Here is a 57,671-nt window from a genome sequence, read left to right as displayed (position 1 = left end):
ATTTTACCATCTAGATTAGTCGATATTATTGAAACTAATAAACTGCTTCAGTAGGTGAAGATATGGGGAAACGAATATTACTAGTTGTACCGCGTTTTAATATTGGTGGTGCTGAATCTTATGTATTAACGATTGCTTTAGCCTTAAGAAAGGCAGGTTTTATCGTTTTTGTTGCATCGGGTGGAGGGATGTTAGTAAAGCGATTAGAAGAAGTACAAATTAAACATTTTTTTGTACCAATTCGCTTGAATGCAAAGTTTGCAGCTACACTATTAAAGAGAATCGTTAAACGATATGAAATTGATATTATCCATGCGAATTCTGCCGCTGCTGGAATTGCAGCTGCTTTAGTGAAAAAAGAGATTTCTGTTCCGGTTGTTTACACTGCACACGGCGTGTTTGGGCATAATCAGGCAGAAATGACACTCAACGAATGTGATAAAATAATTTGTGTAAGTGAATTCGTTCGTGAGTCAGCAATTTCACGTGGATTTAATAAAGATAAATTAGTTACAATTTATAATGGAATAGATATTGACAAATTTCATCCTAAAAAGGAAAATAATAATATTATTAGAAATAAATTTAATATACCCGAAGCTGCCTTCACGATTGCGATTGTATCACGTATCAAGAATTTGCGGGATAAGGGACACGGAGATTTACTCAATATATTAAACCGTTATAAAGATGCTGAGAATTGGCATCTACTTGTGATTGGTAAAGGTAAAGCTCTTTGGAAATTAAGGTATGAGTCGTGGAGGCTGGGAATCAGCGATCGCGTACATTTAGCTGGACATATTGTCGATGTACAGAAAGTTTTAGATGGCATTGATGTAGTGGCTTTGCCCTCACAATTTGAAACTTTTGGTTTGGTTTTGACCGAAGCAATGGCAATGGAAAAACCGGTAGTTACTTATGCTGTAGGTGGCACACCTGAGGTATTGGAAAATGGGAAAGAAGGTTTTCTCGTTGGGAAAAATAATTTGGATGCATTATTTGAACGATTAAAATTTTTATCCAAAGCAAATGAAGAAAGGCTTGTTATGGGGCAAGCAGGGCGAAATCGCGTTGTAGAATATTTTACAAGTGAAGTGATGCTTGAAAAGTTGTTACGACTCTACTCGGAATTAAAGAGATAATTTGGATGTGAAACAATGAAACAAAAAATTTTAAACATCGTATCTGGTGCAAAATCAGGAGCATTAAATGTCGCTGTAACTATTGGTGATTTTCTAAAATGCGAAGGATTTGAAGTAAAGCTGATCTTGCGAAAGTATAATAAAGCAGGGATAGCTGAAGCTGATGTAATAAAAGATTGTTGTACTGTAGATTATATTTATTGCTTGGCAAAGCTTATTGATGCAGAAAAACCTGATATTATTATGGTGCATGGATATAGTACGCACTTATGGACAAAACTTGCATTATTAAAAGCAAATCACAGAGCGAGGCTAATTCATATTGAGCATAATGTAGAACGTTATACAAAGTTTAGGGCGTATTTATTAAAAAAATTAGATTGTTGTACGGAAAAATATATTTGTGTCTCAGAAGGCGTTGCAAATTCGTTGCGAAAGTTTAATCTTCCAGATGAAAAGATACAAGTGATTTATAATGGAATTGATATAAACAAATTTGCGATAGAAAAGCAACCTCACTCTGAATTTACAATTGGTATGGTCGCGCGTTTTACGAAGCAGAAAGATCAAATGACACTGATAAAAGCAGTAGAAATACTTACCAAAATAAAAAAAATCCCAGTAAAGTTAATTTTAATGGGAGAAGGAAAGTTAAAGGAACAATGCATGGAATATGTAAAAAAACATAATTTAGCAGAAACTATTTCCTTTGAAACAGGTTTTTTTACGGATTTAATTCCAAGGATTGATTTATTTGTTTTATCGACACATTATGAAGGCTTGCCGCTGGTTTTGTGCGAAGCTATGGCTGCAAAATTGCCAGTGATAGCAACCAATGTAGCTGGTGTAAATGAAATTGTAATTTCGAAAGAAACAGGTATGTTAGTAAAGGAAAATAACAGCGTAGATTTAGCTGAAAAAATAGAAGAAGCAAGGCAAAGAAAAAACTTATACTTAGAGAAAGCTTATCAAAAAGTAAATGAACAATTTTCTTTTAAAAAAATGTGTGAAGAATATAAAAAAATTATTTAATTTAGTAAAAAGGGGCTATTTATTTGAGTTCTAATATTGGAAAATTGGATAGATATATATATATTTATTATATGCTTATTTGCTTTTACTTCATGTATTAATAATGTCATTGCGAATAATATATTAGCAATAGGAGTTTTAATCGGAATAATAAGATGTTACAAAGAACGACTAAGTATAAAAATTTACAAGGGATATATACAGGCAATACTAATTTTTTTGGATTTATATTTATTTCTATTTTTGTTAGTCCTGATATATTAAAATCATCAAAAGAGTTTTGGCGATATTTTAATAGGATGTTCGCATTTTTATTAATTTTATTTTTTGCTCGAGAAAAGAAGCAAATATTAACTGTATTTTTTACTTTTTTACTTTCTATGTTTATTAATAATTTGTATGCTGCTTATAAGGGGGCTTTTTTTATCTATAATGGTGTACAAAATATGCGTATAACTGGATTTGAAAATGGTATTATAATTTTTGCTGGGCATTTATTAATTATGTTACCAATTTTATTCATTTTAATATTTAACAAGCAAATAAAGAACAAAGGATATTTAAAATATATCCTTTTAGCATTTATTATTAGTTTTATTGCATTATTAGAAAATGGAACGAGAATAGCATGGCTTGCTATGGGGATTATTTTACCTTTAATCTTTATTTTAAAAGTGCAAAATCTTAAAAAAATTTTATTTACGGGTTGTATTGGTTTGCTCTTTGTGGGAATATTCGTTTATATGAGTCCTTTTTTACAAACGAGATTATATAGTTTTATTGATTATAAAAATACATCTAATCAGGGGCATTATATGATTGCTCGAGATTCAATAGAATTGATAAAAGATAATCCAATAATGGGAGTTGGGTTAGGTCGTTATAAAGAAGTTTTTAATGAGGAGTATCGATCAGAAGAGCACTTTAGATTAGAGGATGGATTTACACCTCATGCTCATAATAATACATTAACACTTTGGGCAGAAACAGGAATTTTTGGTTGTATGACCTTTTGGTATATGTATTTATCTTTTTTATATTATAGTTTTAGAAGATGGCTAAAAGAAAAAAATGATTCAGATCTAATGTTTTTTATGATAACATTAGCTACAGTTTTACAAGGAATAACAGACTATAGCTTTGGCTTAAATCAAGTGGTGAAAATTTATTTCTGTATGTTAGCTATATATTTAAATTATCAAATATATGAAAAGCAAGTGGAAACAATTAAATAAAATTTTTGAATCAAAATATGGAGATTATGAAAATGGATTTTAAAGCAATAATAAGGGAACATCAAGAGACTGTTGAACAATTGCTTCAGCAATCTATTCCTACAATAGAGAGCATTGCAAAAAAATGTAGTGATGCATTGAAAGATGGTCATATGATATTTTTATGTGGTAATGGGGGAAGTGCAGCAGATTGCCAACATATTGCAGCTGAATTAGTCGGTAGATTTGTAACTGAGCGTTGCAGTTTGCCAGCGATTGCATTAACTACAGATACATCAAATTTAACAGCAATTGCCAATGATTATGGATATGAATATGTATTTGCACGTCAAGTAGAATCTTTAGTGCGTGAAGGTGACGTTGTTATTGGAATTTCTACTTCTGGAAATAGCAAAAACATTGTACGAGCTTTTGAAGTTGCAAAAGAAAAGGGGGCAACCCTTATTGGTATGACTGGAAAAAAGGATGGAGAAATTGAAAGACTGGCGGATATTTGTTTAAAAGTTCCATCGATAGTTACTGCAAGAATTCAAGAATGTCATATTATGGTTGGTCATATGATTTGTGCCTATATTGACGAGGTGATTGGGCTTGAACCGTAAAGAAATCTTAGCAGCAAAGGAATTTGTTTTAGGTAAAGTTAATCAGTGTAGAATTCTTGTTGTAGGCGATGTGATGCTTGATAAATATTATTTTGGGGAAGTTAAGCGCATTTCTCCAGAGGCGCCAGTGCCGATTACTCGTGTAATTAGACAAAAGGAAGCATTAGGTGGTGCAGCAAATGTTGCACACAATTTATCTTTATTAGGTTGCCAGACTTTTTTAGCTGGAATTGTTGGTGATGATATACATTGCCTGAGTCTTGAGACTGAGTTGAAAAAAGAAAAAATTTATGCAGGTGGACTTATCAAAACAAAACGTCCGACCACAACAAAATTGCGTGTGATGGGCGGTCATCAACAAATGCTCAGATTGGACTTTGAAGAAAATCATGCTTTAGAAACTGAATATGAAATAAGTTTGATTCAATATATTTCTGATTTACTCAAGACAGGAATAAATTGTGTAATTATTTCGGATTATGCAAAGGGCGTTTGCACGTATAGTTTTTGTCAACAAATAATCCAATTATCTGCGATGCATCAAGTGCCTGTAATTATAGATCCTAAAGGAGATAATTGGAGTAAATATAAAAATGCAGATTACTTAACGCCTAACTTAAAAGAACTTAATGAAGTTTTAGTGGAGTCAATTATAAATGAAGACGAGGCGGTTAAAACATCAGGGCAAATTGTAAAACGCAAATTTAAGATTAAGAATATTATTGTTACGCGTTCTGAACGTGGACTAAGTTTAATTGGAAATAGGCAAGTTGTCCATATTCCAACGGTTGCACAAGAAGTTTTTGATGTATCTGGTGCGGGGGATACGGTAATCGCAGTATTTGGGGCATCAATTAGTGCAGGACTTTCGCCTAAAGTGGCTGCATCTTTAGCGAATATAGCAGCTGGAATTGTTGTGGGTAAATTAGGAACGTATGCAGTTAGTCAAGAAGAGTTATTGCAGAAATTAGAGGAATTAACTAGAGTGGAAAAAGGGGAATAAAATGGATTTTTCATTTTTGGATGATGCCATAAAAAAACGTGAATGTATTACTTATACAGATACAGAGCCGAAAATAAATGATAATGTGTTTCATATTGCGTATGGAATTGATGCGAATTTTGTTCGCCCAATGGGAGTGGCAATGACATCCATCGTTGAAAATAATCAAGAATCTGAATTCGTTTTTCATGTATTAACTGATGGATTAGATGATGAAGGAAAAGCTTCATTGCGGGAATTTGCAAAGCAATATAAACAGCATATTTTTTTATACTATATAAATAGTATTGTATTTGATCGTTTGCCATCGACTGCACATTTTACAAAAGCAACCTATAATCGCTTTTTGTTACCCAAAGCCTTAGCGAAAATTGCAAAACGAGTTATTTATTTAGATGCTGATATTTTATGTCTTGCCAATTTTACGGATCTGTTGAATTTAGATTTTAAAGATAAAGTTGTTAGTGTTGTTCATGATATAGATGCAGTTGCAAAACGGCAAATTCGCAGTTTAGGTTTAAAGGAAAATCAATATTTTAATGCCGGATTCCTTTATATTGATATAGAAGCATGGAATCGTGAACACATATCGGAAAAAGCTTTAGAGGTATCTTTTGCACGGTTAGGGCAGCTTGACTGGCTTGATCAAGATGCTCTGAATATTGTCTTAGAAGGAAAAGTCCAATATATTGATCAAAAATACGATTATATTTTTGATTTAGGAGGAAATAAATTTATAGAAAATTTGCCTCAAAATACGGTTTTTGTACATTATGCAGGAAGGTTTAAGCCTTGGCACGAATGGTGTATGCATCCATTAAAGGATGATTTCATACATTATGCTGTATTATCTCCATGGGCAGATGTTCCATTGGTACAACCGCAAAGCTATAAAGATATGAAGAAAATGGCGAAGTCATATTTTTACTACAACAAAATTATCGATGGGTTGCTATGGTACGCAAAATATTCATTATATAAAATAAAAGCTAAAATAGGTATGTAATATGTACGATGGAGTGGATTTCATGGAAGAAGAGATTACATTAGTCACGGCTTATTTTGATATTGGTCGCGGTGAATGGGGAAAGTTTAAACGTGGCGATAACAAATATATTTCGTACTTTAAACTTTGGGCAAGAATGAAGAATAAACTAATTGTTTATACCAATGCTGAAGTTGCCAAAGAAGTATTGGCGATTCGAGAATCTTATGGCTTGAGAGATCAAACGCAAGTTATTGTTATTGATGATGTTAGAAGTTGTGACATGGATATTTATCAAAAAATAGAAAAAACAATGCAGCATCCTGTATCGAGAAGATTTCATCGACATCCAAATTATCCAGAATCTTTTTCCCCTATTTTTAATTATGTAGTTTTGTTAAAACCTTATTTTGTCGCTGATGCGGTAAAGCGTAATTTAGTTACTGGCACCGCTGCTTGGATTGATTTTGGTTTTAACCATGGGGGGGAATTATTCTATAAGCCGGAAGAATTTGATTACATATGGAAGTATGATTTTACTGATAAAATACATATTTTTACTGCACGTGAATTAGATGATGAACCTATATTTCAAGTTGTGAAATATATGGATGTTTACATACGAGGAAATTTAATTATTGCTCAGGATTATCATTGGGCGGAGTTATGGCAGCTATGGCGTAATGCAATGGTATCTTTAACAGATGTTGGTTTGTCAGACGACGATCAGACGATTAGCTTAATGGCATATCGGGCTAAGCCTGAATTATTTGAGGCGCATTATATGCAGACTTGGTGTTTACCATTAAAATTATATGGTGGGGAACATTTTACGATGCGTGAAGAAAAAAAACGTAGTAAAGTAAGTTTGTTTTTCCGTAACTTAGAAAAAAAAGTAAAACTAAAATTACGAGAACATGATTTATAACTCGGAATAAGATTTTCCCCACAGCTACAGGCGGCGGGAACTGTAACTAGGTGGGTATTACCTCCTGCCTCGTTGAAACGTCGAGTGGTAGGTTTTCCAGAGGAAAACTTTGAACAATGACGTTATAAGTTTTTTGATGAAATGAGTAGAGTTAAAATGAAGTGGACGAATTTTTTTAATCAATTACAACAAGATTTAAAAGTATTTTTTAGTATTTGGCTGTTGCTTTGTTTATTTCGTATCGGATTTATCTTATGTATGAATCGCTATATTAGTCCCAGTACAGATTGGACAGATTTTGTTTTAAATTTTTACTATGGAATGAAAATGAGTTTGAAAAGTGCGGGGGTAGCTTTATTATTTACATTTTTATTTTCAACGCTGCCGCAACTTGTACTAAACAGAACAAGTTTTCAATATATCCGCTATTTTATAGGAAATGTGTTTATCATACTTATCTGCATATTATTTATGGCAAGATTTGCTTTCTATGAAGAATTCCATGTTGGTTTTAATCAATTTGTTTTTAACGCAGTGAATGATGATATGCAGGCATTGTTTATGACGATAATTGATCAGTATCAGTTGGTGTGGCGCTTGGCAGGTGCTATATTATTTTCGGGGATTTTTATTTGGCTGTTCAAACGTATTTTAGCCTTACCTGTTTATCAATGGCAAGGTAGTAGCGTAAAATGGCAAGAATATGGAAAACGCATTGGAGTTATTACCACATTTATATTATTTGCATTATTTATTCGCTTTGGGGGCAGTTTTAGTTATGCATCGTCGCTTCATTGGGAAAATTGTGCGAAAACAAAAGATGATTTTCTGAATGAAATGATTCTTGATGATATCCAAGCGATGTATCGTGGTTATAGTATCAATGAGCGAATTACCCATGGCATTATGACAGGCGTAGAAAAAGATAAGATAAAGGTATTTGCCACACAAATGAATCAAGGGGATACAGCCGGGGAAAAACTAGAGGATTGTTTATTACATAAAGCAAATGGCGCTGTGATTGAAAGGCCAAATAAAATTTTTATTATCGTCGGTGAAAGCTATGCGCAATGGCCTCTATTGGAAAAGTATAAAGAGTTAAATTTATACCCCAACTTACGCAAGTTAATGCTGCAAGAGAATGCAGATAGTGTCTCGACCTTCTTACCAAATGGGGCCTTCACACCTATGGCTGTAAATGGGCTTATTAGTGGATTATCTGATGTAAACATTTATCCCAATCAACAGGCTGAATCCTATAAATCTGTTTATGCATCAGGATTAGCTCCACAAATGAAAAAATTAGGCTATAAAACAGAGTTTTGGTATGCTGGATTTAGTTCTTGGGAACGTATTAAGGATTTTGCATTAGCGCAGGATTTTGATGCATTTTATAGCTGTTCTGATTACCCTTATGAGAAAGGAAATGTTTGGGGAGCTGATGATCGGTTTATGTTTCAAGCGGTGAGTAAAAAAATTCAAGCTGAAAATGAGCCTATGGTATCTGTGATTTTAACTGTTTCAAACCATGCCCCTTATAGTGTAGATTTAGTGAGCGAAGGTTTTCCAAAAGAAGCAGTTCGTGCGTTGTTACCAGAAGAAAGTCGCCAAAATGAAGATTTATTGAACCGTTTAGGACATCTTTGGTATACCGATAAAATGATTGGTGAATTTATTGAAAAAACTGAACGTCAATATCCTGACAGTCTATTTATTATTACTGGAGATCATGCAGACCGAACGAATATTGAGGATAAGCCTAGTTTATATGAACGCTATACAATACCTTTTGTCATATATGGAAAAGGTGTACATAAAGGTTTATTAGGAGAAAATATTGCAGGAAGTCATGTGAATATTATTCCGACACTAATTGAATTAATTGCACCAAGAGATTTTGCTTACTACGCGATTTCGGATAGTTTAACAGAAGATGCACCAGTAGGATTTAACCATAATCTTTGGATTACATCTAAAGCAATCGGGAAGATTGAGGATGATACTATAGAAATATTACAAAATGCCAATGTTAATATAGAGAACGAACGTGAAAAAGCAATGGATGAAATGCATCGAATGAGAACGATTTCCTGGTGGAGAACGATGAAGGGAAATGATTTAAATTAATAAAAGAACGCAAACAAAAAATGTTTGCGTTCTTTTATTTCTGTCTTAAAATTTTTATCCAACGCTCTAGTTGGCGCATAACGATAAAAATTGTATGGATTTTACTTACTTTTAACTTAAATTCATTTAGTGATTGACGAGAGGAAATTTGAATTCGTGGTAATGCAAAAAGATTAATGTTCCAAAGTGGAACTTGATCAAAAATTGCAAATGCTGCTTTATAACCAACATTTTTGGCTATCAGCATAGTTTCTTTATTAAAATTTCCATAGGGATAGCAAAGAAAATCAATAGATGTGTTTAACTCTTTACTAAGATAGTTTTTACTTTCTAGAAGCTCTGCTTGTAATTGACTTCCTTTACAGGTAGATAGAAAAGGATGGTTTACTGTATGCGAAGCAATTTCCATACCATTTTTTTGCCATGATTTTAATTCGTCTAGAGTCATGGTTAGCGTTGCAGCTTTATGAAAGTCTTCCCATTGGTTTTCTCGCCCAATCCAATTAGAAATAGGGAAAACGACAGCGCTCATTTTATATTTTTTTAGTAGGGGCAAAGCTGTTATATAATTATCCTTATAGCCATCATCAAAAGTTAATAAGACGGATTTTGTGGGGAGCTTTTTTTGTTTAGTATAATGCATATAAACATCGTTCATTGTGACAGTTTGGTAGCCGTTATGATGTAGATATTCAAGTTGTTCAATAAATTTTTCAACAGGTAAAGAATTTCTATCCCCGGGAATGTCAGCAATACGATGGTACATTAATATAGGAATACGTGTAGAAAAACGTAAGTATAGCCATACTATGAAGCAAAAGATGAGGAATAATAAAAGATAGGACAAAAAATCACCTCAAACAAGTTATCGTAATTATTTAAATATAGTATACCGTAAGGTAGCTGTTTAACAAAGAAATATTTAAAAAATATTGCTTTTATAGTAGTATAATAAGTAGATGAATAAAAATGTATATAAATTTCGTTGGAAAGGATAGATAATAGATGATTATAGTAACTGGTGGTGCCGGATTTATTGGCAGCAATATTGTTAAGACGTTAAATGAAGAAGGATATGAAGAAATCCTTATTGTAGATGATTTAGGAACGGGAGAAAAATTTAAAAATCTTATTGGGTTAAAATACTTTGATTATCGCCATAAAGATGATTTTTTGCGTGACATTGAAGAGGGGCTTTATGACGGTGCAAATATTGATGCAGTCTTTCATGAAGGCGCTTGCTCTGATACGATGGAATATGATTGTAACTTTATGATGGAAACTAATTACGAGTATTCAAAAACATTGTTACATTTTTGCTTGGACCGTAGAATTCCATTTTTGTATGCCTCTTCTGCATCGACATACGGAAGCGGAAAAAATGGATTTATTGAAGGCGATCAATGCGAAGATGCGTTAAATATTTATGCCTTTTCAAAATTAGCGTTTGATCGCTATGTTCGTCAAATGCTTCCAGAAGCAAAGAGCCAAGTTGTGGGATTAAAGTACTTTAATGTCTATGGACCACAAGAACATCATAAAGGGAAAATGGCATCTATTGTTTATCAGCTATATAATCAAATGAAAATGAATGGTTATGTAAAATTATTCAAAGGAATAGATGGGTACGCTGATGGAGAACAATTACGTGACTTTGTTTACGTAAAAGATTTAGTAAAGGTAAATCTTTGGTTCTGGAAGAATAGCGCGCCAAGTGGAATTTATAATTGTGGAACAGGAAAGGCTCATACTTTTAAAGCTGTAGCAGAAACAATTATTGCGCATTTTAATAAAGGAAGAATTGAATATATTGATTTTCCAGAAGTTTTAAAAGGAAAATATCAAAACTATACGCAAGCTGATTTAGCGAAACTTGAAGCGGCAGGATATGACGGTGGTTTTTATTCATTAGAAGATGCTGTAAGAGAATATTGCGAGTTTCTTGATGCGGGCGGTTACTTTACGCGATGAAAAAACGAGCTGTTTTTTTTGACCGCGATGGTGTTCTGAATCAAGATATTGGTTATTTGTATAAAAAAGAAGACTTTGTTTGGATGCCAAAGGCAATTGAAGCAATTCGCTACATAAATCAAAAGCAGATATATGTTTTTGTTATTACAAATCAAAGTGGTATAGCGCGAGGCTACTATGAAGAAGAGGATGTAAAGCAACTTCATCAGTGGATGAATGAAGAGCTAGCGAAATATGATGCACATATTGATGATTTTTTTTATTGCCCTCATTATGAAAAAGGCAACATTGAAAAATATGCGATATCATGCAACTGTCGTAAGCCGAAGACGGGATTAATTGATCAGGCTTTTAGTAAATATGAGGATGTTGATAGACAAAATAGTATCATGATTGGTGACAAATTATCTGATGTAGAATGTGCTAAAAATGCAGGATTAAGAGGAATTTGCTATATGGGGGAAGATTTACTAAATTTGGTGGAAGGTGAATTGAAAAATAAGAGTTCCTAACATTCTTATCACCTTCTATTTAGAATATAGCTAAATAGAAGGTGATAAGAATGGAGCAAATTTTGACCTATACTGCGAGCTATGGATTTCCAATGGTAGTGCTAGCTTATTTGCGGTTACACATTGAAGGAAAGCTAGAGCAGTTGCAGCAAAGACTCGAACAAGCGAAAAATGGCAATGAAAAAAGTACCACATAGCATCTTTGTATATGTGGTGCTTTTTTGTAAGTTTTTATGATATAATGAGCAAATAAACTAAGATAATGGGGTAGGTATTTTATGCGGGTAGGATTGGTTGTTCTCACTTTAAATGCTGAAAAATATTTAATAAAATTATTTGATAGTATTCACAGACAAAACTATAAAGTGGATAGAAAATTACTTATAGATTCGGATTCAACAGATAGTACGATAGAGTTGGCACGCAGATATAATTGGGAGTATATATTAATAAAAAAATCAGAATTTAATCACGGGGACACTAGACAAAAAGGCCTTGAATATTTTATCGATATGGATATCGTAATATTTATTACACAAGATATTATTTTTGCTGGTGAAGATGCAATTTTTCAGCTTGTAGAAAGTTTTACAAATAATAAAATTGGTGCAGCTTATGGAAGGCAAATCCCTCACGTAAATGCATCTGCAATTGCCGCACAAGCGCGATTGTTTAATTATCCGGAAAGAGGTAAAATAAAATCTTATCAAGATAAAGAGAAGTTAGGGATTAAAACAGCTTTTATGTCAGATTCCTTTGCAGCATATAGAGTTAAAGCATTAGTGAGTGTAGGTGGGTTCCCCCATGCAATAGTAAGTGAGGATATGTATGTTGCTGCATGTTTACTAAAAAAAGGTTACATTATTGCATATGTAGCAGAAGCTAAGGTCTATCATTCACATGACTATACGATTTGTCAAGAGTTTAAAAGATATTTTGATATTGGAGTTTTTCAAGCTCATGAAAGTTGGATTAGTGAAGAATTTGGTAAAGCTGAAGGTGAAGGCATAAAATTAGTTGTAAATCAGATGAAATATTTATATAAACATAATCTTTTTTTAATACCAAGAGCAATGGGATTAAATGTAGTAAAACTATTTGGGTATAAATTAGGGCTTTATGAAAGATATCTACCAAATGTTTTAAAAAAAATATTTAGTGGACAATCGTATTATTTTAAATAAGATGGGGAGAAAATATAGATGGGATGTTCGAAAATAAAGATTTTTAAAGAAGAAATAATATATTTTCTTGCGCCTTTTATTTTAATTTTTGTTGATTATATAGCAATTACTGTAGCTGTTGTTGGGGCGAAGAGTGTTCGAGACTATATTGCTTTTAAATTTATAAATTCAGCGCCACTGGTTTATATTAGTGACATTTATGGGTACATTATTTTTCCGTTGATTTTTATTGCTTTTATAGCATATGCGGGTATGTATAATAAAAGAGTGCCGTTTTGGCAATGTACAGGAATATTATTTAAGGTTTGTATTTATGTAAATGCTTTAGTTATTTTAATTAGTTATTTGGGTGGGGCATCGGGAACTATTTCTCGTTTATTTATGTTGTTGTTGGGGATTTTTAGTTTTATCTTTTTATGTTTATTTCGTTATATATCAAAACGAATGTTAGTTAGGATGGGGCTATGGCAGCGCCCAGTGATTATTGTTGGGGCAGGGAAAACAGCGGAGATTATTGCGGGAGCATTTGGCAAAGAGTGTGGTATTGGTTATCGAATAGTAGGGCTGATTGAAGATTGTTATCATGAGCGAGATTTAATTAAAGAATATCCACATCTTGGAACATTTAATGAAATTGAAAAAGCTGTGGTTAAGAGTAGGGTTCGTGATGTTATTATTGCAACACCAGGATTAGATAGAGATAAACTTTTAGCGTTGATGCATAGAATCCAGCCTTATGTTAGAAATCTGACGATTGTTCCAGACTTGTTTGGAGTACCTGTAGCAAATATTGAAGCGGAGAAGTTCATTGATGATCGTTTAGTTTTATTAAAAACGAAAAATAATTTAGAATATCCTATAAGCAAATTGATAAAACGGATATTTGATTTAGTGGTAGGGGGTATAGTTTTTATTTTAGTTACTCCCATTCTGTTAATTTTATCTATTTGGATAAAGATTGATAGCCCAGGACCTATACTTCATATTGCTAAGCGGATTGGTAAAGATAAAAAAGAATTTTATTGCTATAAGTTTCGTACGATGGTTGTCAATTCCGATGATATTTTAAAAGAATATTTAAGCCGGAATTTAGAGGCAAAAAGAGAATGGGAGACATTTGCAAAACTTAGAGGCTTTGATCCTCGAATTACTAAAATTGGAAAGTGGATGCGGAGATTTAGTTTGGATGAATTACCGCAGATAATAAATGTTTTAATTGGTAATATGAGTTTAGTAGGACCACGCCCATATTTACCACGAGAAAAGGAAGATATGGGGTATTATCTTAATACTATTTGTTTGACGGTCCCTGGAATAACTGGATTATGGCAGGTTAGTGGAAGGAATAATATTGAATTTGCAGGTCGATTACAATTAGATGCGTGGTATGTAAGGAATTGGTCTTTGTGGCAGGATGTTGTTTTATTGATAAAGACGTTTCGTGTAGTTTTTGGACGTAATGGGGCATATTGAGATTAAAAAGCTTTTGTATTTAAATTTATAATAATATTAAGGGCTAGTTACTAAAATATTTAAAGAAGTCAACAAAATAAATTATATGATTTTGGGGATGTAGATGCATAAAGAAAAGATGATTGATTTTAAAATATTAATGCAAATTCTAGCTAAATATAAAAAATGAATTTAACAATTGTTTTTTTATGTATAACAAGCTCAATGATGATTTCTTTTTTTCTTATACCTAAAACGTATGAATCAAAGAGCATAATTCGAATAGAAACCCAGACTCCAGAGGGAATATTATATGATAGAATCCAGAAATCCATGAATAACCTGGGATATAAAGAAAATATACCAGCATCTTCACTGTTTAAATATATAGAATTAATAAAACTTTGCTTAAGACCAAATATATTGTCAAATGATATGGATGGAGAAGGAAAAAAAGAAATGCAAAAAGTGGAAATTGTAAATATAAAAGGAACTGATATGTATGCAATAACAGTGAAAAGTAATAAAAGAAAAAAGGAAGCTCTAAACTTATATGAGGTCAATTTAGAAGAGTTCTTACTTAGAAGAAAAGAAAAAATCAGCGATTAAGCAAGAAAATTTTTATTTAATATAGAGGCTTTGGATGAGGATATTTGCAGTATAAATGTACAAAATGAAGTTTCTTATCTTCAATTAGGAGATATTAATATAAAGTTGAAAGAAAAATACTTTGATTTTAAAGAATTTAATTTTGAGAAAACTGAGAAAACAGAAAAAATTTCTAATGAGCTTGTAAAAAAACAAAGTCACTTATTAGAATTGGGACAAACGTTGCTATATAAAGATTCAGAAGTGAATTCCATAAAGAAAGAAGTTGAAACTCTAAATTATAAGCTGAATGATGAGGCTAAAAAAGCTGTTTATGCGAAAGGAAAGTCAATACAGCCAAATATTCTTGATTTATTACAAAAAAAGATTTTTTTAGAATTTAGTATTGAGGTAAATGAGGTATTATTAGATACTATTGATCAAATGAAAAAAAATAAGGACAAACAATTTCATAATTTATCAAAAGATGATCAAAAATATGTGGAATTAAAAAGAAATGTAAATAATGCTGAAAAAGTACTATCAATGCTATATACTAAATGTGAAATTGCAAAGACCCAAGGTCAATTAAATATTCAAATTATTGATCCTCCTAATTTGCCTAGTGATCCAATTGGATCAAGAAAGCTTTTAATTATAGTTATCGGGGTGATTATAGGTGGGGGGTTTACTATTTTTCTTTCAATTGCTAGAGATAAACACAAAAAATATAGTGAATTAAAAGAATGACTTATATAAAATTTTTGTGGGGTTAATGTTGGATTTTATTAAATTTAGAGGGCGTATATTAGCAAGAGGAGATTAATATGAGGGTTATTATAATTAATGATTTTGCCTATATTAACGGAGGTGCAGGAAAGATTGCTTTGGCAACAGCGAAAACATTAGCTGAAAAGAATATAGAGGTTATATTCTTTACTGGAGTTGGCCCAATAGATAATTCTTTAAAGCTAATAAAAAATTTACGGACTATATGCTTGAATCAACATGATATATTAACTGATGAAAGCAGATTAAGGGCAATGATCCAAGGAGTATGGAATAAATATGCATTGAAAAAACTAAGGGAAGTGTTATTAGAGTTGGATACAAAAGATACAATTATTCATATACATACTTGTCAAAAAGCACTTTCTAGTTCTTGTGTTTCGATAGCAATAAAAATGGGATTTAAAGTTGTATATCACGTACATGACTATGGACTAGTTTGTCCGAATCTTGGTTTTTATAATTATAAAAAACAACAAGTGTGTAATGAGCGTGCGCTGAGCTTTTCATGTATAGTATCTAATTGTGATTCTAGATGCTACTTACATAAATTTTGGAGATGTATAAGACAATGGGTACAGAATCAGTGGGGGTTGATGCCTAGAAAAATTGAAAATTATATATTTGTCTCTAATTTTAGTTTTTTCATATTGGAAAGATTTTTGCCGCAAAATTCTCAAAAATATTTTTTGGATAATCCAATTGATATTTCCCCGCAAGAATGTGTTGCGATAAATAAAAATGATATGATTATTTTTATTGGTAGGCTTTCTAAAGAAAAGAATCCTATATTATTAGCTCGGGCTACTAGGGATTTAAACATGTCTACTGTTTTTATAGGGGCTGGTGATTGTGAAGATAAAATTAAAGAAATTAATCCCAAGGCAGTTATTACAGGATGGCTAAGTAAAGATGAGATGGAGATATATATAAAAAAAGCAAGAGCGTTAGTTTTACCATCTTCATGCTATGAAACTCAGGGATTAGTAGTGAATGAGGTTGCTGCTTATGGAATACCTTCTATAGTCTCTGATGTTTCTGCGGCTAAAGATTTTGTTGAGGATAGAGAAAATGGATTGATATTTGAAAATAATAATCTTGATTCATTAAAGATAAAGCTTCAGGAATTATTTGATGATAAATTTGCAGAAAATTTAGGAAGAAATTCTTATAATAAGTTTTATAGTAAAAATTTTAGCATTAACTTGTATATAGAAAAGTTAATTAAGATATATCAAGAAATTTTGGAAAAGTAGTTTTGTAATATATTTTTAGTTGGTATAGCAAATATAGGTGAAAAATATGAATAATAAAACTCAAAAAATACATATATATTTTTTTTAGTAGCTATTATTTTATTACCATTAGACTCTATAAATGTATTCAATAACTTATTGGGCGGTTTAGGAAAAAAGGGATGTTTTATCCGTTTTTTTTAGGGAGTATTATTTGGATTTATAGAGCTTTATCAGAGAAAAAGTTTTTTTATAAGTAATTTAACTACAAAAATTTTATTTTTATTTTTTAGCACAATACTACTTTCTGGTTTAGTGAATATTACTGAAATATATTTTAATCAATATCAGGGGATAAATGGGATAGATGGATTTATAACTCAAGTGGTAGCATTCTTTTTTTATATGTTCGTTTCATTGTATATTTATAATAGTTTACGGTATCTACAACTAGATGTTTTAGAATTATTGCAAAAAGGATGTATTATCTCTTTTTGTCTTGCAGGAAGTTACTCAATTTTTGAGATAGGTGCTATATATGAAAGTAACATTTGTATTAATATATTAAATTTTCTAGATGGATTTTTTAGAAGTGGATCTGTAGAAAGTGTGTATAGGGTTCGTTCGTCATCAAGTGAGCCTTCGATGTTTGGAATGTATAGTGCAGTTATTTTCCCATGGCTAATGACTGCTATTTATTTATATAGAAAAAGAGTTTTTTACACTTTTTTATTTTTATATTTAATTGTACTAAATTACTATTCTTTGTCTAGAACTTCTTATATTATACTTTTGATTCAATTAATTTTATGTATTTATCTTTTTAAAGACATAATGTTCAAGAAACATAAATTTAATTACAAAAAAATATTAGGTTGTTTTTTTGTGCTGTTATTTTTATTACTTTTTTGTTTTGATATAAAATTTTCTGGGGAAATGAATTTTATTCACATTTATTCATCGATCATATTAAGTGAAGGAACAAGTTACAATTTATCGAATATAGCAAGATATGGGTCTCAGGTAGCTGCACTTAAAATTTTTTGTTTCACCCAATATTTGGTGTTGGATTTGGGCAATATGGATTTTATGCAAGTGATTTTTACCCGCAATGGGCTTGGGAAAGTTCAGAAATAAGCCAATGGGGCTTAAATACGTTAATAGATCCTAAATGGCCTCCAGTTCATGGGCTATATGCGCGAATTTTATCAGAATTAGGGATAGTGGGATTTTGCTTCTGGATAGTAATTTGGATTAAAATATTTAGAGATTTACTAAAATTTAAATGTCGTAATCTTAATATAAAAGATGAAATAAGAGTAAAATGTTTAATTATTAGTCTCATTGGGACTTTACTAACTGGTTTTGTAATGGATTCTTTTCATTTTTTCTCCTATTGGATAATAGTGGGAGTTTATTGGGTGATTATATCAAGTTACAAAGAGATAGAAGATGAGACCAGAGAATAAAATGGCGAAATATAAGTATTTTGAGGAGAGAGTTTTCATGGAACAGGTTTGTGTAGTTGGGTTAGGGTATATAGGTTTGCCAACGGCCAGCTTATTGGCAAATAAAGGGTTTGAAGTGTATGGTATTGATTGCGTAAAGGATATTGTTGATACAATTAATGCAGGCAAAATACATATCGTTGAGCCTGGATTGGATTGCTTTGTAAAAAAAGCCATTGAATTAGGAAATCTAAAAGCGGGATTAAAACCTAAGGAGGCAGATGTTTTTATTATAGCGGTGCCTACTCCATTTAAAGAAAATAAAAAGCCGGATTTAAGTTATGTTGAAAATGCAGCAAAAGAGATTGCTCCATATATAAAAGAAGGTAACCTTATCGTTTTAGAATCAACTAGTCCTGTAGGGACTACAGAGAAAATTTTTCAATGGATAAAAGAAGAAAGAAATGATCTCAATATGGAAAATGTTTTTTTTGCTCATTGTCCAGAGAGGGTATTACCAGGAAAAATTATAGAAGAGTTATCTAGAAACGATAGAATTATTGGTGGAATTAACAAAAAATCTACCGACTTGACGGTTAAATTTTATCGGAGATTTGTGGAAGGTGGATTATTAACAACTGATGCAAGAACCGCAGAACTTTCGAAATTAACGGAAAATGCTTTTAGAGATGTTAATATTGCCTTTGCAAATGAATTGTCAATGATCTGTGATAAACTAAATATCAATGTTTGGAATTTAATTGAATTAGCAAATCGACATCCCCGAGTAAATATATTGCAACCTGGGCCTGGTGTTGGGGGACACTGTATCGCTGTTGATCCATGGTTTATTGTTGATTCAGCACCAAAAGAAGCTTGCTTGATTGCCACTGCTCGGAAAGTTAATGATCAAAAAACAAAATATATAATTGAAAAGGTCTTAGACGAAATAAGAGAATGTAATAATCCTATAATAGCTTGCTTAGGTCTGGCTTTTAAACCAGATATTGATGATCTTCGAGAAAGTCCTGCAATGAAAATTGTTGGGGATTTAGCAGAAATACAAGATGTAAAGTTATTATTGGTAGAGCCTAATATAGAGAATATGCCTGCTACTTTAAATAAATATAGAAATTTAGAGTTTATGAATATAGATAGTGCAATAAAAAATGCTAACATTATCTTATTGTTAGTAGATCACAAAGAGTTTAAAGGTTTAAATCCTAGAATATTTTTAAACAAAATATTAATAGATACAAGGGGAATTTTTAAATGAAACAAGTACTTATAAAAAAAGGTCAAGCCGTCGTTGAAGAAGTTCCATCTCCACAAGTTGAAGAAAATAAGGTTTTGGTAAAAGTTATTTCGTCTTGTATCTCAATAGGGACTGAAATGAGTGGAGTGAGGAATAGTGGAACTCCATTGTGGAAAAGAGCCATTCATGAGCCTCAGAATGTAAAAAAAGTTTTTTCTATGGTTACTACTAGTGGATTGGCTAAAACCAAACAAATTATAAAAGGAAAACTGGAATCAGGAGTTCCGGTTGGTTATTCGGCATCAGGAGTTGTTATCGGTGTTGGGAATCAAATTAGAGACATAAAAGTTGGGGATCGGGTTGCATGTGCTGGAGCACAGTGTGCGTATCATGCTGAAATTATAAATGTTCCACGTAATTTATTAGTGAAAATGCCAGACAAGGTCTCTTTTAAAGAGGCTAGTACAGTAACATTAGGGGCCATTGCGTTGCAGGGTGTGAGACGAGCGAAGACAACGTTGGGAGAATGTTTTGTTGTTATAGGACTTGGGGTCATTGGGCAAATCACGGTACAATTGCTAAAAGCAACTGGATGTAAAGTTATTGTCAGTGATTTAGATAAAAATCGTATTGCAATGGCAATGAAAAATGGTGCAGATGTAGGGATTCATCCTGACGATGGTATTGATCTGGATATTGTTAACCAGGTAACGAATGGTATTGGTGCTGATGGTGTAATTATTACGGCAGCAACAAAATCAAATGAAGTAATTTCCACTGCATTTAAAATGTGTCGCAGGAAAGGCAGAGTCGTATTAGTTGGAGATGTAGGATTGCATTTAAATCGGGCAGATTTTTATGAGAAAGAAATTGATTTTTTTATTTCTACATCTTATGGACCTGGACGCTATGACACAAAATATGAAGAACATGGATTAGAATATCCAGTTTCGTATATTCGTTGGACTGAAAATCGAAATATGCAGGAAGTACTGAATTTAATTTCTTGTAAGAGGCTTAATATTATAGATATGGTTGAGTTTGTATATTCAATTAATGATGCTTCGAAAGCTTACGAAGTATTAAAAACATCGAATGTAAAACCTCTAATGATTTTATTGGATTATCCTGAAAATAATGAAAAAAACATCGATGTTGTCTACTTTAATAAAAGAAAGTTCACTAAAGATGTAATAAACATAGCAGTAGTTGGAGCAGGCGGTTTTGCAAAGGGAATGCACTTGCCAAATATAGAAAAACTAAAGAATCTATATCATTTGCAAGCTGTGATGAGTAGAACTGGGCATAATGCAACTGCTGTTGCGAAGCAATTTAATGCTAATTATGCAACGACAAGTTATGATAAAATTCTTGAAGATGAAGATATTGATGCGGTATTAATTGCTACAAGGCATAATCTTCATGCACAGATGGTAATGAAAGCATTGCAAGGAGGAAAGCATGTTTTAGTAGAAAAGCCTTTAGCAATTAATGAATTTGAATTAGCTGAAATAGAGAAATATTGTAAAGAAAAAAATATAAATGGAAAAGTTATTTTGACGGGGTTTAATCGCAGGCATTCTAAATACATGAAAGAAATTTATAGATATACTGTTAAACGTACAAATCCAATGATTATCAATTATAAGATGAATGCGGGATATATACCATTAGATCATTGGGTCCACACTGAGGAAGGTGGAGGCAGAAATGTTGGTGAGGCTTGTCATATATATGATGTATTTAATTTTCTAACAAATGCAAAAGTTATTGATATATCTGCATCATCTATTCAACCTCAAAATGAATTTTATAGTTCTAAAGATAATTTTATCGCTACTGTTCGCTATGGCGATGGTTCTGTTGCTAATTTGATTTATACAGCAATGGGAAATAATATTTATCCAAAAGAAACAATGGAAGTGTTTTTTGATGGAAAGATGATTGTTTTAGATGATTATAAGAAAATAAATGGATACGGAGTGAAATTAGCAAATATAGAAAGTAAAATTAGTGAAAAAGGGCAGTTAGAAGAATTAGAGGATTTTGCAAAAGCAATAAAAGGTGGAAATGAATTTCCCATACCTCTATGGCAGCAAATTCAGGCAATGAAAATTGCTTTTGAAGTAGAAAAAATGATATGAATTTTGTGAATATCTTTTTAAATAGAAAGGAGAGTGACTATAATAAAAGAGTATTTAAGAGACCTATATTCATTAATGCCCGACATTGTCCAAAAAGGAATTGATTTTGTATACGGGAAAATACCGAATGATGTAAAATTCGGTAATGAATATTCTAAAATGATTAGTTTGCTAAATGTTTCACAAAAATGGAGTCGTGAAGAAAAAGATGATTATGTATTAAGTCATCTTAAGCATTTGTTTATTCATGCTTATGAGACAACTCCTTATTATAGAAGAAATTTTAAAAAATATGATTTTGATCCTTATAGATTTGATTCAATTAAGAGCCTCGAGATGATTCCTACAATTGACAAAAAAACAGTTCAAGATAATATTAATGATATGTTATCAACCTCTTTTCCAAAATCGAAAAGAATAAAATGTACTACTGGTGGTACCACGGGTAATCAGATGATTTTTTATTTACAAAAAAATTTTTCTATAGCAAGAGAGAAAGCTTATTTTGATTATTTATTTAGAAAGATGGGATATGTCAATGGAAAGTCTACTATGGCTGTTTTGAGAAATGATATTTTGCCAAAGGAGTGTCTTTGGCGATATGATTATCGTAGAAATAGTTTAATTCTAAATCCATATTGTTTAACTGATGAGAATATGCATTTAATTGTTCAAAAATTAAATTCGGAAAAAATTGAATATTTTCATGTGTATCCTTCATCAATCGTTTTATTGTGTGATTATATAAGGAGAAGTGGAGACAGTTTAGATTATAGACCTAAAGCAGTTTTTGCTAGTTCGGAAAATGTTTATCCAGGACAAAAAGAATTAGTCGAAAGTATATTAGATTGCAAATTTTTGATTCATTATGGACATTCTGAGATGGGTGGGGTTGCGGGATGGTGTTGTAAATATTACCACTATCATATTGAGCCAATTTATGGATACATTGAGCTATTAAATCAAAATGGTTTGGTAATTTCAGATTCTGGTATACGTGGTGAAATTGTAACGACTGGATTTAATAATTATGTATTACCATTAATTCGTTATAAAACTGCAGATTTTGCTAGATATGAAAATTCGGTTAATGATTGTGATTATAGAACGCTTTCATCTATCGAGGGACGATGGATGCAAGAACATTTGATTGGAGAAAAAGGAAATAAGGTTTCGATGACAGCCTTAAATATGCATTCAGAGATATTTGATAATGTTGTAAAATATCAATTTTATCAGGATACTGTTGGAAAATGCATATTAAATATTGTAAAAGGAGATGGGTATACATTAAAGGATGAAAGTATAATTTATTCTGCGTTAAATGCGAAGTTAGGAAATGGATTTCAATTAAAGATTAAATATGTAAGTAATATAGAAGCAAGTAAAAGTGGAAAGTTTCGTTATATTATTCAAAAAATTATATAATAGAGGTGAATAAAATTAAGAAAGTTATACATTTAGGGGTGCTACCACCTCCTTTAGGAGGGATATCAACTTATTTATATAGGTTGAGCCGGTTAAATAAAGAAGAAAAATTTATTGATGTGGGGAAAATAGGGAGGTTTAACCTTCTAAAAATATTAATTCAACCTAATAGCCACTTTATAAATCATATTTTTTCATTTAAGCGTCTTTTTTTTATCTATATGATAAATTTATTGAAAATAAATTCATATTCAATAGTACTACATGGTGAAGGATCACGCTTGTTTTATCGCAATTCGAATATGTGGGAAAAATACATAATGAATAAAATATTAAGGAAAGCACAATCAATACAAGTAGTTAATGAACACATAAGGTCATATCTTTTATCAATTTTACCAGGAATAGATGATAAAATTCATATAAAATGTGCTTTTTTGCCTCCGCCGATAGAAGATGAGGAAAATATATTAAAGACTTATTTAAATGAATTGTTTATTTTTATTAAAGAACATGAACCTTTAATTGTTGCAAATGCATTTAAACTAGTTTTTTTAAATAAGATTGACTTGTATGGTTTAGATATGTGTATTAATCTAGTTGCTGAAATGAAAAAAAGATATTCTAACATTGGATTAATTTTTGCTTTGGCCGATGATGGAAACAAAGATTATTTGAATGAAATTAAAGAAAAAATGAAAGTTTTGCAGATAGAGGATAATATATATTTCATGACAGGTCAAAAAGAGCTTTGGCCATTATTCAAAAAGGCTGATTTAATGGTTCGTCCAACATGTACAGATGGTGATGCTGTTAGCATCAGAGAAGCTTTGTATTTTAAGTGTCCCGTAGTTGCAAGTGATGTATGTATTAGACCAGAAGGAACAGTTACTTTTCAATCAAGAAATCAAGAGGATTTTTATGTAAAAGTGAAAGGGAATATAGATGGGAAAAATGATATTTAGAAAAGATAAGATTATAGAGTTGTGTACTAATAAAAGAGTTTTACATTTAGGCTTTATTCAACATTCAGCGTTATATGAAGATAAAATTAAAAATGATGATTGGTTACATGAAAAAATTAATAAAGTTGCATTAAATTTAATTGGTTTTGATTATTTGAAAGATGATGTTGAAAAGATTAAAGAAAAATATGGATATGAGTGCTATTGGGCAGATGTGACTAATTCCGAAAAAATGAAAGGATTAACTAATTTAGGAGCTTTTGATGTTGTGGTTTGTGGCGAATTGATAGAACATGTAGATAATCCTGGGCTAATGTTAGAAAATATTAAAATGTTTATGAATAGAGAAAGTATATTAATTATTACAACGCCAAATCCATGGAGTAGGCAAAGAATTAATTTGATTAATAATAGAATATTGGAAGAAAAATGGCTAAATAAAGAGCATGTTTGTTGGTATTCATATCAAACATTAAAACAACTACTAACACGAAGGTGTTTTGTAGAAAAATTTTATGGATATTATATTTCTGAAAAAAAAGAGGATTTTCAAGAGCTTTGTTTTATGGATAAAATTAAAAGCTTTTTTAAAAAGAAATTTATTTTAAAAAAAGAATATTTGTTCGATGGACTATTTTTTGTAGCTAAAATTAAGTGAGACTATATTATATGGGGAGATTTTTATGGAGAAATGTAAATATTATAAAAACCATCGTACGGCGGCAACGCTAATGATTGATGACTTATCATTTACAGCTATTTTTGAGAAGAATATGTTATTCCCATATAATGATTGGGGATATGGTTTAAAAGAAGAAGATTCATTGTATAGCTATTTTGAAAGAAGTTTATTATGTAAATATCCTGAAATTAAAGGAACCTTTTTTATTCCTTTACATAGACATGAATTTCAAAATATTAATTCTGGATATGATGTAAGATTTAACGAAAATGAAGGAAATATTAAAAAATTCATTCAAAATATTAGTAAAAATTTTGAAGTGGCTTTTCATGGAATAAAACATGGACGTTATTTAGATATTTCACAATGTCATAGCAAAGATAATTGGCAACAAGAATTTTCATATTTAACCAGAAAAGATATAGAAATGATAAAGGCCGAAATTAAATTATTTGAGGAAAAGTATGATATTAGACTATTTGGTGGGAAATATCCTGGATATGCAAAAAATGATGAATCAAAAGATATTGTAGAAAAACTAGGATTTAAATGGTGGGCATCTGATAGCAATATGATAAATGAAATCGTTAGAGGTAAAAATAATTATAATTATTTTGGAGATGAGTGTGATATTTTAGACATGCCATCTAATTTATCTGGCGATAGTTTTAAGTTTTATTTAACTAAGAACAATAATTTTTTATTAGGAAGTATAAAAAAAGTTATAAAAAATATAAAATTAGAAAAATATATACAATATTTATATCAAAATAATTTTGTTATCTCAATACAAGAACATTTTATGAATTTGCGTACAGATGGCAGGCGTCAAACCCCAAATGTTTTTGATGATATTGTATCTTTAGATAAAATTTATGCAATTTTACGGGGAGCTGATATATGGCATGCTACCTGTAGTGAAATTGCACATTATCTTGATAGTTTTGACCATACTACCATAACAAAAATGGAAAATGGAAATTGGAGGATTGAGTATGATGGAATATGGGATGAAATGTTTTTGTCAGTGAAAAGTAGTAGTAGATATTTAAAAAATATTCATACGGGAGAAATTTTACATGGGGTATACAAACAAGGGGATTGGTTATTTAATGATATAAAGGAAGGGGTATATAAGGAAATTAAATAAGCAAAAGTGAGGATACTATGTTAGAATGTAAAATTTATAAGAACTTTGATCAAGATGTGCAAGATTTGTGGTGTAATCTTAACAACAAATATTTAAATACTTCTTTTGAGTGGTTAAATACCTGGTGGGAGGTATTTAAAAATAAAAATGATAATCTCTTTGGGCATGAGAAAGAATTGTTTATTATTGTCTTATATAAAAATGGATGTGCAACAGCAATGTTACCATTAGTCAAATATTATAAGGTTAAATATAGAGTTAAGATATACTTTTTAAGCTTTTTAGGAGAGCAATGGGGAGCTACTTATATAGATGTTATAGGTCAAGATATAAAAAATACAGAAATTGAATATATGTTTAAATTTATAAAAAAACACATTAAATATGATCTTATATTGTTTTCTCATGTTCATCAAAAGTCCATATTATTACAATCTAAAATGTTAGAACATAATTATTTACTATCTGGATGTCCTCAAGTATATTTGGGGGATATTTATAATTATGAAGATTATAGAACTAAGTATTATTCGAAAAGTTTAAGACAAAATATTAGAACTGCATTTAATCACATAAAAAAGGAAAATCATGTGTATGATTTTTCAATAGAAGCATTTTCGACAGAAAATTTTAAGTCTATAGCTGACATATCTGTGTCTAAATTAAAAAGCGGGAAACATTCAATATATTTGGATAAAGATAAAAAAGAATTTATTCGTCAATTAGGAAATAGAATAAAAAATGATATTATATTTATAACAATAGATGGAATAAAAAAGGCGTATAGACTGAATTTTTATTTTAAAGATAGTAAGTATTGCTTAGATGCATCTTATGATAGAGAATATTATAAATATCAGGTTGGTATTTTGTCTGTCGATGAAAGTATAAAGGATAGTTTCAATAAAAAAGTAATAATGCATTGTGAAGGAACAGGTATTGATGAATATAAATTGAAATTTATAAAAGATTTTTGTGAAATTTATACTTTGCTTGGTTGTGGTAACTCATTAATAGGAAAATTGATTATATGGAAATATAAATTTGCAATGAGGAAAAAAGAACAAAATTTTATAAGTAAAGTGAATGAAATGAGTAAGTATTTGAATGGAAAATAAAATATTTAAAATATTTTCTGTATATTTTTTGTCGAATCTTTTAGCAAAAATAATAAACTTTATATTTTTTGCATATTTAAGTCGTTTGTTAAGCATAGAGGAAATGGGACAGTTTTCATTAATTAATATGGCAGTCACTATTTTAAGCTTATTTATGTTATTTGAAATACAGTCTGGTTTTAATAGATATTATTTAGAGCAAGAAGATAGTAAGAGGAAAGATTTCGAAATATCTATTACCAATTTATTGATTTTAGTTAATGTAGTTATTTTTTTTATATATATGTTATTAAAACATATTATTGGTACTGTAAATATTGATTTTATTGATCAATCTAAAAATATGATTGTTATTTTACTAATACCACTAGCTACGGGAATTGTAAATATATATCAATCTAAAATGAGGTTGGTTCAAAATGTAAAAAAAGTTGCTTGTATTATGTTAATACAAGCAATTGCGAATGTAGCTAGTTTTTTTTGTTTTTTTTATTTAGAAATAGGTATAATATATTCTCTAATATTATCATTACTCTTTCAAAATATTGTTATAATACTACTATTTTGGGATAATTATAAAGAGTGGAAGTTAACGATAAAATGGACTTTGATTAATCAGAGTTTAAAATTTTCATTATGGCTAATTCCTTCTACTATTGGTTCTTATTTTTCATTATTATCAGGTAAGTATTTTTTGGGTAAATTTGGATTAATTAAAGAGGTAGGCATATATGAAGGAAATAATAGAGTCGCAAACAATTTAAGCTTTATTATGGAGCCTATTTATATGGCAATTATGCCTGTTTTTTATAATGAATATAAGTTGGAAGTTTTTAAAGAAAAATATTATAAAATTCTTAGTGTGATTTTTTTATTGTTATTTTTATTACTGATTTTTTTAAGCATTTTTGCAAAGGAAGTCACTTTGATTATTTTAGGAGAAAAGTATATAAACTATATTCAATATCTATATTTATTTATATGGATGAGTATATTTATGTTTTTGGCTAAAATTTTTGCAATAAATATTCATTTGTCGCAGAAAAGTCAGTTTGATACGTTAATTGAATGTTTTTCTGGATTTTTAAACGTTATACTCATTTACTCATTTATTTCTTTTTATGGATTATTAGGGGTAGTTTTGGCTATAACATTAGTCTATATGATAAGAGTATTTTTATATATTGTTTTTGCAAATTATTGTTTTAAAAAAATAAAATTATCTCTCCTGTATATTTCGGTATATTTTCTTGTTGGCATGTGTTTGACCTTTATGCATTTTTACTTAAGAGATAATAGTATATATATAAGAATTGTGATGTTTATTATAGAGTTTTTAGTATTTGGGAGTATTTTTTTTAAAATATTAAATATAAACTATGACGGACTTTTTAATAAACTTTTATCAAAAATGAAAATTCATTAAAAATATATAAATGTGAAAGATAGGAAAATAGATGTTTACATTTTACTTAAGAAAACTTTGTACTATTCCTAGAAATCAGTTAATAGAAAGAGGATATAGGTTTTTTATTCAAAAAATTAGTCAGAATGTACAACGTTGTAGAGATTCATATAAGTGTACGTATTTAAAAAAAGAAAATTTAGAAATAGAATCGTTAATAATTAATATTAATGATATTGATGAAGATAGAGAAAAAATTTTAAATTTAGCTGATTTATATAGTGAACATTATTTTGATTTGCTAGGATCTGGTTGGGTACAAATTAAATATGATATGAGATGTTGTGGATTAGAAGGATACATATATCAAGAAAAGAATAATAATGTATATGTTGATGAAAATGGAGATTGGTTAAAAAATAGGATTAATGAAAGTAATTTTGCATATGCAAAACAAGTTTGGCAGAAAATAGATAAAGATTATGAGCCAATTGATTGGCAATTGGATTTTAAGTCGGGGTATCGATGGTCGGAAAAGACTTGGTATATGAATATTACTTATGGAATAAATCCAGGGGTTGATATAAAGGTTCCATGGGAAATATCCAGAATGCAGCATTTGGTAATGTTAGCTCGTGCTTATAGATTGTCTAATGAGATAAAGAAGGAAAAATATAGACAAGAATTTCGTAATCAAATTCTAGATTTTATTTCATTGAATCCGCCTAGGTATGGAGTAAATTGGCGATGTACAATGGATGTTGGAATACGGGTTGCTAATTGGCTAATGGCATATAATTTATTTAAATCTTTTGGGGCAATCTTTGATACTGACTTTGAAATTATTTTTGCATCATCTGTTTATGATCATGGAGTTCATATTATTAATAACTTAGAATATACACCTCGTTTTCGCTCTAATCATTATTTGTCAGATATTGCTGGATTATTATTTGCAGCATTTCATCTTCCTAATAGTAATGAAACTAATGCATGGATGGCTTTTGCCATACAAGAATTGAATAGCGAAATGGAACATGAATTTCATGAAGATGGAAGTAACTTTGAAGGATCTACTAGTTATCATAGATTATCTACAGAAATAATTTTATATTCATCATTGCTATGTTTAAACATAACAAAAGAAAGGCGTAAGTTTCTAAAACATTATGATGTTAATTTTCATAAAGTTAAGCCAATTTTAAAAAAAATAAATGAACAAGAATATACAATTGATGATACAATTATTTTCCCCCATTGGTATTGGAAAAGGTTAAAGTTAGCATTAGAATTTACTAAAAATATTTTAAAAAATAATAAGGAAGTTCCTCAATTTGGTGACAATGATAGTGGCAGATTTTTTAAAATTAATCCTATTTACGAAGAGATGACGGTTGAAGCTGCTGTTGAAAAATATGAAAATTTAAATCATTATAAAAATAAAAACTTAAAGATTTATTATGATGAAAACATATTAAATCATGCTCATTTATCAGAAATTTACGATGTTATTTTTTTCAATAACAAATTAGTTAAAGAAAAAAATTTTGAGACAGAACTGGTAAAAAGGTTATTAGGGAATAAAGTATTGGACTTGTCAGATAATGATAAAGAAGCAAATCTAAAGGGAGAGGGGAGTTTTAAAGAATTTGTAGATCCATTAGAAAGTCCTTTAGTGAAAAAAAATGAGTATTGCTTTCATAGTGAAAAAGATTTAATAGAAGGTTTAGGATTCTACTCTTATGCAGGAATGGGCCTGTATATTTTTAAGTCCAAGTATTTATATTTGGCAGTTCGTTGTGGTGAAGTTGGACAAAATGGAAACGGTGGACATTGTCACAATGATCAATTAGCGATTGAACTTAGAATAGAAGAAAAAGACATTATCAAAGACCCTGGAACGTATTTATATACGTCAGTTCCAGAAAAAAGAAATAAATTTAGATCTACCAATGCACATTTTACCATTATAAAGAAAAGCCGGAGAGAGCAAAATGATTGGTTGGATGGTAAAGAAGGATTATTTTCGATTATTGGTGATAGAACTGATGCACAAGTCTTACTCTTAAGAAAAAACTTTATACTAATGCAGCATAGTGGATTTGATAAAAAGGTCTATCGTTGTATTGAAATTTTACCTCATAAAGTTATTATTCAGGACTATGGTGAGGAGATAATTGAAAATATGATGATTAAATTTTACTCTAATGGATACGGAAAATTAATTGTTGAAAAGGAATAGTATAATGAAAAAAAAGGCATTAATGGCATGTTGTAATTATTGGGATTCCCCCTTTCATGTGGGCAGTCATCATATTGCAAAGAATTTATTGGAATTAGGATGGCAAGTTGGATTTGTGTCAGACCCAATATCATTGCTGCATGTCTGTAAAGGATTAACAGATGATTTAAAGAAAAGAAGTGAAAGTTTCTTTTCAGGAGGATGTTGGGATGAGTCCCATAATTTATATACGTGGGTTCCAGGAGCAATTGTTACTCCAACAAATAAGTTTGGATTAGATGGAAGATGGTTGCATTATAATTGGCATAAATTATCTGTGCCCAATGTAATAAATAAAATAAAACAGGAAGGTTTTGGCAAGGTTGATTTACTATATATAGATAGTAAATATCAATCCTTTTGGTTAAATAAAATTCAGTATAGAAAATCAATTTTTCGTGTTGCTGATAAAAATGATGAATTTTCATCGTCTGCTAAAATAACAAATGAAATAGAAAATTATATTGCATCAAAAGCTGATTGTGTTGTTTATAGTGCAAGTACGTTAAGCGAATATGTTTCAGAAATGAAACCTAACGATTCCTTTCATTTAGCTAATGGAGTGAATTTTAATCACTTTTATTATGGAGACCACGATCTTCCAAATGATTTAAAATTTGTTCCTGCCCCTAGGATTATTTATGTTGGTGCAATGGCAGAATGGTTTGATTTTGAATGTATGATTAGGATTGCAAAAAAAATGCAAGATGTTTCTTTTGTATTTATAGGAGATAATGAGAGCTTAAATATTGAAGAAAAACTACCTACTAATATGTTTTTTTTAGGGAAAAAAACATATAGGGAATTACCATCGTATTTGCATAATTCTAATGTTGGTATCATTCCATTTAATGTAGAAAAATATCCAGGGCTTGTGAATAATATAAATCCATTAAAATTATATGAATATATGTCTGTTGGTTTACCGGTAGTATCAACCTATTGGGAAGAATTGAATAATTTAAAATCACCAGCATATTTGTACAAAAACCAAGAAGAGGCTATTTTTTATATAAGAAAAGCATTAAATGAGAAAACTACTTTAAAAGAAAAATATATTAAATATGCACGAAATAATACATGGAAAAGCAAAGTGAAAAATTTAGTTGAGTATCTATCTTTATAATTTAGTCTAAATATTAAATTTTTATAATATTTAGATATATAAAATCAATTAAAAAAGACATCTAATTTAGATATATTATTTTGAAGGTGAAATTATGAAAACGATTATTGTAACAGGTGGGGCGGGATTTATTGGCTCAAATTTTGTCCATACAGTTTTAGAAGCTCAAAAAGATGTTCAGGTAATTAATTTAGATAAATTGACTTATGCGGGGAATTTGGATTCGCTTAAAGATATTGATGGTGATCCTAGATATACTTTTGTTAAAGGAGATATTTGTGACAGTTTGTTAGTTGAGGCGCTTTTTGAGAAGTATAATCCCGATGCAATCGTACATTTTGCGGCGGAATCGCATGTGGATCGTTCAATAGATGGGCCGATGGAGTTTATTCAAACGAACATTAATGGAACTTTTAATCTTTTAGAAAGCGCGAGAGAGTATTGGCTAAAGCTAGATCAAAAGGCAAAAGAAAGTTTTCGTTTTATCCATATTTCAACGGATGAGGTATATGGTAGTCTTGGCGATACTGGTTATTTTACCGAAGAAACTTCTTATGCACCGAATTCGCCTTATTCAGCTTCAAAGGCGTCGGCAGACTTATTAGTTCGTTCTTATTATCATACATATGGATTGCCTACGATTATTACGAATTGTTCAAATAATTATGGACCTTATCATTTCCCTGAAAAGTTAATTCCATTGATTTTACTCAACGCTTTAGAAGGAAAAGAGTTGCCTATTTATGGCGATGGATTAAATGTGCGAGATTGGTTATATGTAAAAGATCATTGTGAGGCAATTTGGCAAGTATTGATGCAGGGGAAAATAGGAGAAAAATATAATATTGGTGGACATAACGAGAAAACGAACTTGTGCATCGTTGAAACTTTATGCGATATTTTAGATGAGAGAGTCCCAAAGGCAAATGGAAAATCATATCGAGAGCAGATTGTATTTGTAAAAGATCGTCCTGGACATGATTTACGTTATGCGATTGATGCATCTAAAATAGCAAAAGAGCTTGGGTGGATACCAAAAGAAACTTTTGAGACAGGAATTGTTAAAACGGTAGATTGGTACTTGAAAAATCGTGATTGGTGTAATCGGGTACTAGATGGTAGTTATCAACGTGAACGACTTGGACTTGGAGAATAGGAGGACCTATCATGGCAATTCGTAAAGGCATTATTTTAGCAGGTGGATCTGGAACTAGGCTTTATCCAATTACAAAGGCGATTAGCAAGCAGTTGGTTCCCGTGTATGACAAGCCGATGATTTATTATCCATTAACTACATTGATGTTGGCTGGAATTCGCGATATTTTGATTATTACGACGCCGGAAGATCGTCATGTGTTTGAGACTTTATTAAAAGATGGAAGCCAATGGGAAATTCGTTTATCTTATGCAGTGCAGCCGAGTCCCGATGGGTTAGCGCAGGCTTTTTTGATTGGGGAGGACTTTATTGGCGATGAAGGTTGTGCCTTAGTATTAGGAGATAACATCTTTTATGGCTATGGATTTACGCAAAAATTGCGAGAAGCGGTACAGCGAGAAAGTGGAGCAACAGTTTTTGCCTATTGGGTGAAAGATCCTGAGCGATATGGTGTTGTAGAGTTTGATGATGATGGACAAGCAATAAGTATTGAAGAAAAACCGCAAAGCCCTAAATCAAATTATGCAGTGACAGGTTTGTATTTTTATGATAAAAATGTAGTGAAACTTGCAAGACAGATTCGCCCATCGGCGCGCGGCGAACTTGAGATTACGGATTTAAATCGTCTATATTTAGAACAAAAAAATCTATATGTAGAGACTTTGGGACGGGGTTATGCTTGGCTTGATACAGGTACATATGATTCTTTATTACAGGCATCAAACTATATTGCAACACTGCAAGAACGACAAGGGTTAATGGTTGCTTGTCCAGAGGAAATTGCTTATCATTATGGTTATATTACAAAAGATGAGTTGCTAGAGATAGCCAACACGATGAAGAAGAATGCATATGGTGAATATTTAATGTCATTGGTAAAAGAGTAGGTGATTTGCAAGATGAAAGTAGAAGAAACAAAATTGGACGGTGTACTCTTAGTCACACCTAAGGTGTTTGGGGATTCACGTGGTTTCTTTTTGGAAACTTGGAGCAAGGATAGATATAAAGAGATTGGCATTGCATTTGACTTTGTGCAAGATAATCAATCTTTTTCAACGAAGAATGTATTGCGTGGCTTACATTTTCAAAATCCGAATGCACAGGGGAAACTTGTGTCCGTAGTCAAAGGTTGTGTGTTTGATGTTGCAGTAGATATTAGGAAAGGTTCAAGGACGTTTGGTGAGTGGGTTGGTTTTAAGTTGTCAGAAGAAAATCATCAACAGTTATGGATTCCGCCAGGGTTTGCGCATGGGTTTTGTGTATTAAGTGATACGGCTCTTTTTACTTACAAATGTACAGACGTATATACTCCGTCAGCAGAGGGGGGGATTCTTTGGAATGACCCTGAAATTGGGATTGATTGGCCAGTGGAAAATCCAGCTTTATCTGACAAGGATCAAGTGTATCCACAATTGCGTAATTTACCAGAGAATCGCCTGTTTACTTATACACAGAAAGAAGCGATAAAATGAAGATTTTAGTTACAGGAGCAAATGGACAACTTGGCAGAGAGATAGCCATACAAGGACATGCTCATGAACTTATTTTGACGGATTATGATAGTTTAGACATTACCAATGTAAAAGTAACACAGTCTTTTTTTCGTGAAGTAAAACCAGAGGCTGTAATTCATTGTGCAGCTTATACGAACGTAGATAAAGCTGAAAATGATTTTGATGGTGCCTATAAGGTAAATGTAGTTGGTGCACAAAATATTGCCGCGGGATGTTTAGAATATGGTGCGCGGATGGTATATGTAAGTACAGATTATGTTTTTGATGGATTAGAAAATAAGGTTTATTGTGAGTATGATAAAGTAAATCCGCAGAGTGTTTATGGCAAGACGAAAGAACTTGGCGAGCAGATGGTGCGGGATATTTTAGGGCGGCATTATATCGCGCGGACAGCGTGGCTCTATGGGGATGGCAATAATTTTGTTCGGACAATGCTGAATCTTGCGAAGACAAATCCAGAGCTTAAAGTAGTCAATGATCAGATCGGTACGCCGACATCGACGACGGAGTTAGCAAAGAGTATTTTTAGATTGTTAGCTACCGATGCATATGGAACTTACCATATGACGTGTCAGGGGCAATGTTCTTGGTATGATTTTGCATGTGAGATTTTTCGCCAAGCCAATTTAGAAGTAAAAGTTCATCCCGTATCTACATCTCAGTTTCCACGCCCTGCAAAACGTCCGCCATTTTCAGTACTAGAGAATTATCTGCTGAAAATGACAATTGGGGATGAAATGTGCAGTTGGCAGGAGGCTTTGAAAGTATACTTGGCAAAGAATTAATATATACTAATATTTAATAAATTGGGGGGAGCGCGGTTTGTTTGGTAGGGGGAAATATATATCTTTTATTATTTTATTTGCATTGTTTTCTTATATGCTTTTAATTAATTTTTATACTCCGCTGATGGCTGATGATTATCGTTATGCACAAAATTGGGAGCAGACCAGGCATTTGGAAAGCTGGTCAGATATTGTTGACTTTCAGGTGGTGCATTATCTTGAGTGGGGTGGGCGCAGCGTTGCTCATTCTTTTGCACAGGCGATGTTGTTTTTGGGGAAGCCGGTATTTAATGTTTTAAATAGTCTGGTGTTTATTTTATTAATTGTTTGTATTTATTATCATGCTCGGGGGCAGGTTACTAAGGATTTTGAGCCGATGTTTTTGCTTGTTGTGATGTTTTTAACTTGGTTTTGTATTCCTACGTTGGGTGAAACCTCAATATGGTTGACCGGGTCATGTAATTATTTGTGGATGACAACGTTGGTTTTAGTCTTTTTATTGCCATATCGGTTAGCTGTTGTGAAGAATTTTTCCCAAAATAAATTAATGACAGATTTTTTACCGACGGTTATGTTTATTTTTGGAGTGTTGGCAGGTTGGACGAATGAAAATACGGGGCTAATGCTAATTGGTGCATTAGTTTTGGCAAATTTATATTGTTGGCAGCAGCGGTGTTTAAAAAATTGGATGTTGTTTGGTTTACTTGGAGCTGTATTTGGTTATGGTTGTTTGGTTTTTGCTCCCGGTAATTATGTACGGATTGAAGAGGCGACAGCGGAGGATTATTCGTTTGTTCAGAATCATATTATTGATCCAATGAAGACGATTAGTACATTGACTTTAAAGCAGTTACCGATATATTTGTTGTTAATGTATTTGGTGCGGCGAATTTTTCAGTATAAAAAGCAGTTTTTAAACAGTGGGAAATGGCTTGCGTGGAAAGAGGAAAATGCTGAGATTTTGTGGAGTAGTTGTTGTTATATTGGACTTAGTTTTTTGGCGTTGCTTGTCATGTGTGCGGCTCCGACTTTTCCGCAAAGAGCGGGCATGGGGGCAATGGTTTTTTTGTTAATTGGAACATTGAATCTGTGGCGATTAAATATTTATGCTGAATGTATTTCCGTTAAAAATAAAAAAAATTTCGCAATATTGATGGTTGGTTTATGGTCGATTGTGGCGATTTGGGCTGGCAACGGGTACCATACGCTGTATGTTGAAAATCAGGCAAGATTGGCTAATATTATAGAAGCTAAAGCCAATGGGGTACAGGATATGCGTGTTCAGGCTTTTTCGGTGGAAAATCGTAGTGCGTTTGGGATTGTGGTAGTGAATGATGTGGGGGAAGAGTTGTATAAGTTTCGTAGTGTTTATTATGCAAAATATTTTGGCTTTGCAACGATGGCGAGACAATGATTGCTAGAAATGAGTGAGTGCAAGTGATGAAGTCAGTTACGATTATTGTTCCTTGTTATAATGAGGAAGCTGTATTGGAGAAGCTTTATGCTAGGCTTGATACGGTGTTGAATAGTTTAGATTCTTATAGGTTTGAGGTATTGTTTGTTAATGATGGAAGCAGTGATAATACTTTAACAGTAATTAAAAGTTTGCATCAGCGGGATTCGCGAATTTCTTATTTGGATTTTTCGCGAAATTTTGGGAAGGAGATGGCAATGGTCGCGGGGCTTGATCATGCTGATAGTGATGCGGTGGTCTTGATGGATGCAGATTTGCAGCATCCGCCTGAGATGATAAGGGATATGCTTATTTATTGGGAGCAGGGCTATGACGATGTATATACTAAACGGAAAAATCGTTTGGATGAAGGGGTTATTAAGCGAAATATAACTGAAGCGTTTTATAATATATTGCAGAAGGTAAGTCGTATTGATATTCAGAAAAATGTCGGGGATTTTAGGTTGCTTGACAGGCGGTGCGTAAATTCGCTTAGACTTTTGCGTGAAAGTCAGCGATATACTAAAGGGATGTTTAGCTGGGTAGGTTATAAGAAGAAGGAAGTGTTGTTTCAATGTGAGCCAAGAGCTGCGGGGCAGACAAAGTGGAATTATTTTTCTTTGATAAATTTGGCCATAGAAGGAATCACTTCATTTACAACTCTGCCATTAAAGATTGCTTCGTTGTTGGGCAGTTTTATTTCGATTATTGCAATGTTATTTATGGGGTGGATTATTTTAAATACGTTGCTGTATGGTGATCCGGTGCAAGGTTATCCTACATTGATGACAACGATTCTTTTTTTGGGTGGAATTCAGCTGATTTTCTTAGGGGTTATTGGTGAATATTTATCGCGTATTTTTAATGAGAGTAAAAATCGTCCATTGTATATTATTAATGAGTATAATGGGAGAAAAGTAACTTATAGAGCTCGAACAGAACGTGATAGAGAATATTTGGATGAATAAAGATGGAGCGGTTTAATGAAGAACTTAATTATAAACGCAGATGATTTTGGCAGGCATGTTTCCATTAATCAGGCAGTTATTCAGGGGTTTGCGCATGGGTGTATTCGTAGTGCTTCAATTATGCCGAATTGTGATGCTTTTGAAGATGCAGTTAAGCAAGCTTCGGGGCATACAGACTTAGGAATTGGGGTGCATTTTACGCTGGTAGGGGAAACACCATTATTACCGCATGGACAAGTTTCTTCATTGGTAGGTCAAGATGGTAAATTTTATTCGGATTATATAGGGTTTGTAAAAAAATTCTTTCTAAGAAAAATAAAACTGAGTGAGATTTATGCTGAACTTAATGCACAAATGCAGAAAGTCAAGAGAACGGGATTGACTGTTACGCATATAGATAGTCATCAACATATGCATGTATTGCCTGGCGTGATTGACGTTGTTTTAGGGGTAGCTAGGGAAAATAATATAGATGCAATTAGAATTCCTAAAATTCCAGTAAATTTTACTGGTGGATACAATTGCTCTATTGGGCAATGTGTTGGAAGAACTGGGTTGTCATTTTTAGCTGAACTGGCTAAATGGAAAGCAAAAAAAGCAGGCTTTAGAGTTCCGGATTATTTTTCCGGAATTGTGGCAGGTGAGGCTGTGACAGAGGACTGCTTAAATGAGATTATTGATGGAATGAAAAATGGAGTTACTGAGGTCATGCTACATCCAGGGAAGAATAATGCACTATTACATAAAGATTGTGGTTGGCATCATAATTTTGAGGTAGAGTTTCAAGCGGTGATGAGTGAGAATATACTAAAGAAATTAAGCAGTCGGAATATTAAATTGATTTCATTTAAAGATTTGTAATGGAGTGAGCCGGTTATGGAAGAAAAAATATATATTACTTTTACTCCGTATCATGTGTTTTTGGCGAGTATGCTTGCCTTAAAAAATAAAAATGCAAAAAATATTTTGATTATCATTGGCGATTTTGATGCAACGTGTATTTTTCAGTCGTTAAAATCAGAGGATATATTTAATGATTGTATTATGTTGCCAGGGTTATATAGAACGGATAAGAATCGCAATACATTGAGAAAACGAAATGCAAAATGGATTATTCAGTTTTTATCTAAGTATCAAAAGATTAGTCAGATTTATTTAGGGACAGATACACGAAATGAAGCACAGGCTGCTGCGTATAAAGTGAAAAAGTTAAATCAATCTGCAGTTATTGCTGTTTTGGAAGATGGAGGAGATTTTTATAATAGTTGTGATGCCGGATATGTTCCCAAAAGTTATTGGCATCAGATGTATAGTAAGTTGAGCTTTGGCAGATGGTATGAGGATGTAAAAATTGCAGGATTGTATACGGCAACCGAGGAAATTCATATGATTTATCCTCAGTTGGCGAGAGTGGAGTTAAGGACGAAAAAAAGATTTGCAATAGAAGGAAATTTTGGTTTTAAATCTCCTTATCAGAAATTTTTAAGTAGATACTGGCAGGGATTTGGGGAGGAAAAGCAAAAAATTGCCCGAGCGGATGGTTTAATTATTATTGCACATTCCGGTTTTACAAATCAGTTTTCTGAATATGCAGAGCTTATTCAACAGATTTCTAATAAGGCAAGAGAAAAAGGTAAAAATATTGTTGTAAAATATCATCCCCGTGAGGAAAAAGGAGACTATTGCAATTTAAAAAGTTTAGGGAATATAGAGTTTTTACCAGCTCAAATACCAGCGGAGTTTATTTATATGATGAAAAGTAATCTCAAGTTTGTGGTTGGGGATATTTCTAGCGCATTAATGACTGCGAAATGGTTATTGAAGGAGCAGATTTGTGTCTATTCAGTTGCGCCTGTACTTAAAGTACAGGATAAATGTTTACTGGATGTTTTTCAATCTGTAGGGATTCATCTGGTAAATCAAACTGTAGATATAGAACTTTAAGAGGTGAAAAAAACTTGAGGCATCATTGGATTGTACAGGTTATATTTATTTGTTTGTGTGGCTTTGCTCTTACTGTATCAATGAAAAATTCGATAGCGGATTTTTTTATTGGAATTGCATTTTTATTTAGTTTATATGGGGTATACAGGGGGGAAGCTGATTGGAACTTAAAAGCAATAAGGCGGTATATTATCCCTATTTTTATTTTTTTTCTTGGTTTTTTTCTATTAATTTTTGCAAGTAGTGATATAGTTATTTCGACAAAGGCTTTTTGGCGATATTTTAATCGGATGTTTCCTTTTTTTATCGTCCTTCTTTTCATTAAGGAGAGAAAACAGTTGTTGATTTTATTTGTCTGTGCCATTGGTTCGCTGTGGATTGATAATTTATATGCGATTTATCAGGGCATTGCTTTTTATATGGATGGGCAGCAGTATATTCGGGCAGCGGGAATCAGTGGGGATGTTATTGCTTTGGGTGGCTTTTTACTGATATATTTACCAATTTTCTTTCTTTTAGTTCAGGATGAAAAGTTCAAAAAAAGGTTATTTGTTTATTTAGGATTGACAGCAGTTGGCTTGGTTGCTTTAGTTTTTAATGGAACGAGAATTGCGTGGTTAGTTGCAGGTATTTTATTGCCTTTGTCAGCTATTTTATATGGGAAAAATATAAAAAAAAGAGTTGGTTGTTTAGTTGTGCTTTATCTTATTGCGGGTGGAATAGCTTATCAATTTCCCTTTATTGCAGAGCGGATTCATAGTTTTGTTGATGTAAATAATATATCGAATCAGGGGCATTATTTGATAAAAGCCTCTACAATAGAAATGATAAGAGATAAACCACTTTTAGGGCATGGGTTAGGCTTTTATCCAGAAGTGTTTAATGCAAAATATATTTCAGAGGAGACCAAGCGAGTTGAAAATCACATTAGTCATGCGCATAATGATACTTTGCTTATCTGGGCAGAGACTGGAATTGTCGGAATAATTTTATTTTGGCTGATGTTTGGGAGCTTTTTGTTCTTTAGTTTCAAAAGCTGGTATAAAGACCGGCAAATCGAGGATTTAATGTTTTTTATGGTAACTTTAGCTGCTGCTATGCATGGGGTTACGGATACTCGTTTTGGAATGCATCAGGTAATGAAAATGTATTTTTTTCTAATGGCAGTTTATTTAAAGTATCGATATAATGTTTATCGTTAGATCCATAGTAGAGATGAAAGAAAATATTTGTGCAAATGAAGTGTTCGCTCAAGATTATGAAGCAAAAAGTGTATGCTACATGATTAGCAGGTTGAGAATTTAAACATATTTGGAGTGACTGATGACTAATAAACGGATACAGGAGATTTCTCGATTTTTATTTGTTGGAGGTGTCTGTTTTTTTATCGATTATTTTTTGCTTTATATATTTACTGAATATTGTGGAACTTCCTATTTAATATCGTCGGGCATGTCCTTTACGATTTCGTTAATTTTGAATTATTTTATGTGTATATTGTGGGTGTTTTCTAAGGCGAAGAAGCAGAATATGAAGCAGGGGGTTGTTTTTATCGGGTCAAGTATAGCAGGGCTTGGAATTAATCAGATTTGCATGTGGGGTTTTGTGGAGTTTTTGGCTATGCATTATATGGCTGCTAAAATTTTTGCGGCAGCGATTGTAACGGTATGGAATTATATATTGAAGCGAAGAGCTGTACAAATGTAAAAGGAAAAGAAATAATTATGAATATCATTTCTCTGCCTTTAATTATATTTTAGCATTGATCATTCAGTATAAATTCATAATTTTATCTTATAATTATGATATACTATAAATGTAAAAATTAATTTTATATGGAGAGACTCTGATGAAAAAAATATTAATTACTGGTGGAGCTGGCTTTATTGGCTCACATATTATAGAGGTATTGCAAAAAGAAAACTGTGAGATTACAGTTTTAGATAATTTACATATGGGACTTAAAGAAAATGTGCCTGAGCGTGTTCGTTTAATTGAGCTGGATATACGTGATAAAGGTGTAATTGATATTTTTGAACAATATCAATTCGATGTCGTACTTCATTTAGCCGGACAAACGATGGTGAATGTTTCAGTGGATGATCCTTTTTATGATGCAGATGTAAATATTATGGGTACAGTGAATATCTTAGAATCATGTCGTAAAACTGGCGTTAAGCGTGTTATATTTTCATCAACTGCTGCGACATATGGTAATATTGAGGAAGTACCAATTCGTGAAGAATTTTCAGTCAATCCATTATCTTTTTATGGATTGAGCAAATTAACAGTAGAGAAATATTTAAAACTTTATCATGATTTATATGGATTAGAGTATGTGATTCTGCGTTATGCAAATGTATATGGAGAACGTCAAGGGGATGGCGGTGAAGGTGGCGTAATCAGCATTTTCACGAAAAAGATTGCAAAAGATGAATCGTTTGTCATTCATGGTGATGGTAAACAGACGCGCGATTTTGTCTATGCTGGTGATGTTGCAAGGGCGAATTGGTATGCTGCGAATACTGAGTATTGTAATACAATTTATAATGTAAGTACGAATAGTGAAACGAGTATTCGTGAGTTGGTAGATTTATTGGAAAGTGCATCGGGAAAAACTATTGATCGACAATATGGTGAGCGTCGTGAAGGTGATATTTATCGTTCAGTATTAGATAATTCAAAAATAGTTACTAACTTAAATTGGAGGCCGATGATAAATCTACAAGAAGGTCTAAAGCGGACCTACGATTATTTTGTAAAAAGTAAATAATCGTGGATTTATTTTATAAAATGTTGTTGATTTTACATTAACAACATTTTATTTTTTTGCATTGAAGAATAGCGCTTTTCATAATGTATAGCATTAAATAAAATTGAAGGAGAGAGTTGCGATGAGAATTGTGATTAATGGTGGGCATTGCCCGGGCCGAGATTGTGGTGCACTTGGGCGGATTAGCCAAGAGGCAGAGATAACGAGGGAGTTAATGGCAGCTGTGGCTGGATATTTACGTGCAGTTGGCTATGAAGTCCTAGAAGTACAGGAAAATGACCTAAGTCAGGTGGTGAAGAAAAGCAATGATTTTGAGGCGGACCTATTTGTGGCGATTCATTGCAATGGTGCAGCAAATAGGAATGCTCGTGGGACAGAGGTTTATTATTTTAGTCCTAAAGGAGCTATTGTGGCTCAATGTATTCAAAAACAAATTGTAAATTCATTGGAAACTTTAGACCGAGGGATAAAAGAATCTGCTACTTTTTATGTATTGAAGCAGACAAATTGTATAGCTGTTCTTGTTGAAACGGCATTTATAACGAATGAAGAAGATGAAAAATTTTTACTTGTAAAACGAAATGAATTTGCGAGGGCGATTGCAAGAGGAATTACAGATTATCATGTAATTTTAGTGCGGGAGGAATAAGAAGCGCGAATTGGTGAATGGATAGTATACTGCTGAAAGAAAAAATACGTTATCTTTGGAATATTTGTAAATATTGATGCAATTTATACAGGACTTTTGGAAGTTTAGAAAGAATATTTAATATTAAAATAATCAATATTGAGTCTAAAAATAATAGACATAAATTTTTACTTTATATCATAGATTGATCAGGTAGTTACTTTTTAGCTACTCAAACAATATAAAATATGATGGAAAGATATGGAGTTGATTTGTATGGAATTAAAACGAACTGCATTTAAAGCTTATGATATTCGGGGGAAGTTTCCAGAAGAAGTAAATGAAGAACTTGCTTATCGTATAGGGCGCTCTTACGTAGATTTGTTTCATGCGAAGAAAGTAGCTGTTGGGCATGATATCCGTTTATCTGGGAAAGATATTCGCAATGCGTTGGTACTTGGACTTACTGAAGCTGGTTGTGATGTTGTTGATATTGGTATGTGTGGCACTGAAATGATTTATTTTGCAACTGCACATCTAAAATTAGATGGCGGTATTATGATAACGGCAAGCCATAATCCAAAAGATTATAATGGGATGAAATTGGTTCGTGAGGAAGCCCGTCCGATTAGTGCGGATACAGGATTAAAAGATATTGAGAATATGGCGATAGCAGGTAGCTTTAAATCTACAGAGGGCGTTGCCTTTGGAAAGATTGCTTACGTTGATATTATGGATGATTACATAGAGCATTTACTTACCTATGTGGATCTAAAATCATTGAAACCTTTAAAGGTGGTTGTAAATGCGGGAAATGGCGCCGCAGGGCCTGTATTAGACCGATTGGAAAAAGTCTTACCATTTGAGTTTATAAAAATATACAATGAACCGGATGGAAACTTCCCAAATGGTGTACCAAATCCTATTTTATTTGAAAATCGTGAAGCTACGGCGAAAGTGGTTCGCAAGCATCATGCAGATGTGGGAATTGCGTGGGATGGTGACTTTGATCGTTGTTTCTTATTTGATGAAAAGGGCGGATTTATTGAAGGTTACTATATGGTTGGATTCCTTGCACAGGCTTTTTTAAGTAAGAATCCTGGGGCGAAGATTATTTATGATCCTCGCATGATTTGGAATACAATTGAGCTAGTAGAAGGTGCTGGTGGAGAAGCTGTGATGTGTAAGAGTGGTCACGCTTTTATCAAGGAAAAAATGCGCAATGTAGGTGCCGTATATGGTGGAGAAATGTCAGCCCATCATTATTTTAAAGATTTTTCTTATTGTGATAGTGGAATGATTACCTGGTTGCTGGTTGTAGAATTGATGTGTAAAGCAAATAAATCGCTCTCTTCTTTAATGGCAGAACGTATGGAACGTTATCCAATTAGCGGTGAGATTAATAATACCGTAAAAGATGGGAAAGCTGTGCTTGCCGCGCTTGAGGAAAAGTATGGAAAAGAAGGAAAAGTTGTAAAAGTAGATGGACTCAGCGTTGATTTTCCAGAGTGGCGCTTCAATGTGCGGATTTCTAATACGGAGCCAGTATTGCGCTTGAATGTAGAGGTACGTCAAGATAAAGCGTTATTAAAAGAAAAAACAGAAGAATTATTAGAAATTATTAAGGCATAGAAAAAGGGGAGCAAAATGAAACAGATTCGTAAAGCAATTATTCCGGCGGCAGGACTTGGAACAAGATTCTTGCCAGCGACAAAAGCGCAACCAAAGGAAATGTTACCGATTGTGGATAAACCTGCAATTCAGTATATTATTGAGGAAGCAGTAGAATCGGGAATTGAGGAAATTCTGATTATTACAGGACGAAATAAACGTTCGATAGAGGATCATTTTGATCGCTCTATCGAATTGGAATTACAGTTAAAAGAGCAAGGCAAATATGATTTGCTTGGCTTAATTGAAGATATTTCAAAAGTTACGATTCACTTTATTCGTCAGAAAGAGGCTAAAGGCTTGGGACATGCTGTGCTTTGTGCGAAACAATTTGTTGGCAATGAACCGTTTGCGGTAATGCTTGGTGATGATATCGTTGATGCTGAAGTTCCATGTTTAAAACAGTTGATGGATGTTTATAAAGATTGTCATGGCAGTATTCTTGGAGTACAGGAAGTTGCAAAAGATAAAGTTTCCAGCTATGGAATTGTCAATCCAAAAGCAGTAAAACATAATGTTTGGCAAGCGATTGATTTAATTGAAAAACCGCTAGCGGAAGAAGCACCGTCACAATTGGCTGTATTGGGACGTTATATTTTAGAACCGGAAATTTTTGAGTTTTTAGAAAAAACGGAGCCAGGACGAGGAAATGAAATTCAGTTAACTGATGCGATTTGCCACTTGGCAGTAGATCATAGAGTTTATGCATATAACTTTAAAGGACGTCGTTATGATATTGGCGATAAGCAAGGCTATTTAGAGGCCACTGTCGAATATGCATTAAAACGTCCGGATTTAAGAGATAAATTTTTAACTTATTTAACGAAAACGGTAGGGCCATTAATTAAGTAATATTGGAGATGAATTTTTGTTATGACATGTGTAAATGCGAAAAAATTAGTGTTAGAAACAGGATTCACGTTTGATTATGAAAATTTAGTGGGAAGCGGAAAAGTTACAATAGATGATGTAGCGTTGTTAGAAGAGAAAATTAATGACGCACAGGCTGCGATTCAGGTGATGCGTAAAACCGGTGTAATTCGCGGGCATTTATCAAAAGATGGAGAGCCGGAAAAGGTACTCTTTAGTCAATTACCCTATATAAAAGCAGAAAATTTAAACTCTCCCGCTGTAATTCGAAAACTAAAAGATTTCTCTGCCTCAATAAAAGATCGTGTAGATGCAGTAATATCCTTTGGAATTGGCGGGTCTTTTCTTGGGAATAAAGTTCTTTTTGATATACATTGCGGTGAGTTTTGGAACGGAATGTCAAAAGTAGAACGCAATGGTTATCCGCGGATGTATTTTAGTGGGAATAATATTGACCCGCGCCGGACGAGTGAATTGGTTGAAAATATTGAACGGATGGCAAAAACATATCACAATCATGCAGGAAAAAAGTTTTGTTTAATGATGATTGTCATTTCGAAATCAGGTGGAACACTTGATACCATGTCAAATTTTATGGTGGTTTATGAAGCATTAAGGAACCACAAGCATATTGATATTGAGATTGTTGCTGTTACCGATCCGAATGAAGAAAAGAAAACGTTATTAAAAAAATTAGCGGAAGAAAATCATTGGTCGACTTTTGCTGTGCCGGATGGTGTTGGCGGACGGTTTAGTATTTTTTCTGAGGTAGGTCTTATTACTGGTGCTTGTATTGGTTTTGATATTGAAGCGTTTTTAGCTGGGGCGAAATCAATGGATGAAGTATGTCAAAATGATGACGTATGGCAGAATCCTGCATTATTAAATGCAACACTAAAATATTTGGCGGCGGAAAAATATGGCAGAGATATAGAAGTATTAATGCCTTATGCAGATTATTTAAAATCCACGTCGGAATGGTATATTCAACTTTTAGCGGAATCGCTTGGAAAAAAATATGATCGCAATGGTAAGATTGTAAATTATGGACGCACACCGATTGTAGCGGTGGGAACAACGGATATGCACGCGCAGACGCAGCAACATCAAGAAGGAGCATTGAATAAAGTCATTCAGTTTATTCGCGTAAATGAATGGGATATTGATCCTGTAATTGGTGATATGTTCCCATCGGCGCAGAAGTTGACAGATATTTCGGGGATTAGGATGAGTCAAGCCCTTGATGTTGCATTGGCTTCAAATGCGCAGGCTCTAATTTCAGACTATCGATTTAATGCGACGTTTACGATGCCGAAAATGAATGCATTTCATTTGGGTGAATTACTGTATATGCTAGCAATATCGATTGCTTATGAGGGTGAGCTTGCAGATGTAGACGCATTTGATCAGCCTGGAGTGGAAGCGTACAAACGAATTATGGGACCTAGCTTGCAAAAATTAAAAGTTAAATAGTGCAAAAAATACAAAAATCCTGATTTTTTACAGGATTTTTCTTTTTTTTGTAGAATGAATTAGTCGTATAGTTTAAAAAGGCAGGAAAAGTATAATGAAAGAAAAATTTGAGGAGTTTTGGAAAGAACCAAAGCATAAAGTTTTGGTTTTAATTCTTGTAGTTTTGCTCGCTTATTTATCTGTGGAGGGTCTACTAAATAAAAATGTTGAAGTTGTTAACGTAGGGCAAAATAATTCAATAGCAACGGATGCGAAGAGTCAAAATAAGTTGGCGTCTACAACGATGCATGAGGTAGATATGCAAAAAACAAATTTGCAGGAAGTCACAGATAATACGAAAGTGCCTAAGCGCAATCCATTTGAAGTACCGGCTGCATATAGGGAGGTCAAGCCGATGCTGAGTCCGGAGGGGAAAAGTGGTGCACCTCTAAACGAACAAGTCTCAAATCCTGCACCAGTCAATCATGAAAAACCAATTGCTAAAGGGCTTATTGGGACTTCCGATCAATCAATCGCTATTTTAGAATATAACAAGGAACGGAAGCAATGTATGGTTGGAGAATATATAGGACCTTATAAGGTAGCTGGTATGTATTCTGATTTGGTAACTCTAGAAGGGCCGGAAGGCACGATATCTTTAAAGGTGGGACAATGATGTTTTTGCAAAAAAAAATGTTTGCGTTGGTTTTTACTCTTGTTTTTAGTCTGATGGGGGTAGTTCAGGCTGGGCCACAGGTATCTTTAAATGTAGTTGATACGGATGTACGTGATGTGCTTAATTCGTTGGCGCGTTTAGGTAATGCGAATATTGTGACTGATGGCGATATAAAAGGAAATATCACGATACAGATTCATTCACTCGATTTTGATTCTGCGCTAGATTTAGTAACAAAGATGAAGGGGCTTACCTATCATAAAGCGGGGGATGTTATCTTAGTTGGCCCAAAAGATAATATGAGCTCTAATTTCGGCTCTATGCATATTTTTCAATTGAAATATGCAAATCCAAGTACTGTAATTTCTGCAGCTTCTTTAGCTTTAGGATATACAGAAAGTGATGCGAAGACTCCTGCAAGCACTTCGAGCAGTGACTCTGTTTCAACTTCCGGAACTGATGGTATTGCTACGACAAAGGTAATCAATCGTGCAAAGGAAGAGTCAAATCTTGTTCAAGTGAATAACGGGATTACCAATCGTCTATCTATAGATAAGGCAACAAATTCTTTATTATTTTATGGCACGGATGAAGAGGCAAATAAAATTGCACAAATGCTAACATCTATTGATATTCCGTATCAACAAGTATCTGTAGAGGCAGAAATCATTGCGATTAATAAAGATGCATCAAAAAATCTTGGAATTGAGTGGAATTGGTCATCCTTGCCTCAATATCCAGAATATGAAACAGAATATGAAACTTTGACTAATAGCTATACCGATAGTAGTGGAAAGGAATATCAATTTTCTACGCAAGTCCCAAAACAGACGATTACACGTAAATGGGGAGCTAGTGACGGACAATTGGCTGGAGGGATAGTTAGTTTTGGACGTACACCGGAAGGACATTCGTATGAATTTTATTATTCGGCAACGATTAATGCATTAGTTACTGATGGAAAAGCAAATATTTTAGCTCGTCCCAATATACAGACGATGAATGGAAGAGAAGCGGTTATTAATATTGGTGGACAGATTCCGATTTCAACAGTGACAATGAATGATAACACATCTACGACTAGTATTGAATATAAAGATACTGGTATTATCTTACGTTATACACCGCAGATTAATCCAGATGGATATATTACAGCAAATGTATATACGGAAGTAAGTTCGCCGGTTTATGTAGAAGATTTGAAAGCATATCGTTTTAATAAACGTTCTGCTGATACTGTAGTCAGATTAAAAGATGGAGAAACGATGGTGATTGGCGGGCTTATTGGCAGTGAAGAAAGCAAATCCTATAGTAAAATACCATTCTTAGGCGATTTGCCGATACTAGGTAAATTTTTTAGCAATCATAACAATACAAAAAATGAATCAGAAGTAATGATTTTCTTAACAGCACGTATTATCAAATAGGATGTGGTACAGAGATGAAAATAAGGGTATTGATTGCAGATGATCATTTGCTCTTGCGGCAAGGCATTCGCAAAGTACTTGAGCTAGAACCTGATTTTGAGGTTGTTGACGAAGCAATAAATGGGCAAGAGGCATTATCGAAAACATTGATATTAGAACCAGATATTTTATTATTAGATTTAAATATGCCGATGTTAAATGGTGTAGAAGTTGCTAGACAGTTAAAATCAGCGAAGGCAAAGACGAAGATTATTGTTTTGACTATGCACGATGATGACAATTATGTCATAGAGTTATTGAGAAGTGGTGCAGCGGGATATTTATTAAAAGATGTGGAACCATCTATTTTAATTAAAGCGATTCGCATGGTGAAAAATGGAGAATCATTTATATATCCTGAAGCAGCAGAAAGCCTTTTTGGTGTAACGCAATGTTCAGGAAATATTGGCGCACAGGCAGAGCAAATTTGGCGTGAGCGCCGTAGTGAGCGATTAACGGCACGGGAATTAGATGTTTTACGCTGTATAGCGCAAGGCTTTAGCAATCAAGATATTGCGAAGACGTTATTTGTTAGTGAGAAAACGGTAAAGAATCATTTAACAAATATTTTTCGTAAAATTAATGTCAATGATCGTACGCAGGCTTTGTTATATGTACTAAAAAATAAAATTATGACGTTGGAATAAAAAGAGACTCCTAATGGCGATACTTGCTATTGGGAGTCTCTTTTTTTTATAAATTTATGAATTAAATTCAACTTTTTTTGAAAATAGGATAGAAAAACATTTGAAAAAGCGCTATGATAATAGATATGCTATTTTTTAATAGGGAAAGGGTGGCAGTATGGCTTCCTATCCGATCAATCTTAATTTAAAAGATCGATTATGTATTGTTATAGGTGGTGGGCGTGTTGCCTGGCGAAAAGTCAATAGGCTTTTAGATACAGGTGCAAAGCTGCGTATCGTTAGTCCGCATGTTATTGAGGAGCTAACGGAGCTAATTAGATTAAATCAAATTGAATATTATCAAAAATTTTATGAAAAAAAAGATATTATGGGAGCTTTTTTAGTGATTTGTGCAACGGACAACAAACAAGTAAATGCTTTGATAGGGGAAGATGCACAAAAAAATGGTGCACTTGTTAATGTTGTAGATGATAGTTATCCGAGCGATTTTACGGTTCCTGCGCAGATAAAGCAAGGGGACTTACTGTTGACGATATCAACGAGTGGTAAAAGTCCAGAGGTAGCGCGGCAACTTAGAATGGAACTTGAGTCTATATATGGCCATAAGTCTTATGCGGATTTTATTACGTTAGTTGCTTCTTTTCGTGAAAAATTAAAACACATGGATATACCGTCTCGTCAGCGTGAGTTATTTTGGCGACAGATGATAAATAACGAAGTATTAGAATTCGTGCGAAATGGTGAAATTAGCATTGTGGAGGCAAGATTTAAAAATGCAATTAGTAGTTTTAGGGCTGAATCATAAAACAGCGCCGGTTGATGTAAGAGAACGTTTTTCATTTTCAGAAGATCAAGTGCGGTTGGGATTGCGTAATATGGATCTTTATGAAGGCATTAATGAAGCTGTTATTATTTCAACGTGCAATCGTACAGAAATGTATGCAGTTGTTGATGATTCAGATGATGGATTACCGGTATTGAAAGAGTTTTTTTATGATATGGCAAGTAGTGATGAAAATATTGATGAGTATTTATTTTTTTATGAAAATGATGAATGCATTCGTCACTTGTTTCGTGTAGCAGCAAGTTTAGATTCCCTGGTCATTGGTGAGGGTCAGATATTAAGTCAGGTAAAGAAAAGTTATGCGATTGCGCGAGAAATGGGCATGGCGAGTACCGTGATTAATACGTTATTTCATCGTGCGATTGCTGTCGGTAAGCGCGTTCGCACGGAAACGCGAATTGCCTACAGCGCAGTGTCTGTGAGTTATGCAGCAGTTGAACTCGCAAAAAATGTGATTGGAGATTTAGCGAAGGTTAATGTTCTTTTACTAGGCGCTGGGCAAATGGGTGAATTAACAGCCAGACACTTGGCTGATGCAGGTGTAAATCAAGTTTTGGTAGCAAATCGCCGTTATGAGCGAGCTGTTGAACTAGCAGCTCAATTTAATGGACGAGCTGTTGAATTTGATAAATTTATGACTGCAGCACTTGATACGGATATCGTAATTACCTCTACTGGAGCACCACATTATGTGGTGAAGAAATGGGAAACTTCGCAGTTGATGAAAAAACGTAAGGGACGACCGCTAATTTTTATCGATATTGCAGTACCACGTGATGTTGAGCCAGAGGTTGCGAATTTAAATGGTGTTGAACTATATAATATTGATGATTTGGAAGCTGTAGTGGATTCTAATATAAAAATTCGTGAGCAGGAAGCAAAAGAGGCAGAGCGTATTGTAGAAGAGGAAGTTGTTGAACTTGTAAATAAGTTTCGTTATTTGTCTTTCCGACCAGTGATGGCTCTTTTAACGGATAAAGCAAATCGGATTCGTGAACGTGAAGTGAAACGAGCAATGAGCAAATTTGAAGATATTACACCTGAAGAACGCAGGATTGTTGAAAATATGTCAAAGATGATTATTCGTAAATTACTGCGTGAGCCGATGGTGCGGATGAATAGTGCTGCGGGAACGGGACATGAGCAGTATTATATGAAAGCAATGAGCGATTTATTTAAATTAGATACAATAGGGGAGAGTCGTAAAATTGAGAAAATCAGTAGTTATCGGTACGCGCGGCAGTAAGTTAGCGCTTTGGCAGGCAAATTATATCGCCGATTGTTTAAGAAAGCAGTATCCGGATTTGACGGTTGAGCTAAAGCAAATCACAACGACGGGAGATAAGATTCTTGATGTGCCGTTGGCAAAAATCGGTGGCAAGGGTTTGTTTACAAAAGAGTTAGAGAATGAAATGTTATCTGGAACGATTGATTTGGCAGTGCATAGTTTAAAAGATATGCCAACAGAGCTTCCAGAAGGTCTTACTTTAGCTGCAATTACTGAACGCATAGCTTCTGGTGATGCGCTTGTGAGCAATCTTTTTTCATCGCTTCAGGCATTGCCCAAAGGTGCTAGAGTCGGAACTTCGAGCTTGCGTAGAAAAGCACAGCTTTTAGCATACCGACCGGATTTAATTATTTCTGATTTAAGAGGAAATGTAGATACGCGGCTTAAAAAACTTGATGATGGCGAATTTGATGCTATTGTTTTAGCTGCAGCGGGATTAAAGCGTTTAGGTTGGGAAAAAAGAATTGCAGAAATTCTTGACACGAAGGTTTGTTTACCTGCGGTTGGGCAGGGGGCATTAGCAATTGAGACGCGTGCGGATGATCAAGCTATTTTAGATTTATTAGCATTTCTAAATGACGAAGAAACGCGTGTAACGACAACAGCGGAACGCGCTTTTTTACGTACGGTAGAAGGCGGCTGTCAAGTTCCAGTTGGTGTCTATGGAACGGTGGTTGGTGAAAATCAAATGCAAGTAGAGGCATTGATTGCAAGCCTTGATGGCAAGGTTGTTGTACGTGATACATTGCGAGGATCGTTTGCAGATGCAGAAATATTGGGGATACGTTTAGCGGAGAGCTTATTAGCGCGTGGTGGGCGCGAAATTATGATTAGCGTAGGCTGTATGGTATAAAGTAAGACTTGATTCAGGAGGATGAGACATGGCTGGAATGGTTTATTTAGTGGGTGCAGGACCTGGAGATTATAAATTAATTAGTATGAAAGCATGTGAATGCATACAGAGAGCGGATACGATTGTTTATGATCGATTGGCGGATGATCGCTTACTTTCTTATGCACGTAAAGATGTTGAACTTATTTATGTAGGAAAAGCATCGAGCAATCATACGATGAAGCAGGAAGACATTAATCAATTGCTCGTGGATAAAGCAAAAGAGGGCAAAATTGTCACACGATTAAAGGGTGGAGATCCTTTTGTATTTGGCAGAGGCGGCGAAGAGGCTTTATTACTGGAAGAAAATCATTTGCCGTTTGAAGTCGTACCAGGGATTACTTCGGCAATTTCAGTTCCGGCATATGCAGGGATTCCAGTAACGCATCGTGGCATTGCAACGTCGTTTGCCGTGGTAACGGGGCATGAAGATCCGACGAAAGCAAAGTCCAATATGCGTTGGGAGAAGTTAGCGACAGCTGTAGACACGTTGGTATTTTTAATGGGAGTAGAAAATTTACCGCATATTACATCAAAGTTGATTGAAAATGGACGCAGTGCAGATACACCAGCGGCAGTGATTCGCTGGGGAACTAAGCTTGATCAGCGTACATTAATTACAACGGTCGGAAAAGCGGCGGAAGATGTAAAGCTAAATGATATTAAACCACCTGCAATATTTATTGTCGGTGATGTAGTGAATTTACGCGAAAAGTTAGCGTGGTTTGATAACAAGCCGCTGTTTGGTAAGACGGTATTAGTTACTAGAGCACGGGAACAAGCAAGCTTACTTACCAGCAAATTAGAAGAGTTAGGTGTAAGATGCATTGAAGCTCCAGCAATTCGCATTGTAGAACCTGATACTTATGAAGCAATGGATACGGCGATTGAGAATTTAAGCGATTATCAATGGCTCATTTTTACGAGTACAAATGGTGTGGAAAGATTTTTTAACCGTTTAAATAGCAAACAGCTAGATGCTAGAGCGATTCGTGGTAAAGTAGCAGCCATTGGAGTTTCTACGGCAAATGCTTTACGCAGTTATGGTGTTTTAGCTGATTTGATTCCAGTGGAGTTCCGTGCCGAAGGCATCGTTGAACTTATGCAGGATATGGTAAAACCGGGCGATAAAATTTTGATTCCTCGCGCAAAGGTTGCCAGAGAAATTTTGCCGCAAAAATTACGTGAACTTGGAGCGATAGTTGATGTCGTAACTGCTTATCAAACGGTAAGCGGTGATGTAGACAAAGACGCGTTAAAAGCAATGTTTGTAAATAATGAAATAGATTTAGTTACGTTTACAAGTTCTTCTACCGTAACAAATTTACTTGATATCTTAGGTGAAGATGGTGCGAAAATGGTTTCTAGTGTAAAGACAGCTTGTATTGGCCCAATTACAATGCTGACTTGTGAAGATCATAAAATTACACCAACGATTGTTGCCGAAGAATATACAATTTCTGGACTTGTTGAATCCATTAAAAAAATGTTTGAAATATAATAAATACCCTATGACTAAACGATGGTCATAGGGTATTTCACTAGGATTATTGCATTTCTATGGATTACTGGGTATAATTTTTTAGATGAAGGTTTTTAGATATAAATTTAAAATTTCTATATAGGGGATGACGTAAATGAAACAGACATTGAGACCGCGTCGAATGCGTATTTCGGAAGGGGTTCGCAGTTTGGTTCGTGAAACTTCTTTATCAGTAAAAGATTTTGTTTATCCAATTTTCGTTGTACCAGGGGAAAAAGTCAAAGAAGAAATTTCCTCTTTGCCAGGCTGCTATCATTTATCAGTGGATGAAGCGCTAAAGGTAGCAGAGGAAGTCGTAAGCCTTGGCATTCCATCAGTTGAAGTGTTTGGCTTGCCAGCATATAAAGATGAAATAGGTTCAAGTGCGTGGGATATGACAAGTCCTGTACAACAGGCGATAAGAGCAATCAAAGAAAAGTTCCCGGAGCTTGTGATTATTGGCGATGTTTGTTTATGTCAGTATACAAGTCATGGTCATTGCGGACAGTTATGCGGACAATATGTAGATAATGATGAAACCTTGAAGTTATTGGCGAAGGTTGCAGTAAGTCAAGCTAAGGCTGGTGCAGATATGGTTGCGCCATCCGATATGATGGATGGCAGGGTTGCAGCAATTCGTCAGGCTCTTGATGAATCAGGGTACCAAAATGTATCGATTATGTCTTATGCGGTAAAATATGCTTCCGCTTATTATGGACCGTTTAGAGATGCAGCGCATAGTACACCGCAATTTGGTGATCGTCGTTCTTACCAAATGGATCCGGCAAATTCGCGTGAAGCGTTAAAAGAAGTAGCACTTGATACGGCAGAAGGTGCAGATATTATTATGGTTAAACCAGCGTTATCATACCTTGATATCGTTCGTCAAGTACGTGATACTACGCATTTGCCAGTAGCCGTATATAATGTAAGTGGTGAATATGCAATGGTGAAAGCGGCGGCTGCAAATGGTTGGATTGATGAAAAGCGAATCGTACTAGAAACATTATTGAGTATGAAACGTGCCGGCGCGGACATGATTATTACATACCATGCATTAGATGCAGCGCGCTGGTTAGCTGAAAAATAGGAGGCTGAGGAAAGATGGCTTTAAATTTAGAAAAATCCGCAGCAGCATTTGCTGAAGCAAAACAATATATCCCTGGTGGAGTAAATAGTCCGGTCCGTTCTTTTCGTAATGTTGGCGGCACTCCGCCGTTTATTACGAAAGCAAAAGGCAGCAGGATTTATGATATTGATGGCAATGAATATATTGATTATATCGGTTCATGGGGCCCAATGATTGTTGGACATGCTAATGATGAAGTCATAGCTGCACTAAAAGAAGTAGTTGATCGTGGGACAAGTTATGGTGCACCAACTTTGCTTGAAACGAAATTAGCAAAGTTAATTAATCAGATTATGCCATCAATGGAATTGATTCGCATGGTGAACTCTGGAACAGAAGCGACGATGAGTGCGCTTCGCTTAGCAAGAGGCTATACTGGCCGCGATAAAATTGTAAAATTTGAAGGCTGTTATCACGGGCATCATGATAGTTTACTGGTAAAAGCAGGTTCTGGTGCGGCGACTTTTGGTGTACCTGATAGTCCTGGTGTTCCTTCTAGTATTGCGAATAATACGTTGACGATTCCATATAACGATATTGATGCTGCAGAAAAAATCTTTAGTGAGGTTGGCAGTGAAATTGCGGCAGTCATTATTGAACCGGTTGCCGGGAATATGGGATTAGTATTACCTCGCCAAGGATATTTACGTAAATTGCGTGAAATTACCACGAAATATGGTGCGCTATTAATTTTTGATGAGGTAATGTGTGGTTTTAGGGCTGCGCTTGGCGGAGCGCAAGCGGCGTATGGGATTACGCCTGATTTAACTTGTTTAGGCAAAATTATTGGTGGTGGTCTTCCAGTTGGGGCTTATGGTGGTAGACGTGATATCATGGAACAGATTTCACCGGCTGGGCCAATTTATCAGGCAGGTACACTTAGTGGTAATCCACTTGCGATGACCGCAGGAATTGCAACGATGAAAATTATTTCTCGTGAACCTGAATATAAACAACCTGACTATAGTCGTCAGTTAACGATTAAGACAAAACAGTTGACAACGGGGATGGAAGAAATGGCGAAAAAAGCAGGGCTTAAATTGCAATTCCATCAAGCTGGTTCAATGTTTGGCTTATTCTTTAATGAAAATGAAGTATATGATTATGCGACATCGGCGCAGTCTGATCAAGAAGCATATAAAATCTATTTCCATAGTATGTTAGAACAAGGAATTTATTTAGCGCCGTCTCAATTTGAAACAGCATTTATGTCTGGTGCACATACAGAGGAAGATATTCAAAAAACAATTGCAGCGAGTGAAGTGGCTTTTGCAAAAGTTGCAGCGTGGAAAAATTAAAAAGAACTTAACAAAAGAAGCAGACTCATTTTGAGTCTGCTTCTTTTATCCTTTTAATGGGGTTGTAATTACTTCGATATTATCGCCGCTTTTTACAGGTGTTATATATTCGGCTGGGCGACTGTTGAGTAAAATTTCTACACTGACTTTGCTAAAGGCGCTAGGCGCTTTATAGCCGACCGTGAATAAAATGTCGCTAAGTATTGGCGTCCCTTTATCTATTAGCTCATAAGTAATTTCAGCGCCATCTTTTGCAACGTCATCGAGAACTGCATTATTTCCATTCATTTTTATGGTATAATGACTCGTTGGAATAAAATGTTTTTTCTTATTAAAATATATGTGGATTCCCTTATCAATCGTTTCGAGTTGAAGGACTGTACCTAATTGGGGGACTTTCGGTTCGATTAAAGTAATTTCATCATTTGGTTCAATTGGATGTGATACTGTTGCCGGTTCATCATTTACGAGTATTGTCGTCGATACACTATGCTGAGTTTTAACCCCATTTACTGTATAGGTAAATCGATGGGGTTGTGGAGAATAACCTGCGCTTACAAGTATTTCACCTAAATTTTTCAAATTGCGATAGGTAACGATATCACGGTCTTTTAATTGCTGATCTAATTTGGCAGGTTTATCATTTACTAAGAGAATTGGTGATACAGTGTAATTTTCATTATTAATCAAAACGCTCATATCTTCTGCTGGTTCTACGACATCTTTTAAATACACAGTAGGTGCTTTACCATTAATTCCGCACACTACAGATATTTTATCTCCATCTTTAATTTCCGTATCTAATGTTGTTTTTTCGTTATTTAAAAGTAATTCAGCTGCTGTCCCCATTGTGCCAGGAATAAATTTTGTTTGTTTATTGATAGTAACGGTAATTGCAAGACCGGGTT

The 57,671-nt window shown here is 33.5% G+C and carries 55 protein-coding genes (2 of these 55 running past the window's edge); 52 read left to right on the top strand and 3 right to left on the bottom strand.

Annotated features, from left to right (window positions below; genetic code table 11):
• From ACWZFG_RS09295 to ACWZFG_RS09255, 9 genes are all read left to right on the top strand, one after another.
• On the top strand, positions 1–54 hold the final stretch of the coding sequence (locus ACWZFG_RS09295) for a glycosyltransferase family 9 protein (RefSeq protein ID WP_455577502.1). It extends 921 nt beyond the left edge of the window; the window shows 54 of its 975 coding nt (coding positions 922–975); its start codon lies off the left edge, out of view; its stop codon occupies positions 52–54.
• An 8-nt stretch (positions 55–62) separates the two neighbouring features.
• Entirely contained in the window at positions 63–1,142 is a 1,080-nt protein-coding gene (locus ACWZFG_RS09290) for a glycosyltransferase family 4 protein (protein WP_455577501.1), read from the top strand.
• Between the two features lie 15 nt (positions 1,143–1,157).
• Complete coding sequence (locus ACWZFG_RS09285) at positions 1,158–2,174, top strand: glycosyltransferase (RefSeq protein ID WP_455577500.1); 1,017 nt, start codon at positions 1,158–1,160, stop codon at positions 2,172–2,174.
• Positions 2,175–2,329: 155 nt separating this feature from the next.
• Positions 2,330–3,409: an O-antigen ligase family protein gene (locus tag ACWZFG_RS09280; protein ID WP_455577499.1), complete on the top strand. Its 1,080-nt coding sequence runs from the start codon at positions 2,330–2,332 to the stop codon at positions 3,407–3,409.
• A gap of 32 nt (positions 3,410–3,441) precedes the next feature.
• Positions 3,442–4,011 carry a D-sedoheptulose-7-phosphate isomerase gene (locus ACWZFG_RS09275; RefSeq protein WP_455577498.1) on the top strand — a complete coding sequence of 190 codons (570 nt, stop codon included), beginning with the start codon at positions 3,442–3,444 and terminating at the stop codon, positions 4,009–4,011.
• Positions 4,001–5,014, top strand: coding sequence for a D-glycero-beta-D-manno-heptose-7-phosphate kinase (gene rfaE1, locus ACWZFG_RS09270; RefSeq protein WP_455577497.1), 1,014 nt, complete (start codon positions 4,001–4,003; stop codon positions 5,012–5,014). Before ACWZFG_RS09275 ends, rfaE1 begins: the two co-directional genes overlap by 11 nt.
• Position 5,015: 1 nt before the next feature.
• Complete coding sequence (locus ACWZFG_RS09265) at positions 5,016–6,020, top strand: glycosyltransferase family 8 protein (RefSeq protein ID WP_455577496.1); 1,005 nt, start codon at positions 5,016–5,018, stop codon at positions 6,018–6,020.
• Positions 6,021–6,042: 22 nt separating this feature from the next.
• Positions 6,043–6,927 carry a WlaTC/HtrL family glycosyltransferase gene (locus tag ACWZFG_RS09260; protein ID WP_455577495.1) on the top strand — a complete coding sequence of 295 codons (885 nt, stop codon included), beginning with the start codon at positions 6,043–6,045 and terminating at the stop codon, positions 6,925–6,927.
• A gap of 156 nt (positions 6,928–7,083) precedes the next feature.
• Positions 7,084–9,054, top strand: a complete 1,971-nt coding sequence (locus ACWZFG_RS09255) for an LTA synthase family protein (protein ID WP_455577494.1) — start codon at positions 7,084–7,086, stop codon at positions 9,052–9,054.
• Positions 9,055–9,088: 34 nt separating this feature from the next.
• Here the strand turns inward: ACWZFG_RS09255 and ACWZFG_RS09250 are convergent, their stop codons facing one another.
• A complete protein-coding gene (locus ACWZFG_RS09250) occupies positions 9,089–9,820 on the bottom strand; it encodes a polysaccharide deacetylase family protein (RefSeq protein WP_455577493.1) in 732 nt (243 codons plus the stop codon).
• 239 nt (positions 9,821–10,059) lie between these two features.
• Here ACWZFG_RS09250 and rfaD point away from each other — a divergent pair, with 239 nt between their 5' ends.
• From rfaD to ACWZFG_RS09115, 27 genes are all read left to right on the top strand, one after another.
• Positions 10,060–11,025 carry an ADP-glyceromanno-heptose 6-epimerase gene (gene rfaD, locus ACWZFG_RS09245; RefSeq protein WP_455577492.1) on the top strand — a complete coding sequence of 322 codons (966 nt, stop codon included), beginning with the start codon at positions 10,060–10,062 and terminating at the stop codon, positions 11,023–11,025.
• Positions 11,022–11,537 (top strand): D-glycero-alpha-D-manno-heptose-1,7-bisphosphate 7-phosphatase, encoded by a 516-nt coding sequence (locus ACWZFG_RS09240; RefSeq protein WP_455577491.1) that lies wholly within the window; start codon positions 11,022–11,024, stop codon positions 11,535–11,537. Before rfaD ends, ACWZFG_RS09240 begins: the two co-directional genes overlap by 4 nt.
• Before the next feature lie 50 nt (positions 11,538–11,587).
• Positions 11,588–11,734, top strand: coding sequence for a YvrJ family protein (locus ACWZFG_RS09235; protein WP_455577490.1), 147 nt, complete (start codon positions 11,588–11,590; stop codon positions 11,732–11,734).
• An 81-nt stretch (positions 11,735–11,815) separates the two neighbouring features.
• Positions 11,816–12,721: a glycosyltransferase gene (locus ACWZFG_RS09230; RefSeq protein WP_455577489.1), complete on the top strand. Its 906-nt coding sequence runs from the start codon at positions 11,816–11,818 to the stop codon at positions 12,719–12,721.
• Positions 12,722–12,739: 18 nt separating this feature from the next.
• A complete protein-coding gene (gene wbaP, locus ACWZFG_RS09225) occupies positions 12,740–14,194 on the top strand; it encodes an undecaprenyl-phosphate galactose phosphotransferase WbaP (protein WP_455577488.1) in 1,455 nt (484 codons plus the stop codon).
• A gap of 165 nt (positions 14,195–14,359) precedes the next feature.
• Complete coding sequence (locus ACWZFG_RS09220; protein WP_455577487.1) at positions 14,360–14,782, top strand: hypothetical protein; 423 nt, start codon at positions 14,360–14,362, stop codon at positions 14,780–14,782.
• Positions 14,783–14,812: 30 nt separating this feature from the next.
• Positions 14,813–15,511 (top strand): GNVR domain-containing protein, encoded by a 699-nt coding sequence (locus tag ACWZFG_RS09215; RefSeq protein WP_455577486.1) that lies wholly within the window; start codon positions 14,813–14,815, stop codon positions 15,509–15,511.
• Between the two features lie 77 nt (positions 15,512–15,588).
• Positions 15,589–16,806: a glycosyltransferase family 4 protein gene (locus tag ACWZFG_RS09210; RefSeq protein WP_455577485.1), complete on the top strand. Its 1,218-nt coding sequence runs from the start codon at positions 15,589–15,591 to the stop codon at positions 16,804–16,806.
• Between the two features lie 294 nt (positions 16,807–17,100).
• Positions 17,101–17,922 (top strand): hypothetical protein, encoded by an 822-nt coding sequence (locus ACWZFG_RS09205; protein WP_455577484.1) that lies wholly within the window; start codon positions 17,101–17,103, stop codon positions 17,920–17,922.
• 369 nt (positions 17,923–18,291) lie between these two features.
• Positions 18,292–19,509 (top strand): UDP-N-acetyl-D-mannosamine dehydrogenase, encoded by a 1,218-nt coding sequence (gene wecC, locus ACWZFG_RS09200; protein WP_455577483.1) that lies wholly within the window; start codon positions 18,292–18,294, stop codon positions 19,507–19,509.
• Positions 19,506–21,632: a bi-domain-containing oxidoreductase gene (locus ACWZFG_RS09195; protein ID WP_455577482.1), complete on the top strand. Its 2,127-nt coding sequence runs from the start codon at positions 19,506–19,508 to the stop codon at positions 21,630–21,632. The genes wecC and ACWZFG_RS09195 overlap by 4 nt, the downstream gene beginning before the upstream one ends.
• Positions 21,633–21,665: 33 nt before the next feature.
• The gene (locus ACWZFG_RS09190) at positions 21,666–23,060 is read left to right on the top strand and encodes a phenylacetate--CoA ligase family protein (RefSeq protein ID WP_455577481.1); all 1,395 of its coding nucleotides are present in this window, start codon (positions 21,666–21,668) and stop codon (positions 23,058–23,060) included.
• 5 nt (positions 23,061–23,065) lie between these two features.
• Entirely contained in the window at positions 23,066–24,025 is a 960-nt protein-coding gene (locus ACWZFG_RS09185) for a glycosyltransferase (RefSeq protein ID WP_455577480.1), read from the top strand.
• Positions 24,006–24,683 (top strand): class I SAM-dependent methyltransferase, encoded by a 678-nt coding sequence (locus ACWZFG_RS09180; protein WP_455577479.1) that lies wholly within the window; start codon positions 24,006–24,008, stop codon positions 24,681–24,683. Before ACWZFG_RS09185 ends, ACWZFG_RS09180 begins: the two co-directional genes overlap by 20 nt.
• Positions 24,684–24,708: 25 nt before the next feature.
• The gene (locus ACWZFG_RS09175; protein WP_455577478.1) at positions 24,709–25,857 is read left to right on the top strand and encodes a hypothetical protein; all 1,149 of its coding nucleotides are present in this window, start codon (positions 24,709–24,711) and stop codon (positions 25,855–25,857) included.
• Between the two features lie 17 nt (positions 25,858–25,874).
• Positions 25,875–26,975 carry a GNAT family N-acetyltransferase gene (locus tag ACWZFG_RS09170; RefSeq protein ID WP_455577477.1) on the top strand — a complete coding sequence of 367 codons (1,101 nt, stop codon included), beginning with the start codon at positions 25,875–25,877 and terminating at the stop codon, positions 26,973–26,975.
• Positions 26,965–28,401 (top strand): lipopolysaccharide biosynthesis protein, encoded by a 1,437-nt coding sequence (locus tag ACWZFG_RS09165; protein WP_455577476.1) that lies wholly within the window; start codon positions 26,965–26,967, stop codon positions 28,399–28,401. Before ACWZFG_RS09170 ends, ACWZFG_RS09165 begins: the two co-directional genes overlap by 11 nt.
• Positions 28,402–28,432: 31 nt before the next feature.
• Entirely contained in the window at positions 28,433–30,622 is a 2,190-nt protein-coding gene (locus ACWZFG_RS09160; protein ID WP_455577475.1) for a heparinase II/III family protein, read from the top strand.
• Between the two features lie 4 nt (positions 30,623–30,626).
• Positions 30,627–31,787 carry a GumK N-terminal domain-containing glycosyltransferase gene (locus tag ACWZFG_RS09155; RefSeq protein ID WP_455577474.1) on the top strand — a complete coding sequence of 387 codons (1,161 nt, stop codon included), beginning with the start codon at positions 30,627–30,629 and terminating at the stop codon, positions 31,785–31,787.
• A gap of 94 nt (positions 31,788–31,881) precedes the next feature.
• Entirely contained in the window at positions 31,882–32,943 is a 1,062-nt protein-coding gene (rfbB, locus tag ACWZFG_RS09150) for a dTDP-glucose 4,6-dehydratase (RefSeq protein ID WP_455577473.1), read from the top strand.
• 11 nt (positions 32,944–32,954) lie between these two features.
• Positions 32,955–33,830: a glucose-1-phosphate thymidylyltransferase RfbA gene (gene rfbA / locus ACWZFG_RS09145; RefSeq protein WP_455577472.1), complete on the top strand. Its 876-nt coding sequence runs from the start codon at positions 32,955–32,957 to the stop codon at positions 33,828–33,830.
• Positions 33,831–33,842: 12 nt separating this feature from the next.
• Entirely contained in the window at positions 33,843–34,415 is a 573-nt protein-coding gene (gene rfbC / locus ACWZFG_RS09140; protein WP_455577471.1) for a dTDP-4-dehydrorhamnose 3,5-epimerase, read from the top strand.
• The gene (rfbD, locus tag ACWZFG_RS09135; RefSeq protein ID WP_455577470.1) at positions 34,412–35,242 is read left to right on the top strand and encodes a dTDP-4-dehydrorhamnose reductase; all 831 of its coding nucleotides are present in this window, start codon (positions 34,412–34,414) and stop codon (positions 35,240–35,242) included. Before rfbC ends, rfbD begins: the two co-directional genes overlap by 4 nt.
• Before the next feature lie 37 nt (positions 35,243–35,279).
• Positions 35,280–36,656, top strand: a complete 1,377-nt coding sequence (locus ACWZFG_RS09130) for a DUF3329 domain-containing protein (protein ID WP_455577469.1) — start codon at positions 35,280–35,282, stop codon at positions 36,654–36,656.
• Positions 36,657–36,682: 26 nt separating this feature from the next.
• Positions 36,683–37,663: a glycosyltransferase gene (locus tag ACWZFG_RS09125; protein ID WP_177506082.1), complete on the top strand. Its 981-nt coding sequence runs from the start codon at positions 36,683–36,685 to the stop codon at positions 37,661–37,663.
• A gap of 15 nt (positions 37,664–37,678) precedes the next feature.
• Positions 37,679–38,524 (top strand): ChbG/HpnK family deacetylase, encoded by an 846-nt coding sequence (locus ACWZFG_RS09120; RefSeq protein ID WP_455577468.1) that lies wholly within the window; start codon positions 37,679–37,681, stop codon positions 38,522–38,524.
• A 15-nt stretch (positions 38,525–38,539) separates the two neighbouring features.
• Positions 38,540–39,607, top strand: a complete 1,068-nt coding sequence (locus ACWZFG_RS09115; RefSeq protein WP_177506084.1) for a polysialyltransferase family glycosyltransferase — start codon at positions 38,540–38,542, stop codon at positions 39,605–39,607.
• A 22-nt stretch (positions 39,608–39,629) separates the two neighbouring features.
• Here the strand turns inward: ACWZFG_RS09115 and ACWZFG_RS09110 are convergent, their stop codons facing one another.
• Positions 39,630–39,929, bottom strand: coding sequence for a hypothetical protein (locus ACWZFG_RS09110; protein ID WP_455577467.1), 300 nt, complete (start codon positions 39,927–39,929; stop codon positions 39,630–39,632).
• A 16-nt stretch (positions 39,930–39,945) separates the two neighbouring features.
• Here ACWZFG_RS09110 and ACWZFG_RS09105 point away from each other — a divergent pair, with 16 nt between their 5' ends.
• From ACWZFG_RS09105 to hemL, 16 genes are all read left to right on the top strand, one after another.
• On the top strand, positions 39,946–40,809 hold the full coding sequence (locus tag ACWZFG_RS09105; protein WP_455577466.1) for an O-antigen ligase family protein: 864 nt from the start codon (positions 39,946–39,948) through the stop codon (positions 40,807–40,809).
• Between the two features lie 121 nt (positions 40,810–40,930).
• Entirely contained in the window at positions 40,931–41,314 is a 384-nt protein-coding gene (locus tag ACWZFG_RS09100; RefSeq protein WP_177506086.1) for a GtrA family protein, read from the top strand.
• Positions 41,315–41,456: 142 nt separating this feature from the next.
• Positions 41,457–42,380 carry an NAD-dependent epimerase/dehydratase family protein gene (locus ACWZFG_RS09095; RefSeq protein WP_455577465.1) on the top strand — a complete coding sequence of 308 codons (924 nt, stop codon included), beginning with the start codon at positions 41,457–41,459 and terminating at the stop codon, positions 42,378–42,380.
• Between the two features lie 121 nt (positions 42,381–42,501).
• On the top strand, positions 42,502–43,029 hold the full coding sequence (locus ACWZFG_RS09090; RefSeq protein WP_455577464.1) for an N-acetylmuramoyl-L-alanine amidase family protein: 528 nt from the start codon (positions 42,502–42,504) through the stop codon (positions 43,027–43,029).
• A gap of 255 nt (positions 43,030–43,284) precedes the next feature.
• Positions 43,285–44,640 (top strand): phosphohexomutase domain-containing protein, encoded by a 1,356-nt coding sequence (locus tag ACWZFG_RS09085; RefSeq protein ID WP_177506089.1) that lies wholly within the window; start codon positions 43,285–43,287, stop codon positions 44,638–44,640.
• Positions 44,641–44,655: 15 nt separating this feature from the next.
• Positions 44,656–45,531 (top strand): UTP--glucose-1-phosphate uridylyltransferase GalU, encoded by an 876-nt coding sequence (gene galU, locus ACWZFG_RS09080; RefSeq protein WP_418626746.1) that lies wholly within the window; start codon positions 44,656–44,658, stop codon positions 45,529–45,531.
• A gap of 21 nt (positions 45,532–45,552) precedes the next feature.
• The gene (locus ACWZFG_RS09075) at positions 45,553–47,022 is read left to right on the top strand and encodes a glucose-6-phosphate isomerase (RefSeq protein ID WP_455577463.1); all 1,470 of its coding nucleotides are present in this window, start codon (positions 45,553–45,555) and stop codon (positions 47,020–47,022) included.
• Positions 47,023–47,116: 94 nt separating this feature from the next.
• Positions 47,117–47,677, top strand: a complete 561-nt coding sequence (locus tag ACWZFG_RS09070; protein ID WP_418626748.1) for a hypothetical protein — start codon at positions 47,117–47,119, stop codon at positions 47,675–47,677.
• Complete coding sequence (locus ACWZFG_RS09065; RefSeq protein ID WP_455577462.1) at positions 47,677–49,104, top strand: pilus assembly protein PilQ; 1,428 nt, start codon at positions 47,677–47,679, stop codon at positions 49,102–49,104. The genes ACWZFG_RS09070 and ACWZFG_RS09065 overlap by 1 nt, the downstream gene beginning before the upstream one ends.
• 14 nt (positions 49,105–49,118) lie before the next feature.
• Complete coding sequence (locus ACWZFG_RS09060) at positions 49,119–49,790, top strand: response regulator (RefSeq protein WP_147666843.1); 672 nt, start codon at positions 49,119–49,121, stop codon at positions 49,788–49,790.
• Between the two features lie 157 nt (positions 49,791–49,947).
• Positions 49,948–50,595 (top strand): precorrin-2 dehydrogenase/sirohydrochlorin ferrochelatase family protein, encoded by a 648-nt coding sequence (locus ACWZFG_RS09055; protein WP_455577461.1) that lies wholly within the window; start codon positions 49,948–49,950, stop codon positions 50,593–50,595.
• Positions 50,564–51,880 (top strand): glutamyl-tRNA reductase, encoded by a 1,317-nt coding sequence (hemA, locus tag ACWZFG_RS09050; RefSeq protein WP_177506095.1) that lies wholly within the window; start codon positions 50,564–50,566, stop codon positions 51,878–51,880. The genes ACWZFG_RS09055 and hemA overlap by 32 nt, the downstream gene beginning before the upstream one ends.
• Positions 51,843–52,775 carry a hydroxymethylbilane synthase gene (hemC, locus tag ACWZFG_RS09045; protein ID WP_455577460.1) on the top strand — a complete coding sequence of 311 codons (933 nt, stop codon included), beginning with the start codon at positions 51,843–51,845 and terminating at the stop codon, positions 52,773–52,775. Before hemA ends, hemC begins: the two co-directional genes overlap by 38 nt.
• A gap of 28 nt (positions 52,776–52,803) precedes the next feature.
• Positions 52,804–54,315 carry a uroporphyrinogen-III C-methyltransferase gene (cobA, locus tag ACWZFG_RS09040; RefSeq protein ID WP_455577459.1) on the top strand — a complete coding sequence of 504 codons (1,512 nt, stop codon included), beginning with the start codon at positions 52,804–52,806 and terminating at the stop codon, positions 54,313–54,315.
• Between the two features lie 136 nt (positions 54,316–54,451).
• Positions 54,452–55,426, top strand: a complete 975-nt coding sequence (gene hemB, locus ACWZFG_RS09035) for a porphobilinogen synthase (protein WP_418626751.1) — start codon at positions 54,452–54,454, stop codon at positions 55,424–55,426.
• Positions 55,427–55,440: 14 nt separating this feature from the next.
• The gene (gene hemL / locus ACWZFG_RS09030) at positions 55,441–56,763 is read left to right on the top strand and encodes a glutamate-1-semialdehyde 2,1-aminomutase (protein ID WP_455577458.1); all 1,323 of its coding nucleotides are present in this window, start codon (positions 55,441–55,443) and stop codon (positions 56,761–56,763) included.
• Positions 56,764–56,808: 45 nt separating this feature from the next.
• Here the strand turns inward: hemL and ACWZFG_RS09025 are convergent, their stop codons facing one another.
• A protein-coding gene (locus ACWZFG_RS09025; protein WP_455577457.1) for a cell division FtsA domain-containing protein crosses the window boundary here: on the bottom strand, positions 56,809–57,671 show its 3' end. The gene runs 1,279 nt beyond the window's last position; the window shows 863 of its 2,142 coding nt (coding positions 1,280–2,142); the start codon falls outside the window, past its right edge; its stop codon occupies positions 56,809–56,811.

Source organism: Anaerosinus sp., assembly GCF_965318445.1.
Note: the sequence above shows the minus strand (reverse complement) of the source record. Positions and strands in the feature narration are given on the sequence as shown.

Bases quoted from the DNA above. Each gene is read 5' to 3' on its own strand.
- ACWZFG_RS09290 (WP_455577501.1), top strand. From the start codon at position 63: ATGGGGAAACGAATATTACTAGTTGTACCGCGTTTTAATATTGGTGGT.
- ACWZFG_RS09285 (WP_455577500.1), top strand. From the start codon at position 1,158: ATGAAACAAAAAATTTTAAACATCGTATCTGGTGCAAAATCAGGAGCA.
- ACWZFG_RS09280 (WP_455577499.1), top strand. From the start codon at position 2,330: ATGTTACAAAGAACGACTAAGTATAAAAATTTACAAGGGATATATACA.
- ACWZFG_RS09275 (WP_455577498.1), top strand. From the start codon at position 3,442: ATGGATTTTAAAGCAATAATAAGGGAACATCAAGAGACTGTTGAACAA.
- ACWZFG_RS09265 (WP_455577496.1), top strand. From the start codon at position 5,016: ATGGATTTTTCATTTTTGGATGATGCCATAAAAAAACGTGAATGTATT.
- ACWZFG_RS09260 (WP_455577495.1), top strand. From the start codon at position 6,043: ATGGAAGAAGAGATTACATTAGTCACGGCTTATTTTGATATTGGTCGC.
- ACWZFG_RS09255 (WP_455577494.1), top strand. From the start codon at position 7,084: ATGAAGTGGACGAATTTTTTTAATCAATTACAACAAGATTTAAAAGTA.
- ACWZFG_RS09250 (WP_455577493.1), bottom strand. From the start codon at position 9,820: ATGTACCATCGTATTGCTGACATTCCCGGGGATAGAAATTCTTTACCT.
- rfaD (WP_455577492.1), top strand. From the start codon at position 10,060: ATGATTATAGTAACTGGTGGTGCCGGATTTATTGGCAGCAATATTGTT.
- ACWZFG_RS09240 (WP_455577491.1), top strand. From the start codon at position 11,022: ATGAAAAAACGAGCTGTTTTTTTTGACCGCGATGGTGTTCTGAATCAA.
- ACWZFG_RS09235 (WP_455577490.1), top strand. From the start codon at position 11,588: ATGGAGCAAATTTTGACCTATACTGCGAGCTATGGATTTCCAATGGTA.
- ACWZFG_RS09230 (WP_455577489.1), top strand. From the start codon at position 11,816: ATGCGGGTAGGATTGGTTGTTCTCACTTTAAATGCTGAAAAATATTTA.
- wbaP (WP_455577488.1), top strand. From the start codon at position 12,740: ATGGGATGTTCGAAAATAAAGATTTTTAAAGAAGAAATAATATATTTT.
- ACWZFG_RS09220 (WP_455577487.1), top strand. From the start codon at position 14,360: ATGAATTTAACAATTGTTTTTTTATGTATAACAAGCTCAATGATGATT.
- ACWZFG_RS09210 (WP_455577485.1), top strand. From the start codon at position 15,589: ATGAGGGTTATTATAATTAATGATTTTGCCTATATTAACGGAGGTGCA.
- wecC (WP_455577483.1), top strand. From the start codon at position 18,292: ATGGAACAGGTTTGTGTAGTTGGGTTAGGGTATATAGGTTTGCCAACG.
- ACWZFG_RS09195 (WP_455577482.1), top strand. From the start codon at position 19,506: ATGAAACAAGTACTTATAAAAAAAGGTCAAGCCGTCGTTGAAGAAGTT.
- ACWZFG_RS09180 (WP_455577479.1), top strand. From the start codon at position 24,006: ATGGGAAAAATGATATTTAGAAAAGATAAGATTATAGAGTTGTGTACT.
- ACWZFG_RS09175 (WP_455577478.1), top strand. From the start codon at position 24,709: ATGGAGAAATGTAAATATTATAAAAACCATCGTACGGCGGCAACGCTA.
- ACWZFG_RS09170 (WP_455577477.1), top strand. From the start codon at position 25,875: ATGTTAGAATGTAAAATTTATAAGAACTTTGATCAAGATGTGCAAGAT.
- ACWZFG_RS09165 (WP_455577476.1), top strand. From the start codon at position 26,965: ATGGAAAATAAAATATTTAAAATATTTTCTGTATATTTTTTGTCGAAT.
- ACWZFG_RS09160 (WP_455577475.1), top strand. From the start codon at position 28,433: ATGTTTACATTTTACTTAAGAAAACTTTGTACTATTCCTAGAAATCAG.
- ACWZFG_RS09155 (WP_455577474.1), top strand. From the start codon at position 30,627: ATGAAAAAAAAGGCATTAATGGCATGTTGTAATTATTGGGATTCCCCC.
- rfbB (WP_455577473.1), top strand. From the start codon at position 31,882: ATGAAAACGATTATTGTAACAGGTGGGGCGGGATTTATTGGCTCAAAT.
- rfbA (WP_455577472.1), top strand. From the start codon at position 32,955: ATGGCAATTCGTAAAGGCATTATTTTAGCAGGTGGATCTGGAACTAGG.
- rfbC (WP_455577471.1), top strand. From the start codon at position 33,843: ATGAAAGTAGAAGAAACAAAATTGGACGGTGTACTCTTAGTCACACCT.
- rfbD (WP_455577470.1), top strand. From the start codon at position 34,412: ATGAAGATTTTAGTTACAGGAGCAAATGGACAACTTGGCAGAGAGATA.
- ACWZFG_RS09125 (WP_177506082.1), top strand. From the start codon at position 36,683: ATGAAGTCAGTTACGATTATTGTTCCTTGTTATAATGAGGAAGCTGTA.
- ACWZFG_RS09120 (WP_455577468.1), top strand. From the start codon at position 37,679: ATGAAGAACTTAATTATAAACGCAGATGATTTTGGCAGGCATGTTTCC.
- ACWZFG_RS09115 (WP_177506084.1), top strand. From the start codon at position 38,540: ATGGAAGAAAAAATATATATTACTTTTACTCCGTATCATGTGTTTTTG.
- ACWZFG_RS09110 (WP_455577467.1), bottom strand. From the start codon at position 39,929: ATGAAAAGAAGGACGATAAAAAAAGGAAACATCCGATTAAAATATCGC.
- ACWZFG_RS09100 (WP_177506086.1), top strand. From the start codon at position 40,931: ATGACTAATAAACGGATACAGGAGATTTCTCGATTTTTATTTGTTGGA.
- ACWZFG_RS09095 (WP_455577465.1), top strand. From the start codon at position 41,457: ATGAAAAAAATATTAATTACTGGTGGAGCTGGCTTTATTGGCTCACAT.
- ACWZFG_RS09090 (WP_455577464.1), top strand. From the start codon at position 42,502: ATGAGAATTGTGATTAATGGTGGGCATTGCCCGGGCCGAGATTGTGGT.
- ACWZFG_RS09085 (WP_177506089.1), top strand. From the start codon at position 43,285: ATGGAATTAAAACGAACTGCATTTAAAGCTTATGATATTCGGGGGAAG.
- galU (WP_418626746.1), top strand. From the start codon at position 44,656: ATGAAACAGATTCGTAAAGCAATTATTCCGGCGGCAGGACTTGGAACA.
- ACWZFG_RS09075 (WP_455577463.1), top strand. From the start codon at position 45,553: ATGACATGTGTAAATGCGAAAAAATTAGTGTTAGAAACAGGATTCACG.
- ACWZFG_RS09070 (WP_418626748.1), top strand. From the start codon at position 47,117: ATGAAAGAAAAATTTGAGGAGTTTTGGAAAGAACCAAAGCATAAAGTT.
- ACWZFG_RS09065 (WP_455577462.1), top strand. From the start codon at position 47,677: ATGTTTTTGCAAAAAAAAATGTTTGCGTTGGTTTTTACTCTTGTTTTT.
- ACWZFG_RS09060 (WP_147666843.1), top strand. From the start codon at position 49,119: ATGAAAATAAGGGTATTGATTGCAGATGATCATTTGCTCTTGCGGCAA.
- ACWZFG_RS09055 (WP_455577461.1), top strand. From the start codon at position 49,948: ATGGCTTCCTATCCGATCAATCTTAATTTAAAAGATCGATTATGTATT.
- hemA (WP_177506095.1), top strand. From the start codon at position 50,564: ATGCAATTAGTAGTTTTAGGGCTGAATCATAAAACAGCGCCGGTTGAT.
- cobA (WP_455577459.1), top strand. From the start codon at position 52,804: ATGGCTGGAATGGTTTATTTAGTGGGTGCAGGACCTGGAGATTATAAA.
- hemB (WP_418626751.1), top strand. From the start codon at position 54,452: ATGAAACAGACATTGAGACCGCGTCGAATGCGTATTTCGGAAGGGGTT.
- hemL (WP_455577458.1), top strand. From the start codon at position 55,441: ATGGCTTTAAATTTAGAAAAATCCGCAGCAGCATTTGCTGAAGCAAAA.